Below are 57671 nucleotides of genomic sequence, written 5' to 3' on the forward strand. Positions count from 1 at the left end.
ATCAGCGCCGTGGGGGTGGCCAGGCCCAGGGCGCAGGGACAGGCGATGACCAGCACGGCGATGGCGGCGAGAATCGCCAGCACCGGCGTGGCGGCCTCGGGGTTCACCCAGGGCAGGAAGGTCGCACCCCAGTCGAGTATCGGTCGCAGGGCATCCGGGAACAGTGCCCAGGCCACCAGGCTGGCCAGGGCGATGGCCAGCACCGCCGGTACGAAGCGGCCGGTCATGCGATCGGCGAATTCCTGGATCGGTACCCGCGAGCCCTGAGCCTGGTCGATCAGCCGCACCACTTGGGAGAGGAAGGTATCGCCGCCGACGCGGGTCGCCTTGACCCGCAAGCGTCCCTCCTTGTTGATGGTGGCGCCGATCACGCTGTCGCCGGGGCTCTTGTAGACCGGGATCGATTCGCCGGTGGCGATGGACTCGTCGAGGTGGCTCTCGCCCTCGACCACCTCGCCGTCGGTGGGGACCTTGTCGCCGGGGCGCACGACCATGATGTCGCCCGGGGCCAGCTCCTTCACCGCCACCTCGACTTCCTCGCCATCGCGCTCGACGCGTGCTGTCTTGGCACCCAGGGTCATCAGGCGGCGGATGGCCTGGGAGGCGCGTCCCTTGGCGAGTGCCTCCAGGTAACGGCCCAGCAGGTGGAAGGTCATGATGGTGGCGGCCATCTCGATGAATGAGGTCATGGGGTAGACGAAGCCGACTAGGCCGATCAAGTAGGGCGGCAGGCTGCCCATGGAGATCAGCACGTCCATGTTGAAGGTGCCGTTCTTCAGCGAGCGCCAGGTCGACTTGTGGGTGGCGATACCGCCATAGAGAAACACCACCGGGAAGGCCAGCACGGCGATGATGGCCAGGTAGCCGGGAATCGGCTGCCAGAACATGTGCGGCATCATCAGCAGCATGATCAGGGTGGTGGGTACCGCAGCGATGATCAGCCGCTTGCGGGCCTGGGAAAGATAGGCCTCCTCGATCTCGGCGTCGCCGTCGCCCGCCTCCTGCTCCTCGGTCTGCACGGCGGCCACGTCATAGCCGGCCCCCTCGACGGCGCGCTTCAGCGCCTCACCATCGGGGCCACCGGCCTCGATGGTCACACTGACGCGGTGGCTGGCGATATTGGTCTGGATCTCGCCCACGCCATCGAGGCGTTCGAGCGTCTTGCGCACGATGCCGGCGCAGTGGTCCGAGCCCATGCCGGGCACCGTCAGGCGAATCTGCTGCTGGCCACCACCGCTGACGGCGGCCACGTCATAGCCGGCACCCTCGACGGCTCCCTTCAGGGTGTTGCCGTCGGGTCCGCCTTCCTCGACCGTCACGCTGACATGATGGTTGGCGATATTGGTCTGGATCTCGCTCACGCCATCGAGGCGCTCGAGGGTCTTGCGCACGATGCCGGCGCAGTGGTCGCTGCCCATGCCGGGTACCGTCAGGGTGATCGTTCTGGACCTGGTGTCACTCATCACGTGCCTCCTGCAGCTGTCGCCGAGTGGACGGCCAGGGTTGGCCGTCCTTGATGTTGCGTATTCAGTGACTCCGCCGATCAGTGATGGGCATCGTGGTCCTCGGGATCCACGTCGGCGGGCGCCGCCTGGCGGAGCTGCTCGCGCTGCTCATCGGTCATGAGGTCGTGCATGGCGTTACGCATGCGCACCATCTCGGCCATCATCTCGCCGTGCAACTCGGCCATGCGGCCGTGGAGTTCTTGCACCTGCTCAGGGTCCGGACGTTCGCCGTGCATCTCGGCCATCAGGTCGTCGCGCAGGTTCATCAGGCGCCCCTTGCGCTCGAACTGGGCCGGGCGGTGCTCCTGCATCAGTTCGCGCATCTGGCTGCGCTGATCGGAGTCGAGCATCGACATCATGCCCATGCCCTCGCCCATCATCGGGCAGGGCATCATGCCGCCGCCCATCATGCCTCCCATCATGCCGGGGCCCATGCCGCCCTGGCCGCCGCCGCCCATCATGCCCCCCATCATGCCGGGGCCCATGCCGCCCTGGCCGCCGCCCATCATTCCGCCCATCATGTCAGGGCCCATGCCGCCTTGGCCGCCGCTGCCGCCCGTCATGCCGCTACCCTGATTGGGCTGATTGGTCGGCATGCTCTGGGCGAGAGCGATGCCGCTACCACTGGCACCGAGTGCCAGGGCGAGTCCGAGAGCGAGAGTATGCTTGCGAATTTCCATGATCCTTCTCCTAGCGAGCTGTTGGGCCCATTCAGGCCCTTTGCTGACATTATTTCGGCTACGTGCTGCACAGAGGTCAATCACACGGGACCCGACATGTAACAGCGACTGGGTGTGAGGAGAATTACCCAGGGCTCAGGATCTGAACCGTTGTGTCAGCAGATAGACGGGAACCGGAGAAGGGTCGGGCAGAGCTTGCGGGACACCGCTGCTGGCGAGTATCCGAGGCGCCGGGTCCATACCGCCCAAGGAGGGAGGAACGGTAGCGAATTTGATGTCCTGCTGCGTCACGTGCGGCAGGGCACCGACGAGAGAACCCGTACCATGGCCATGGTGGCAGCTGGGGGCCTCCTGGGGGGCCTCGAGGTGTTGCCCGGCCAGGGGGCTGCCCTGGAGGAAGGCAGTCTCGTGGTGGGCGTGGGACTGAATCGCAACCAGGAATAGACCCAGCAGCATCAGTGCGACTATACCGATACGCAGCCACGACAAGGCGTGGGCAAGACTGAGGCGGCGTGTCGGTGGGCTCTTGGCCATGGTGGCAGACAACTTGTCGAGAAACGGCTCCCTCACCTTAGACCAGTGATACTACCTGTCCATTGATATGCATCAAGATCGAAGAAAGCAGGAGGCGTGTGTGCAGACTCAGGTTGCCAAATCCTGTTTCCGCCATGAAATACTGTCATTAATTCTGACGCGGTGCGTGTTTAACCAGTGCTATCACTCGAGGATGATAGTGAACAAAGAATGTGAGGATGGCGGTAACGAAAAGCACGATCGCAAGCCCCCAGTAGGTGCCGAGCGCGCTGCCAGCGAACAGCAATCCGGCGCCCGCAGACCCCACGGCTTGCCCAAGGCTGGCCAAGGCGGTCTGCTTGCCCAGCGCCGCACCCTGTGCCGGCCCGCTGGCCAGGGAGACCTGATAGGCCAGTAGCGGAACCAGCAGCCCTGATCCCGCGCCAAGTAGCCCGACCACGACGAATGCCCCCCAGAAGTTCGAAGCATACGGGAGGCCAAGAATGCCTACGGCCATCAACAGGAAGGACCCGCCGATCAGATGGCTGGGAGAGAGGCGTTTCGGTGGGTATGCCGACCACAGAAGTTGCGCCGCCAGCATCACCAGGCTGCACTCCGTGAACAGCAACCCGACCCTGAAGGGGTCGAGACCAATAGACTGCCTCGCCTGCAGGCTGAGCCCCACCTCAAAGGCCCCCAGGCCGAGCATCGCCAGCAGCGTCAGCGTCAGGAAGCCACCGATTGCTCGAGTCGAGTCCGGCTCGGAGGCATGCGTGTCGGAAGGCGAGCGGTGAGCCGGCTGTTCGCGGACGTGATGGTAGATCAACAGCCACACTGCACCAGCAAATCCCGCCGTGACCACGAAGGGCCATGCCACTGGCCCGCCGAGGACCATGTCGGATTGAGGCATCACCATGGGAATGCTGGCGAGCCAGCCGCTAAGCATGGGGCCGGACAAGAAGCCCAAGGTGGCGGCGGCACTGAGCCAGGCAAAACGCCGTGCACGGCGCGTTGGGTCGTCACACTCGGCCGCCTGCGCCAACGCCACCGGGATCACCGCCGCCGCAAAGGCGCCGGCAAGGGCCCGTACCCCATAGGCGAGTGGCAGGTTTCGAGTCAGGCTGAAGCCCAGCATGGCCAGTGCAAACCCTGCCAGCCCCCATAGCAGGACGGGCCGACGGCCCAGGCGGTCGGAGAGACTTCCCCATAGTGGGGCAAAGCCGAACAAGGCCAGCGTATACACCCCCGTCAGCAGCCCGGTGTGCAGCGATACGTCCCCGGGGGTAGTCACTGCCAGCACCCGGTCGAGGAACAGCGGCAGAATCGGCAGCACCGTACCGTAGCCGAGGAAGACGACTAAGGTGGCGGCGAGCAGAGCCGTGAAGCCGGCTCCTGATTTGCTGAGGACCCCCGCCATCAGTGAAAGACCATGCCGGCGATATGAAAGCCGGCATCGACGTGGAGCACCTCGCCGGTAATGCCGGTGGCATAGTCGCTGGCCAGCACCAGCGCGGTGCGACCCACCTCATCGGCGTCCACGGTGCGGCGCAGCGGTGCCCGCTTGACGGTCTCGTTGAGTAGCTCGTCGAAATGCTCGATGCCGGAGGCAGCCCGGGTTGCCACCGCTCCTGCAGAGATGGCGTTGACGCGGATGTTGCGAGGGCCAAGCTCATGGGCCAGGTAGCGTACCGAGGCCTCCAGTGCGGCCTTGACGGGGCCCATGACGTTGTAGTGGTCGACGACCTTCTCGGCGCCGAAGTAGCTCAGCGTCATGAGACTGCCGCCCCGGTCCATCAACGGCTCGGCCAATTGGGCCATGCGAATCAGCGAGTGGCAGGAAATGGCCATCGATTCGGAGAAGCCCTCGGCCGAGCAGTCCGTGAGTCGCCCGTGCAGATCCTCCTTGCGGGCCCAGGCGATGGCATGCAGGAAGAAATCCAGTCGCCCCCAGCGCTGACGGATCTCCTCGAACACTGCCTCCAGCTGCCCCGGCACCGTCACGTCACAGGGGAGAAACAGTCCGGCGTCCACTTTCCGGGCCAGCGGCTCGACATGGGGACGTGCCTTGTCGTTGAGATAGGTGATCGCCAGTTCCGCACCGGCATTACGGAAGTGCCGGGCAGCTGACCAGGCTAGACTGTCTTCGTTGGCGATGCCCACCACCAGGCCCTTGCGGTCTTTCAAGTCGAGGTGTTCCATGCTCGTCCTCCATTACGTTAGGTTTCCCATGCCCAAGGTCTTCTAGCGCGCTGCGAGTGTCCCCGAGCTGACGTGGCGCTGGCACAGGCAGCGCAGGCAGGTACAGGTGGTGTCGCAGCAGTCGGGATCGTGCTGAGGGATGCGCGCCTGACGCCTCGCGAACGGGTACAGGATCCGACCCAGCAGGCTTGGGTGGTAAAGCTTGGCGAGCATTGGGCGCGCATCGCGCCTGGCCATTCGGCGAAACATGGCCCGCCGCCCGCGGTCTCCGGCCTTGGTGTACAGCAGCCGGTTGCTGATGCCCTGGCGGATCGCCGGCAGCAGCGAGCGCTGCCATAGCGATTCGTAATCGCGACCCTCCAGCAGGCTGTGCGCGGCCAAAACGCCCGAGCGCAGGGCGTAACGCATGCCAAAGCCCGCCAGCGCATCCTGAAAGCCCGCCTGCTCGCCCACCAGCAGACGCCCCTCGTGCTCGCCCCGGCAGGGCGGTCCATAGTTACCGACGCCACCGAAGGGACGCGCCTTGCGCATGTCCAGCCCGGCCTGCTCGGTAAAGAATGCGATCGTGCGTGTCAGGCACTTGTTATTGCGCGTGAACTCCCTGAACAGACAGGTGGCGACGGTACCCTGTCCGCCCTGCACCAGCAGGTAGGCATAGCCGCCTGGCGCCAGGTGGTCGCTGAAGCAGGCCCACTGGCCGTCCGGCATGGCGGTCTCGAACAGGTAGCCCACCGCCATGACGTTGGCGAACATTGGTCCCTTGGCCTCTACGGTGGAGCCGTGTGTGTTCTTGACGGGGGACGACAGCCTCACCTCCACACCACAGGCCTTGGCCTGCTCAAGCAGGGCGTGATCCAGGGTGCCCGTTTCCGATCCCCGGCGGACCAGGTAGTACAGGGGCTGGTTAGAGCGAATTTCGTGGCGGCCGCCCCAGCCGTCGAAGGCCGTCACTTGCGAGATGGCGTGATGCTCGAAGCTGGACCGGATCCCTGTGCTTGCGAGCTCATCGAGCACATCGATGTCGTCACTCCAGTTCTCCAGCCCTTGGAAATCGCCATGGAAGCGGGCACCAACACGACGGCGACGCTCGTGCACGATCACGTGCTTTCCCGCGCGCGCCAGGACGATGGCGCAGGCCAACCCGGCGGGGCCGGCGCCGATTACGGTCACGGTATCGCCCCGCGCGGGGCCAGCGCAGACGGCCGAGTTCTGGGTCATGGATGAAGGGCCTCTACGTTCACCCACGGCTCAGTCATTCAGCTGGTGGTGCGCACCAACGTACCGTTCGGGATCCGTCTCGAACTGTTCGCGGCACGTCTCTGAGCAGAAGTAATAGCGCTGCCCCCGGTATTCACTCCCCGTGGCGGCGGTCTTGAAGCTGATCGTCATGCCACATACCGGATCCAGGAAAGACTTCCGTTCCACTCGTTCGCGTTTCATCGCTGTTTCCCCTTTTCATTATTCAGGACGGCGCATGCGGGTTGCGCCCCCAGCTGAATACGCAGCCGCCCATCCAGCTCCAGGATGTGGCCATTGAAAAGTCGTCCCCGCTTGGTCACTCGGCGGTCAATAGCATCTTGATGGCCTGCTCCTTCGCCGCCTGGGAAAACACGTCGTAGGCCTTCTCGATGTCGTAGAGCTTGAAGCGGTGGGTCACCAAGCCCGCGGGCTCGACGCCACCGGCCTCGACGATGCGCATTAGCACCGGGGTCGTGTCGGTGTTCACCAAGCCGGTACGCACCGTGACATTCTTGATCCAGAGGTCCTGCAGGCGGAACTCGACGCTCTTGCCGTGCACGCCGATGTTGGCGATATGCCCCCCCGGGCGCACGATGCGCTGGCAGATATCGAAGGTCTCGGGGATCCCCACTGCTTCCATGGCGACGTCTACGCCTTCGCCACCGGTTAGCTCGTCGATAGCGTCGAGCGGATCTCGTGCGATGGTGTCGGAGGCGCCGAGCTGCTTGGCCATGGCCAGGCGGTTCTCGTCGGGGTCGATCATGATAATCCGGGCGGGAGAATAGAAGCGCGAGGTCATCAGGGCCGCCAGGCCGATGGGCCCCGCGCCGACAATGGCCACCGTGTCGCCGAGCCCTACCTCGCCGTTCAAGGCGCCGATCTCATGGCCGGTAGGCAGAATGTCGCTAAGCATCACCGCCGCGGCGCGGTCCATGTCCTTCGGCAATCGGTGCAGGCTGTTGTCCGCGTGCGGTATACGCACGTACTCGGCCTGGGTGCCGTCGATCAGGTGACCGAGAATCCAGCCGCCGTCGCGGCAGTGGGCATAGAGACCGCGCTTGCAATAGTCGCAGCGGCCGCAGGAGGTGATGCAGGAAATCAGCACCTCGTCGCCGATCTGGATGTTGCTCACGCCGTCGCCGATTTCCTCGACGACGCCGACACCCTCGTGGCCGAGGATACGACCATCCTCCACGGCGGGTACGTCGCCCTTGAGGATGTGCAAGTCGGTGCCGCAGATGGTGGTATGAGTAATGCGTACCACCGCGTCCGTCGGCTTGGTGATGCTCGGGCGCGGCTTTTCCTCCCAGCGACGCTGGCCAGGACCATGATAGACGAGTGCTTTCATGATGTTACCTCCTTAAGTGTCACAGATCGGCAGCTCATGGCGAGCTACGTATATGGCTCAATTTGCGGTTACAGTTGCACCGCTTCATCTACCAGGCCCGCAGGACGGGCTCATTTCTCCAGTACATAACGTCCTGGCGCTTCGTCCAGCGCCGGATAGCCTCTGGTCACCCCCGGCTCCCGGGCGTGCACGCGCTGGGTGCTGTGATCGGCCAGCCAGCCCTGCCAGCAGGGCCACCAGGAGCCGTCATGATGCGCGGCAGTGACCTGCCAGCCGTCCGGATCCATGAAGGGGTCGTCGCGGCGGATGGTCGAGATCTGGTGATAGCGGCGGGAATCGCCGGGCGGGTTGACGATGCCCGCATTGTGCCCGCCGCTGGAGAGCACGAAGGTGACGTCCGCCGGCGTCAGCCACTGGACCTTGTAGACGGAGCGCCAGGGGGCGACATGATCCTTGAGCGTGCTGACGGCAAACACGGGGATCTCGATGTCGGTCAGCGATACGGGCCGTTCGTCCACCCGGTAGCGCCCACCGGCGAGGTCGTTGTCGAGGAACAGCCACCGGAGGTACTCGCTGTGCATGCGTGCCGGCATGCGGGTGCCGTCGGCGTTCCAGGCCATCAGGTCGAACATGGGCGGACGCTCGCCAGCCAGATAACTGCGCACCATCCTCGACCAGATCAGGTCCTGGGAACGCAGCAACTGGAAGGCGCCCGCCATCTGGCGCGTATCCAGATAGCCCCTGACCGCCATGAGGTCCTCGATGAAGCGTACCTGGTCCTCGTCGATGAACAGCATCAGCTCGCCGGCCTCGCTGAAGTCGGTCTGCGCGGCGAGCAGCGTCAGGCTGGCCAGGCGAGTGTCACCGTCCCGCCCCATGGCGGCCGCGGCGATCGACAGCAGCGTCCCGCCCAGGCAATAGCCCACGCCGTGGACACGCTGCTGCGGGCAAATGGCCGTGACCGCGTCGAGGGCCGCCATGACCCCCAGCCGGCGGTAGTCGGCCATGCCCAGTTCCCGGTCCTCGCTGCCCGGGTTCTTCCAGGACACGACGAACACCGTATGGCCCTGTGCCACCAGGTAGCGGATCAGGGAGTTCTCCGGGGAGAGGTCGAGGATGTAGTACTTCATGATCCAGGCCGGCACGATCAGCAGCGGCTCGGCATGGACCTCCTGGGTGACAGGTGCATACTGGATCAGCTCGATGAGCCGGTTGCGGAAGACCACCTTGCCCGGCGTCACTGCCACGTCCCGGCCGACCCGATACGCTTCGACCCCCACCGGCCCCTCGCCGTCCTGCCGTCGCTGCCAGTCCTCCAGCAGATTGGAGACACCACGGGCCAGGTTGGCGCCACCCTCGCGCCGCGTCTGCTCCTGCAGTTCGGGATTGGTGGCGAGGAAGTTCGATGGCGACCAGATGTCGAGCATCTGCCGCGCACCGAAATTCACCATCGCCTGATGATGGCGCGAGACGCCCGGTACGCCGGTGGTGGCCGCATGCCACCACTGCTGCTGCAGCAGGAAACCCTGGTAGAGCGCGTTGAAGGGCCAGCGCTGCCAGGCGTCGCCGCGAAAGCGCTTGTCCTGGGGCAGCGGCTCGATGCAGGGCTCGCACGGCGCCCGGCCGGCGCGCTCGCAGTAACTGCCGAAGCGCTGCCACTTACGCAGGGCCTTGCCGAGAAGCTCGGCCTGCTTGTCCGGCGACAGGAGCAGGTGTTGCGCCCAGTCCCACCAGGCCTGCTGGACGGCGGTCGGCGACAGCCCACCCGTGAACAGACTCTGCATGGCGTGCAGGCGCTGGTCGGTCGTCGTCGCCGGTGGGCTCGCTGTCGTCCCATCGATGGTGGTGGTTCGGGTCGTGGTGTCCATCAGCGCACCTCCGTGGGGCAGCAGGCTGACTCGGGTTGCGGGGAACAGCAGAAGGTGGTTTCCGCTTCGTCAGGGGAGGGCACGGGCAGACGGATCCCCGCGCAGTACATCAGCGCCGCCACGGCCAGTCCGGCCAGGCGCGCCTCGGGCGGGTCGGCCCGGGAACTCAGTACCGCCGGCACCGTCAGCCCCATGACCACCCCGGCCGCCGTGGCGCCGGCATGGTACTCGAGGTTCTTGGCCAACACGTTGCCTGACACCAGATCCGGCATGAGCAGGATGTCGGCCTTCCCCGCCACCGGGGAGTCGATGCCCTTTTCGCGCGCGGCCCGTTCCGAGATGGCGTTGTCGAAGGCCAGTGGCCCGTCGACCTCGGCGCCGGCAATCTGGCCGCGGCGGGCCATCAGGGTCAGGCAGGCCGCATCCAGGGTAGAGACGATGGCCGGATTGACCGTTTCCACGGCGGAAATGACCGCGGCGCGTGGCCGTTCGAGCCCGATCATGTGCATCAGCTCGATGGCGTTCTGGAGAATCTGCGCCTTGGCGTCGAGGTCGGGGGCGATGTTCACGGCCGCATCGGTCACAGCCAGCAGGCGTGGGCAGTCGGGCACGTCCACCAGAAAAATGTGGCTGACGCGACGTCCGGGCTGTCGTAGGCCATTGCCCAGTAAGGCATGCATGAAAGTATCGGTGTGGAGGTGGCCCTTCATCAGCGCCTCCGCGCGTCCGGCCTGCACGAGTTCCACCCCGATGCGGGCGGCCTCCACATCCGATTCGGCCTCGATCATCGCTTGTGGATCGAGGTCCCACCCGATCGCCGCGGCGGCCTCGACGACCTTGGCGGGGCGGCCGATGAGCACCGGCTCGGCGATGCGTCGCCTCGCCGCCTCGCGAAGCGTCTCCAGCACCGCGGCCTGGGCCGCGTTGACCACGGCGACGCGGATCGGGTCACCGCCACCGGCCCGCTGAATCAGGTCATCGAGCGTCTCAAGGGCCACTGGCGTTGCCGTCTGTGTCATGTCACCTCCTGGGTGTTGGTTAATGTGTGCTGCACGTGCCGGGCGATCATCCACTCTTCATCGGTCGCCACGGCCTCAACCCGGACCGGGCCCTCGGCGGCGGAAATCACCGGCCCGGGCGTGCGGTTGCGTCCTTCCTCCAGTGTGACGCCGAGATACCCCATTCCCGCGCAGATCTGTGCCCGGATCGCCGGTGAGTTCGCCCCGATGCCGCCGGTGAAGATCAGTCGGTCCAGCCCGCCGAGCGCGGCGCTCAGGGCACCGATGAAGTGGCGGGCACGATGGCAGAAGAAATCGACGGCCTGCGCAGCCTCCGGCGTATCCTCGCGGTGCGTCAGGAGTTCCCGCATGTCGGCACTCACCCCCGAAAGCCCCAGCAACCCCGAGCGTCGATAGAGCAGGGCTTCCAACGCCGCGACGTCGAGTCCGTCGTGACTCGCCAGGTAGAGCAGGATACCGGGGTCCAGATCCCCGCTGCGGGTGCCCATGGGCATGCCGCCCAAGGCACTGAAGCCCATCGTCGTCTCGATGCTGCACCCGTCCCGGATTGCCGCCAGGGAGGCGCCGTTGCCCAGGTGCGCCACGATCAGGCGCTCACGTAACGCCTCCGGGCCATGGCGCCGCCTCAGGTCGTCGACGATGAACTCGTAGGAGAGCCCGTGAAAGCCGTAGCGGCGTACACCCCCGGCCTCGTATTCCCGTGGCAACCCGGTATGCCGGGCAACCGCGGGCAGGCCGTGGTGGAACGCCGTGTCGAAGCAGGCGAGTTGGGGCACGTCGGGGAATTGCGTGCGCATGGCGCTGATCCCGGCCAGGTTGTGTGGCAGGTGCAGCGGAGCCAGTGGCACCAGAGCGTGAAGTCGGTCCAGCAGGGAGGCATCGATCCGTTGAGGGCAGTCGCAATCGGGGCCACCATGGACCACCCGGTGCCCGATGCCGACGAGGTCCAGTCGGCTTGTCTGCTGTTGAAGAAGGGTTTCGACCTTCTCGATGGCGGTGGCATGATCAGCCATTCGCGCGGGGTGGTCGTCAACCGTTCCCTGTGCACTCGACATCTGGAGCCGGCCTTGTGACGTGCCGATCCCACTGGCCGCTCCCCATACCAGCCGTGCGAGCCCTTCCGTCACACCGAACACGGCGAACTTCAGGCTGGATGACCCGCAGTTGACCACCAGAATGGCCGATCGACGGTTTGGCATAGTCGAGTTTTCCTTACTCCGGGGGCGAAAGATGGTCCCTGTTCAGCGCCCGACTACAGGTCTCGGGCTCGGTTGATCTGTTGGGACAGACGCATTGCCTCGTGTTCCTCAAGCTTCAAGAGCTCGCGAACGAGGTCCCGAGCCTCGGGGATGTCGGCGCGTCCTTCCAGGTAGCGGTATAGCGCGATGACCTGATCGTGCAGCGAGAAGACTTCCCGGCTGATGTCTTCGAAGCCCATCTCGGCATAGGGCAAATTGCACGCCTGATGGGGTTTGATGGGCGCATGCGACAGATAGTCGTAAACCCAGGTGTTTAGGGCCTTGGGGTCGGCCTGCTTCTCGAAGCTGGCCACGGTATGCTCCAGGACCGCTTCGTGATCGGCGAGATACTCCAGAAGCGATTTGGCCCGTGCCTCCTCCTGCTGGGTGGCACAGTGCCTGAAGCATTCGGCCAACTGGGCATGCAGCTGGCGAGTCCAGTCGATCAGGTCATGAAAGGTCTCGATCTTCATTTATTGCTCTCCATTACTGGGTTGCTCTATAGGTATTGGCTGTAAACCGGGTTGGCTTCGACTGGGTCACTCGTTCTCGCTCCACCATCCCCCGCCGTAGAGGCTGTGAAACCCCATCTCGTACATGCTGTCTCGGGTCGTCCCCGCAAGCTCCAGCGTCGAGGCGATAGAGTCGCTCACCAGCGTCTCCCATTGCCGATAGGGGGTGTCACTATCGATCGGCGCCGGCGCGGTCTCCACCATCTCGGCCAGCCACTTCACCCCGGTCATCCAGGGGGAGAAGCGTTCCGAGAACATCAGCCGGCTGGTCCGCGCCGGATGCAGTTGTCGCAGCGCCTCGGCGGACCAGGGGGTGGTATACAGCCGCACCCAGGGCCCGATGAAGGTCTCGTAGAGGGCCACATTGTGCTCGGAGAGCGCTCGCACCCCTTCGAACGCCGGGGCCTGGTCGGGATAGTCCAGGTCTTCCACGCGGCGCTCCTCGAAGCGCACCTGGAACTGGGGCTTGTGACAGTCGGGGTCGCCGGTGGGGTTGTCGATGCGCATCTCGTAGAGGCCAGGGGCCAGGTCATTCAAATTGCCGACGCTCTCGAGGATCGCTCGGTGCTCGAGGCGCGCCACCTTGGAGGAGACGAAGATGCCCAGATGCCCGACGTGGGGATTGAGCAGGTAGACGATGCGCTGGTCGGCGGCCTTGAGTGCCGCGGTATCGGGATAGACCGCGGGGATCCAGTTGAGCGCCTGATGGGGCGGGGTGATGTTGTCGCCGCCGGAGGCGAAGATCACCAGGGGGTTGCGGATGCGCTTGAGGTCGACGCTACAGCCGGGGCAGACCTCGAGCTCGCCACGCTCCAGCTTGTTGCCGACGAAGAAGTTCTCGACGATGGCAACGATCTCCTCTTTGCTCAGGCTATAGAAGCCCGTCCACCAGCGCTCGAACTCGAGGAAGCGTTCGCGCTGGCCGTCGATGTCGGCGAACAGCTGATAGTCCTTCTGCCACAGGGTATTCGCCGGCTTGAGGGCTTCGAAGTTGGTGGCGAGGTTCGCACCGTCGAAGCGCCCGTCTCCCAGGTCGGCCATCAGGTGCGTCAGCCAGGCACCGCCCAGCAGGCCGCCGGCGAGGCGCATGGGATTGACGCCGGATTCGCCGGACCAGTAGGAGAGCGGCGAGCCGTTCAGCACCGCCGGCCCGACCAGACCCTCGCAGTCGGCGGAGAGCAGCGCGATGGCCCAGCCCGCCTGGCAGTTACCGTAGAGCACCGGCGGCTGGCCGGGGTGGCGCTCGGCCAGCGTCTCGACGAAGCGGCGCAGGACGTGCAGCACGTCCTCCAGCGTCTGCCCGGGGACGGGCTCGGGGAAGAAGATCACGAAGTAGACCGGGTGTCCCTCGTGGAGCGCCATGCCCACCTCGGAGTCGCGCTTGAAGCCGCCGATGCCTGGGCCGTGGCCGGCACGCGGGTCGACGATCATCACCGGCGGCCTAGTCTCGTCGAGGCAGTCCTCCAGGCAGTCCTCGCCGACCCGGGTGATGCGCAGCAGGGCATAGTTGGCGGGGCGCGCCAGTCGACGGCCATCCACGAGCATCTCGTAATCGAAGTCGAGCAGTGGCGGCTTGCCCGCCTGCTCATGCTCGAGCATGTTGTCCGCGCGCTCACGCAGCGTGTCCAGGTAGCGTACGCCGCGTCGCCACAGGTCGGTCTGATAGGCGAGTAGCTCCGTGGCCGGGTGGCTCGGGAGGGTGCCTTCTTCGGGCTCGGGTGCGGTCATCGGGGCGTCCATCTCTGGTGGGGCGGTGGGTTGGCGCTTGCGCGGGGTTTTATGAGCCGTGGGTGGCTTGGTGGTGGATGTTTTGGCGGTCATAGTGGATACCTCTCAGTGTCAGGATGTCGTTGGCTTCGGGTCGACGCCGATCTCGATCTGGTGATCGGACAGGAAGCGGTACGGCGGGACCTCCAGATTGATCGGGGCCGGCACCGCCTTGAATACGCGTCCGGCGAAGTCGAATCGGGAGCCGTGGCAGGGGCAGAAGTAGCCGCCCGGCCAGTCGTCGCCGACCGAGCCCGGCTCCGGTCGAAATAGGGGAACGCAGCCGAGGTGGGTGCAGATCGCGACGACCACCAGATATTCCTCCTCGAGCGAGCGCAGTGGCCCGGTGATATAGGCCGGCTGCTGCGTCGCCACCTCGGCGAGGGGATCGCGGAGTCGGCCGGAATCCGTTAGCGTCGCCAGTCGCTCGAGGATCGACGGGGTCCGACGCAAGACCCAGACGGGCTTGCCTCGCCATTCCACGGTCAACTGCTGCCCCGGCTCCAGCTTGTCGACGTCGACCTCGACGGGGGCTCCGGCGGCTCTGGCGCGGGCACTGGGCTGCCAGGAGGCAATGAACGGCACGGCCGTGAAGGCCGCCCCGACGCCGCCGGCCACCACGGTCGCGCCGACGAGAAAGGGTCTGCGTTTCATGTTTGCCTCCCGGACTCGGATTGCGGGGCTGTCGAGTGGGGCAGCGTTACCGCCAGTACCGCACCACCGATCAGTGCCGCCATGGCCGAGGCGGCCAACACGCCCTGGCGGGCCGAGGTCAGGGCCGCTGGCGTATCGAAGGCGAGCCCGGCGATGAACAGGCTCATGGTGAATCCGATGCCAGCCAGCACGGCCACCCCGTACAGATGGCACCACCCCACATCCGTGGGAAGCCGCGCGAGGCGCAGCCGGATTGCCAGCCAGGCAAGGGAGAAGACGCCCAACTGCTTGCCCAGCAAGAGGCCGAAGGCCACCCCGAAGAAGACGTCGCCGAAGCCGTCGCCTGCTGCTCGTATCACGATTCCGGCGTTGAAGAAGGCGAACACCGGGACGACCCCGAAGGTGACCCAGCGCCGCAGGTCATGGTAGGTGCGAGCCAGGGGCGAGCCCTCCTGCAGGCCATCCCGAGTTCTGGCGGGGATGGCCAGGGCGATGGCGACGCCGGCCAGGGTGGCATGGACCCCGGACTTGAGTACCGCTACCCACAGCACCAGCCCCAGCAGCACATAGGGCATGGCGCGCGTGACCCGGAAGCGATTTAGGAGGACGAAGCCGGCAAGAGCCATACCGGCAATCAACAGCGCCTCCCCGGAGAGACGCTCGGTATAGAACAGCGCGATGATGGCGATGGCGCCGAGGTCGTCGAAGACCGCCAGGGCCATCAGGAACACCCTCAGCGCGGGAGGCACGCGCTCGCCGAACAACGACAACACCGCCAGTGCTAGCACGATGTCGGTAGCGGTGGGCACGGCCCAGCCGTGGGCGGCGATGCCTTCGGTGCCGTTGACGAGTAGGTAGACCAGCGCTGGCAGCAGCATGCCACCGGCTGCTGCGATCGCCGGCAGCGCCACCTGCCGGGCCGAGCCCAGCATGCCACCGAGCATCTCGCGCTTGAGTTCGACGCCCATGAGCAGGAAGAAGAACACCATCAGCCCGTCGTTGATCCACAGGATCAATGGCTTGTCGATGCCCAGGGTGCCGACCTGCACCGACACGGGGGTATGGTGGAGCAGTTGGTAAAACTCGCGCAGTGGTGAGTTGGCGAGTATCAACGCCGCGAGCAAGGCTCCGACGGTTACGAGACCCGCCGTGCGCTCTTCGACCCCCTGCTGTGCCGCAGTCGTCATGATTGGCTCCCGACTGGTGTCCCTAGGGGCGCTGGCCACTGGGGTGAGTGGCTCGTAGACGCGGAATGAATCGCGGCGTGCTGGCCGCGTAGGTCTGCCATTTGTCGCCGAACTGGCGCGCTACCTCGCGCTCTTCGTGGATCGCCAGTCGTGAGTACATCCACACCAATACCGGGAACATGATCAGGGTCAGCAGGGTGGGCCACTGCAGCAGGAAGCCGGTCATCACCAACACGAAGCCGGCGTACTGCGGATGCCGGACATGGGCGTACAGTCCGCTGGTGGCCAGCTCTCCCCGTTGCTGGGCGGCATAGAGCACTCGCCAACCGGCGGCGATGAGCCAGAACCCAGCGGCGATGAACACCATGCTGAGCAGATGGAAGGGCCCGAAGTGGGGGTTGGCCTGCCAGCCGAACAGCATCTCCAGCAGGTGCCCCGCATCGTGGCTGAACCAGTCCACCTCAGGGAAGCGTGATTGCAACCAGCCGGAGAGGAAGTAGAGGGTCAGCGGAAAGCCGTACATCTCCGTGAACAACGCCACCAGGAAGGCGCTGAAGGCCCCGAGCGAGCGCCAGTCCCGGCGCGTCTGCGGCTTGAAGAAACTGAAGGCGAAGAAGATGAAGATCGCCGAGTTGAGAATGACCAGGCCCCACAGCCCGTAGGCGGGTACGTCATCACTCATCGCGTCCTCCCTTGTGATTGTCATGCCCACCATGGCCTCCATGCCCGCCGTGCATGAACACATGCATCAGCGGGCAGGCGAGCAGGATCACCCAGGGCAGGGCGCCGAGCAGGTGCACCCTGTGCTCCTCCCAGAGCAGGAAGCCCATCACCGCCAGGGCGAGCGCTGCCATGAGCCAGAAGGTGCCCTTGCTTGGTCCTCGCTCCAGCCACCCCTTTTCGTCATTCATGATCCGATCCTCACTCGGCGCAGGCGCAACGAGTTCATCACCACCGACAGCGAGGAGGCGCTCATCGCGAAGGCAGCGAAGATTGGGCCGATCAGGATGCCGAAGAACGGATAGAGAATCCCGGCGGCGATGGGTACGCCGGCCCCGTTGTAGACCAGGGCGAAGAACAGGTTCTGCTTGATGTTGCGCATGGTGGCCAGCGATAGCTTGCGGGCACGGACGATGCCATCCAGGTTGCCCTTGACCAGGGTGAAGCCGGCGCTTTCGATCGCCACGTCGGCGCCGGTGCCCATGGCGATGCCCACATCGGCCTGGGCGAGGGCGGGGGCGTCGTTCACCCCGTCGCCCGCCATGGCCACCTTGCGGCCTTGTTCCTGCAATTCACGGATGATGCGCGCCTTGTCCTCGGGCAGCACGTCGGCACGGATCTCGTCGATGCCCAGCCGGTCGGCCACCGCCTTGGCCGTGCGCTCGTTGTCGCCGGTGGCCATGATGATGCGAAAGCCCAGCCGGTGCAGCGCCTTCAGGGCATCGGGCGTGGTTGCCTTCACTGGGTCGGCGACGCTGACCAGGCCGGCGATCTGGCCATCGAGCACGACGAACATCACCGTTTCGCCTTCATCGCGGCGGGCGTTCGCGGTCTCGGAGATCCGGCCGCCATCGAGGCCCAGTTCGGCCATCAGCTTGGCGTTACCGAGGGCCACCGACTTGCCGTCCACGACCCCCTTGACGCCCATGCCAGTCACGGCTTCGAAATCGGTGGCATCGGCGAGGGACACGCCGCGCTCCTCGGCGCCGGCGACGATGGCCTCGGCCAGTGGGTGCTCGGAGCCTTTCTCGAGGCTGGCCGCCAGGCGCAACACCTCGGCCTCGTCATGCCCTTCCTCGGGCAGCACCGCCACCAGCTTCGGCTTGCCTTCGGTCAGGGTGCCGGTCTTGTCGACCATCAGCGTATCGACCTTGGCGAAACGTTCCAGCGCCTCGGCATTCTTGATCAGTACGCCGGCCTGCGCGCCGCGCCCGGTGGCCGTCATGATCGACATCGGCGTGGCCAGGCCCAGCGCACAGGGGCAGGCGATGATCAGCACCGCCACCGCCGAGACCAGCGCATAGGACAGCGCCGGCGCCGGACCCCAGATCGCCCAGCTAATGAAGGAGAGAATGGCGACGCCGATCACCGCGGGCACGAACTTGCCCGCCACCTTGTCGGCGAATTTCTGAATCGGTGCGCGCGAGCGCTGGGCAGCGGCCACCATCTCGACGATCTGGCTGAGCATGGTGTCGGCGCCGACGCGGGTGGCTTCCATGACCAGGCTGCCGGTGCCGTTGATCGTGGCCCCCGTGACCTGGTCGCCTTGGACCTTCTCCACCGGTACCGGCTCGCCGGAGATCATCGACTCGTCGATCGAGGAGCGGCCCTCGACCACCATGCCGTCCACCGGTACCTTGTCGCCGGGGCGCACCCGCAGGTGATCGCCGACCTGCACGTCTTCCAGCGGTATCTCCTCTTCGCTGCCGTCGGGCCGGATCACCCTCGCGGTCTTGGCGGCCATGTCGAGCAGTGCCCGGATCGCCTTGCCGGTGCCCTCGCGAGCGCGCAGCTCCATCACCTGGCCTAGCAGGACCAGGGTTACGATTACCGCTGCGGCCTCGAAGTAGACTCCGACGGAGCCGTCTTCCCGGCGGAACCCGTCGGGAAAGATGCCGGGCGCCAGCACCGCGACGATCGAGAACAGGTAGGCAGCGCCGACCCCCATGCCGATCAGGCTGAACATGTTGAGGTTCATCGTCCGGAACGAATTCCAGCCGCGCACGAAGAACGGCCAGCCGGACCACAGGATGACCGGCGTGCTGAGCACCAGCTCGATCCACATGGCACTGCGTTCGCCGAAGAAGTCGCGGATCGCCGTAACACCCAGGTAGGGGGTCATGGTCAGCACCAGCACCGGCAGCGTGAGTATGGCCGCGACCCAGAAACGCCGGGTAAAGTCGACCAGCTCGGGATTCGGCCCCTCATCGCCGACGGCCGCCGATTCTAGCTCTAGCCCCATGCCGCACAGCGGGCAGGCCCCGGGGGTGGTCTGGCGCACCTCGGGGTGCATCGGGCAGGTGTAGACGGCGCCGGCATGTCCAGCCGGCACCTTGTCGTACTTGCCGCCGCGCACCGGTTCGCTGACTGCATGGCCGGTGCCATGTCCGTGGCACGGGGCATGCTTACCATGATCGGAAGGCGCCTGAGCGTCGTCACTTCCCATGGGGACGAGGTGCATGCCGCACTTCGGGCAATCACCCGGTTGGTCGGATATGACCTCCGGGTGCATCGGGCAGGTAAACTGGGAAGCGCCTTGACCGTTGGTGTTCATGGAACCGGCATCTGTGCCTTCCTTCAGCTTACCGTGATGCGAATGCTCACGCCGCTTGATGTGCTGCTGAGTCATGAAGCCATCTCCGTTACTTTCGTTGGCTGGGGGGTATCTCAGGGTCTTCCTTTCCGCGAGTGAGGGACCCCATGGTGCCTATGCAGCGTCGTCAATGCCGCAGATCGCGCCTGCGTTGCTCGTATTCCTCGCGGTCGATCTCGCCGCGGGCATAGCGTTCTTGCAGAAGGTCCAGTGCCGTTGGCCGCTGTTGAGACATGGCCTCGCCCCGGCCTCGGGTCATGCCACGCACGAGGAGAACGGCCAAGGCAATGACGGCGCCCCAGAACAACACCATCATGAGCCAGCCGAAGAGCATATGCCCCCAGCCGTAATTCCCCATATACGCCATCATGTCGCCCCACATGGTCGGATCTCCTTTCATGTTGAATTACCCTGCCCTGATGTCAGGCTAAAACCTGTGGGTAACCCAAGGATCAAGAAAAATAGAGGTGAAAGCATGCGGCTCTTGATCCCGGTCAGCTTTCGTCATCCTCGTTGGAATGGAATCACCACCGCAGGCATGCGTTGATGTGTGAATCCATGTTAGTGCCCCCCGCTCATCGTGAGTATTGCGTGAGGAATCGGCTAGCTTCCGCCACTGTCCCCAGCGAGGAATAAACATCGGTACTCGCCGCTGATAGGCGCGAGATGTCGCTGCCAATTCCTTGGCAACATCGAATATGGCCGAAAAAGCTGAAACAAGCCTGAATGGCTGCTTGGAGCGTTACATGTGTTGTCCATGGGGCCTGCCTCCCGCCGATTCTCACCGTCCAAAGCGTGTGGCAAAGAAGTTGTAGAGCGGGCCGAAGACCAGGGCGACGTACCAGCCGTAGCCGAAGCTTTCAGCCAGGCCCAGGAAGAAGCTTGACCAGCTCAACCAGGTGAAGCCAGGCAGCAGGCGAAGCCAGCTCTCATACATCGCCTGGTCGGGAAACAGCAGGTCGAAGCCGACGCATAGGGTGAAGGTCACGGCCAGAAACAGCCCCAGGCTCATCCCGAGCGTGATCACGGGAATCCGTGGCGTAGCCTGGACCGGCAAGCGGGTTCCGGAGCGAGGCTTGGCTGTCGACGGAACATCGGCATCAGGCATCTTCGTTCTCCGGTTGGGTAGTAAAGTCCTTTGCTGCAGGTGCGAGATATTGTTCGGGCGCGACCTCGAAGCGCTCCCGGCAGTCACGAGAACAGAAGTAAAAGACGTGGCCATCGTGGACGCTCGGCTTGGCCCTTTCGGTTCTGACGGTCTTGCCGCAGACGGGATCGACGTCCTCGGCTGGCGGAATCCACTTCAGCCCCTCGGTGGCGTGTGGATCCTCTCGACTATCGTCGCCATGCTTGCTCCTGCCATGGCGGTGCCCCATGACGTGGGCACCACAGCCAAAGCGCATCATCAGAAAGAGGATCGCTGCCCAGATCAGGAAGTAAAACAGTGCGTTCATAAATGCCTCCTCGTGACTTCCGCTAAGCTGTACCCGATACCGAGCCCGCTGGCGTGCTTACGAATGTGCATGCGAAAGAGACTCTCCACGCACAGCGGCCACTCCGGCAGTTGCCTGGATCAATGTGGGGCGGGCACGGGTTTCTCCCGCACAGCCATGTCTGGAAGCGCGGGATCAGGGAGCGAGTCGACTTAGACTCTGTAGCGTTGGGTCAAAAGGTAGACTGGAACCGAAGAGGGGGAGAGGAGAGCGCTTGGCCTGCCGCTGGCGGTGACAACCCGGGGCGCTATGGCTGGGGCCGTCATGCTCAAAGGAAGAGGCTCGAAGTCCAAGTCCTGGCGCTCCAGGCGCAACAGGGCGCTGCCGACATTACGAGTGCCATGGCCATGGTGGCATCGCGGTTGAGGATAGTCTGCGTTGATGAACTCGATGTTCGAGTGCGCATCTGCGTGAGGCTCAACGCCAACCTGGCCAGACACAGTAGAGGAGGGAGCATCTGCCGAGGAAGGGACATCTGCCATTGTGGCGGCGCTAGAGAGCAGTAGCACCATGCCCAGCAGGATGACCAGACCAAAGCGATGCCACGCGGTGGCAGACCGCGAGGATTGCTTGGGAAATGACGCGTGCCTGGCCATGCGGCAGGGCTCCTGCAGAGTGATGTACATCTTACCCTAGCGCAGAATCGAATCCTGTCCATTGACATGGATCAAGATGGAGCTTGCCGTAAGCTGCAGTGGCCTCATTGAAGTGGTGACCTGGGCGAATGGCTGGGATGACTTTTACCATAGGTTATACCGTTTCGGCATGGATGTATGTTCAAAACTTTGGTCTTGGTTGGTTATTCGGCATGACACCAGCGCAGTATTAACTTCTTGAATCCTTTGTACCGCTCTCATGCGTATCTGTTTTTTTACCCTTGATTCAAGGCCACATTTTGGAGGTGCAGCACTACGATGGAGACCGCCATGGGTCGACCCAGCTCGATCTTGACCTTTGGGCAGCCTCAAGGTTGTAAGCTGACGTAGAATGGATATGTAGGGAAAGGGCAATGCGAGTCACAGAATTGGCTCGTGCTGGTGGCGTCTCTGCTGAAACGGTACGCCACTACACACGTGAGGGTCTGTTACGACCGCAACGGGATCCGTGCAATGGCTATCAACTTTACGATGAAGAGGCGCTAGGGCGACTTCGTTTCATTGATTGCCTTCGTTCGTTGGGAGTTGGTCTCCCGGCAATCAAGCAGATACTACATTGGGCGGATCAAGACAATCCTACGGTTGTCGATAGGTATACGCCGTTGGCTAATAAAGGTTGTCACATTCGCTTGCGGATACAAGAGCTCCAGGCGATAGCGCAATGGTTGGAGAGCATAGGTACCGATGATGATCTCAGCCTGAGGCAACTTATTGAAGATCTTGGGTCGGTGGAGTCAACGATTATAGCGGGTGGCCATTACAGTAGTAATAGATGAGGTGGCGGCGATATGTCGTCGACCGAATCATTCGTGGTGGCCATGAAGTTGAAGTGCCAGCATTGCTAGATATAGAAGCCCCGGTTATCAGCAGTGCTAACATCGTACGTGCTGCTGGATGCTGGCCTGCCAGATGATGAATTCCGGAGTGAAACATCCTGGCTGATCTAAACCAGGAATTCTCTGTCCTGAGTAACCGAGCGCCCCCTCTTGCGCTGTGAAGATCTCAACGCTACCTGAACAGCTTTGCAAATCATTGACTTGGGATCACAGCCATAAGCCCGTGGAGAGCCTCGCCGAGTGTCTGCAGGTGGCGTTCGATGCCGGCGGCAAGCGCGTCACCCTGCCCATGAGCAGCGCCATGGACATCCCCACCATCCCCGCCGAGCTGTTCACCAAGTTCCAGACCAGCTTCTACACCGAGCCGGTGGATGCCGTGGTGAAGGCGCTTGGGGTGGAGTAATCCCCCTTACCCCGACAACGATTCTGGAGAGCACCTCATATGCACCGAACCCGAACTGATTCAGAGCCCGCTCAGCCAGGCCATCACCCGCGATGGCCACACCCTGCAGGTCGATATCTTCCGGCTTGAAGACGAAACAGACTGGCTGCTGGAAGTCGTCAACGAGGATGGTACTTACCATGTCTGGGACGACCGCTTCGCCACCGACCAGGCCGCCCTGAACGCAGTGCACGCCGCCATCGATGAGGAATGCATCGGCGCCTTTCTGGACTGACACCGACTCCTTGCAGGGGAGAGCCTGCCAGTCTTTAGGCTACTCTGATACCCAGTACACGAGCACGGGGGCAGCCAGCTCATGACACCGCCAGCACAAGCATCATCGACCGATCCGCTGGAGAGAATTTTTGCTTACCGGGTCATCGACCTTCGCGACCGCTTCCCTCAGCCACTGGAGGCCTTCCGTGAGGCCCTGGAGTGCCTGCAGAGCGATCGCTCCTACATGGCCGCCATGAGTGGCGAGATCATCGCCTACCTGCGTGGCGGCTACTCCCTGATCATTCCTGATGAATTTTTCATACGCCGCAGTTCCGAGATCGATGCTACTCTGGTGCCGCCGGAGGAAAACGACGCGGTGTGCGCAGAGGTTGAAGCCTGGCTGCGCGCCACACTCACTTCCCTCGAAGCAAATTTCGCCGAGGCAGTCCCACTGGAAGAGCGTCCTTACTCGCTCGACCAACTATTGGAGCAGTGCGACCCTCAGGCTCCATACTCTGAAGAGCAGCATGCCTGGCAGGACATGCCAGATGTCGGTCGTGAAATGGTGGAGTACCTCAACGACAATGACGTATGGGGGGCAGCAGAAAGGGTCTTTGGAGATAAGGAAAAGGCTCGGCGCTGGATGAAAACACCATTGAAGCAGCTGAACGATCGCTCTCCGATAGTAGTTCTCAGTGAAGATCCGCAACAGGTACATGACCTGCTGATCCGTATCGAGCATGGAGTCTATATGTAGGAGAAAATCAGCTTACGACCGTCGCCGTGAATTTCGACGTACTCCGCCCACAGCAACAGGGTCACGCCCTTGCGCGCCTGGCGGACCTGGAAGTAGTCCGGTGCCGTGAAGCGCACCGGTGGTGCCTTGGCGGGAAACAGCCTCGCCTCGTGCGCCACCTCGTCGGTGCCGTCCGGCAGCGTCCAGGTGATGCCGGCGACTTGGGTCAGGCTAACGTACTGGCTGACCACGCCCTTGGAGAGGCCGAAGGCCCGAGCAATTTTCTCGTGGCTGAGGCCGGCGTCGTACTTGAGGCGCAACACCCCGGTGATGGTTCGCATGGGAATCCTCGGTGCTGACATGTCCCCCTCCAGGGGCAAAGGCAAAAGGAGGGGTATGCCGTAAAAGTCCGAATCATTCCAGCGAGTTAGTTGATATTCCGGGAACTTGGCCTATGATTCCGGCATCGTCACCGCGGATTCCGGGAACAGGCCGTAATCGGTCATGATGAAACGGAATGGCCGGTCACATTGGTCCGGAATGGTCGGTCACGATAGATCAGAACGTGCGGTCCCGATAGTGCGGAATAAGCACGGCGCTCTCCGCTTTCACAAACGCGGTCTGCTCCCACAGCCGGTCGGTGAGCGTGGCCTTATCGGGCGCCACATCGATCTCCCCGGTGCCGGTCACGTGGATGTGGCCTGGCTCTGGGGTGTCTGCGGCGATGGCTGGCGCGGACAAGGCCGCGGCAAGCACCAGGCACAGGGACCAGCGTGTGGACGTGATGGGCAGTGCCATGTTTTCTCCTTGTCTCGGTTACGAGGATGGCACGGGGTCTAGGGATGTGTTCGGCTCGCCGGCGTCGTCGAGCCTTTGGGCGATCTGCTGATCCACTATCTGGCTCACAGGCAGGTTGAACGAGAACGCGCCATCGGGAAGTCCCAGGATCTGGTTGAAGACGACGCGGCTCAACACCGATTGCGCCTGCTTTCCCGGGCGCTTGAAAGGATCGACGTTCCAGCCATTCCCGAGCGCGCGCTGCATGAAGCTCTCCATTGCGCCAGGAACCACGTTAGCCGCTTGTCGCTTGGGGCAACCGCTGCGTACGAGGTAGTCGCTGGCGCTTCGCGCAGCCCGCCAGATGATGGCGAACACCTGACCAATCGAGTAGTTCTGCATGGCGATGGTCAGGACGTGCTCTGTCTTTTCGCCAACGCGGAAGGGCAGTCCCCGCTCGGTCAGGCAGAGCTCGAGATAAGCGAGAACTTCCTCTTTGGCCGCGCGGTGGGCGATCTCCCTCACGGCGTCCTGATGGGCCTCTAGGAATGCTGTGCTGCTCAGACGTTCATCGAGCTTGCGATAGACCGCCGGGCCATCAATGCCGCCGACCATTATCAGCGCCGCCTCGGCGTCGGGGTAAGTCGTGAGCTCCCACGCAACGTGGCGGGGGTGATAGCGGTGGCCGTGGGCTTCCTGGTTGATTTCGACCGTTCCTGCCGGACTGTAAGGGGAGATGGCGATCACGCGCGCAGCCAGAAGGGAGCTGGCTAGGTCGATTTCATGATTCTCGCTGGCGGCCAGGGTATCGATGCGGTTGTGGCTCACAGGATGGATCTGGGTGAGAGATTCATCGGCCGAGTGTTTGAGCAGTGCTAGTAGGCGCACGCTCTGCTCGACCGGGAGGCTGTTCACGTCATTGCCGATGCGCTGATAGTCGTGGAGGCTTTCCCAGAGGGACTCCTCAAGCTCCTCGGCTTCCTGCTGCTTGGCATCTTCTTGGCAGCGACCACATATCCAGTCAGAGCCTCGCTTGATTACCGAGGCGTTCTGCGTCATGTCGTTGCGGTTGGCGACCGGGTAGTAGGCTCCACACACGATGCACTGGATGTCGTCGCGAGTGAGCGTGGCAACCTCTCTCACCGTCGCAGCCAGGCGATGTTGCGGTATGCCGAAGTCCTTGGCGATGTGAGTCGTCGTTTCCTGAAACTTGCCGTTTTCCGTGGCTGCGCAGTAGCGCTCAACGAGCTCGCGGCTGCTGGGCTTGTCGTCGTGGAATTGTGCATGGATGTTCATGGGGCTCACGCTGGTTGAGGGTTTGCCGTGTGCCCAGCATACCAGTGAGGCGGTTTGGGGCCTTGGAAGGGGAGATGTTGGAGCGCTATTTATGATGGTCTGGGCAATGGCGGTTCACCGGAGGGGTTGATCCACCTGTTCTCGGATGCCCTCCAGCAACCTGTCCAGCTGATCATCCATCATCTGCCGATAGGGCTCTGGCGGCCCTTGAACCGCAGCATAGTGACCCTGCAGGCGCTCGATTTCAGCGGGAAGCACCCGATCGAGCTGGGCTTCACCCCACGCCATCACGTCCTCAAGCACCGGCGCCAGCTCGAAGGTGCCAAGCCAGTTCATGCAGTCGATGATGTCACCACAGTTGAGGGCGCTGGCATCCCCGGGGTTCACCAGGGCGACGGTGTAGAGCGGCTCAGGATGCCCCGGGCCAGTGTCCGGCTCCCGGGTGATCCCGATAGCGGCAGGAAGGGCGTTATCGCGCTGCAGGACAGTCATGGCGTAATCGGTGAGGCTATGCGCCAGCCGCTTGTTGAACAGCACGAGATCACGGCGCACGAGGTTGTCCGCGGAGGAGGCCGGCACATGCTGGCGCTCCACCCAGCCTTCGCCGAGGTCGACTCGATGAGTAGTGAACGGCAGGAGTTCTGCCTGGGTGCCGGCCACACGTTGCTCGAGCTCGCCCAGAATGAGGTTGCGGAGTGAGGTGAACTCGTAGTGGCGCCATTCCCCATCTCTCAGCTCCGAGGCGTCGATGGTGAATTGCTGGCGCTGATGTCTCAGGTAGGCTGGGAGAGGTGGAGTGGAGGCTGGGTCGTGCTTCAAGTGGGCCGCATGGGTGGTGCGAGCCTCCTGATCGATCATCTCGGCAAGCGTGGGCATGTCCCCTTGGAAGACATGCGCCAGGTTGGGCTCCCCGTGGTGGAAGTGGTGCTCACCGGTGCCGAGCAGGAGGCAGGCAACCTGATAGCCAGGGGCGTCGACCCCGGCTTCCTTCACAAAATCGATGGCCTCTTCCAGGAGATCCTTCTGTTCTCCATCCCCGCCCGCTGCAGCGAGCGCGTAGAACCGGTCACGCAGGTCGTTCATGTCCTCGATGCGCTGCTGGTGCCGGAAGGCGCTGAGGGCCTGGTGGAGGGCGTCCTGGGCCATGTGTTCTCCATTGAGGCGGCGGTGCGGATCACGCGGTGAGGCTAGTCGCCTGTCTGGGTGCAGTATGCCAGAGGAACACCCAGGCAGCGTCCGTCGTTGAGCAACAGGGACACCTTATTACCCGAGGGTAGGGTGCTCCGGATCGTGGCGGGGTCAGCTGTCTTAAAGCGCTCACGGAGGCCTGCGTTGCGGCTCATGTCACCGCAGCCGGCTAGGAGGCCGGAGGTGCTGATATCTTCGTCCACGTCGGGCCAGTGAATCCCAAGCGGGGAGAGCTCCACGTTATCGAGTTGACCTTGGCTGGCGCTATGCAGGCGGGGAAACCACTCGAGAGGGCAGCTCACCCATCGACCATCTGCCAGGCCTACCACCAGGCGTTGGCGAGATACTCGGACCCAAGCGGGGGATGTGTGGGTGGCCAGGGCATCCAGATCCTCCTTGCTCAGCGCCTTGAAGGCGATTTCAGCGGTGTGGGTATCCCCCTCGAGGGAGCGAGTTTCGACAGGTATGCCGATCGTAGACTCGAAGCTCTCTAGGTCTTCGCGCTGGATTGCCCCAACCTCACGTAGAGAGCGCATTGTCTCCAGCAGGGAGGCCAGGGCATCTGATCCTCTCGCATCCTTGCTGGCGTCGGATATACGCAGGGCTTCATGGCAAATGGACAATACGTCCTGCCAGACCTCGGGACGTGACGCATGCAGCCGCTGTCTGGCGGCAGCGGAGAGCACGCGGGTGGCGTAGGGTAGGTTCTCCACGGCGGCATCGCGCCACTGTTGCCAGTGGTCGCTGTCACGGGGGGTGTGGAGCAGCTCTCCCGGCAGCATTCCGGCGATGACTTCCTCAGACAGAGTCACAACCTCCCCCATTGGGGTGGTGATTGGGGAAGCGATGCCGAAATTGAGGATCTCGTAGGCCTCGATCAGGCTGATCAGGGCATCTAATCGCCGGCCCTTCTCTGAACTGGGGTCTGGCTCCGGGTCCAGGTCGAACATCGCTGAGACTTCCTTGAGGGCAGCCCGATAGCTCTCTTCGCTGATTAGAGGGCTGGACGCTTTTCCTGACCCAGCGGCATGTTGCCCCATGACGGTTGCCCGGTGTCCCTCGAAGGCCTTGCGCAAGGCGTCTGTCGGAGGGGGCGCGTCGATCTCTTCTTCCTCTTTGATATCTTCGAACATGGCCCCGGCCGTCTTCCTGGCCGCCTCCACGATTTGGGGTTTCTCCCGCGCCAGCAAAGCATCGAGGATGCCAGGCCGTGGCTTGGACGGCGATAGACCTCGCTCCTGGCATACCTCCAAGTAGACCTTCAGGGAGGCCCGGCCCTCGGTGGCAAGCGCTTCCCGGGACTCTGCGTAGAAATCGGCTGAACCGGCAAGCTCCGTGAACTCACCGCGGAACAGCCCCAGATCCTGGTCATACGTGATGGTGGCGGGTTGGCCATTGATGATCATCGACTCTGCCAAAAGCTTGCCTCCTGACAGTTAGGCTTCCGTAACGGTTAGCTCGACATTGAGCCCGGCCCGGTTGCATATCGCCAACAGCTCCTCGAGTGAGAAGTGGTGGATCTTGCCTTCACGCAGGCACTCGAGCTCGGGCAGCGCGACCCCCAGGCGATGGGCGGCTACCACGTCAAGGCATTCCCACCGCGCCACGCGCTGGGTGATCTCCTGAAGGAGGGTGGAGCGCAGACGCATGAGTTGAGCGTCCTGAGGGGTCTCCTCCAGGGCGTCCCAGACGCTGTCGAAGCGCTGTATGCCAAGGTCCTCGAACAGCTTGTCAGCGGTGGCAGAGCGCTTCCCTTGCCCAGAGTCCAGCTCAGCCATGGCCTGCTTGGTGTCGTCGTGCGGGTTCTTCACTAAAGACTCCCTCGGAGGCGTGTTGATTTCGGCAATTTGTCAAGTATAGACCTCTGCCCAAGCGGGGTCTAACTGGTCTCGGAGTTGATCACATGCGTCAATACGTTACTGCATCATTTCATAATTTCTTCATGCCTGGACTCCTATAAGTTGTTCTTATTTCGGTAAAACGGCAAGGGATAACTACGCCTATGATGTCAGACTATGAAAACGAGATACTCCAAAAGACTGGCGTCTCAGGCCTGGAGGATGCGTTGTCACGGCGTAGAGATGGAAATGTTTATCCAGTCGCTCCAGCCGATCGCTCACCCACTGCGCGGGTTCGCGTCGGCTGAGCTTCGTCGTTAAGTAATAGGAATTCGGGTGGTACGAGTAGAGCTAATTCATGAAATATAACGAAAGATCGTAAGAAATCTTCTCTTGTTTCAACAACTCGAACACTTATTAAAATTCATCGTTGCAAACGGAGAAATCTCAGATTTTTCTTCCGAATTAAAAGCACCAGCCAGGCCATGATCTGGCTGGCGTCCAAGGCTTCGCACAGCACCAGGGCACCGTCATCACTGCTGGCCGATTGGCCATTGAGTTCGACATGCACCAAGCTGTTGCAGGCCGGAACGAAGGGGATGCCTTGCCACCCATGGCGAGAGGTCCTCTTGAATCGTGTTCTGGAAGGAACATCCTGATTCTACAGGAGAAAATCTCTCGCCATCTTCATTTCCAGCACCCCTTGGTGAATTAGGTGGGTATATGGCGGTATGTAGTATGTCGACATTATATTGCAAGCGAGGGAGGGGTAAGTACTGCAATGCCCCCCTCTAGCTAGCTGGTTGTTTTATACATGTTCCGGCAAATTGAACTCTGAGTTGGGGCGGTTGCGTTGATTTTAGGTCTTGTGTTCGTAGACGGTTGATAGTTCAGGCTTCAGTTCTTCTGGGTTCAAAGCTATAATTTGCTGAGATCTAGGAGATCTCAGCTCCCTGAACTCATCTAATCGCAATCTGTTGAGAAGGTAAAACAAGAGAGCTCGTCGTACTTCAATTGTTCGAACGCCGCTAACCATTTCATACTCCCGTTCGACTGACTCTCTCTGTTCTTTAGACAAACCGGGGTGTGGAGCAAGGTGGACACGAACTATTTCTTGCCATTTTACATCTTGTGAAGCATCTACATTATTTGGTTGTATTGTTCCAGTTTCAAGAACTCTTGACAGAACAAAGTCTTGAAACCGTTCTTTTTTATGACAATATGCTCTCACATGGAATCGCAAACCGTCGCTTGCTATCGCATGAGGGCTGATGGCGCGCCATGTTGGTTCCTCCGTGGACATGGATTGATAGCGAATTACCAATGAGCAGGGTTTACGCAGGGTATTCAGTATTTCGCCGAGTACCGTCGGGTTGACATGCCGATAAGGTATCGGAACTTCATCATATGTAGGAGCATTGCCAATGAAGCATAAGTTTTCCGGCAAAGTCCCGGAATATAAGGATGCGAGATCCTGAAGGTAGACGGAAGCATCGTGCCGGACGAAGACGGGCTGAAAGCCGTCCTGAGCTACGTATGCTCGCTCACTGCTGTCGTAAGCTAGGTTATCAGGAGCAAGCTGTCGATAGGCTTTTAAATCCGCTGATGCTTGAGGTGTTGATATGCCGAAAAACTCCTCTAGATCAGCTCGGTTGATACGGCGTTCCCACAGAAGCCTGAAGTCGATGAACTCCAGCCTTCGGCGCGTACCCCACTGGGCATGGCGGATCACTTGACCACCTTCCTTCCTCATCAATGCCTCGGTATCCACGTTCAAAAGGTCATGCCCATGGTAGCTTGACACGTACATAAAGTATATGGGTATAGTATCTATACGGGTTCGGACGGTGTTGCTTTGGACCTGTAGAAGCGCCTTCCCAGCTCTATATCAGGGACAGGGGTTAGCTAAAAAATATTTTGAAATCAACGAGGTAAGTTCAAAATGAAGCAAGGTGACAGTCGTAAGCCAGACCACGCGGGTCGTCCTGACTCCGTGCCACCTGGTCCGCCAGAAGATCGTCCGGGCCCCCCCGATGGACGCCCTGGACCTAAAGATCCACCGAAACCACCGGGGCATCGCCCAGTGGGAGCTATATGATGGAACCTTGGTGGGAGCGGTATCCGCATAGGCTCGAGCTTGAGGAAAAGGCGTTCCTTGAGGCTGGTATGCGGTTTCACTACGACAAGGAGGCCCGGGGTGAGGGCCGCCTTGTCATGAGAGTGACGACCAGCCATCCACTTCAGCCGGGGGAAGTTGAACTCGACGTTCAGTTTCCTCGGCAGTATCCATACTTCCCGCCGACTGTGACGTCAGAGGACCTCGCGTTTCGGCGACATCAACATCCGTCGGCTAATTTGCTGTGCTTGCTCGCCAATCACGGTGAGGAATGGCGACCTGCATCGGATACGGCAGCATCTCTTATCCATCAGCAGCTGCCAAAACTAGCCAGATCCGCCACCTCAAGTGATTTTAGCGATGTAGCTGCTAACGAAGCCCATCAAGGGGAGCCTCTTACCGCGTTTCTCGACTATGAAAATAATTCACATGTATCGGTTCCGCCTCTTGAGCATGATCATGACGATACGCATGGTGTGCTCGACTTGGGAGTGGACCACCTGCTGCCGTTTCGAGGTGCTGTCCTCAGGGTTGCCAATGCCAAGGGTGACACAGTCGCGGAAGCATCAGATGGGTTAAAAAATCGTTACCAAAGGAAAAAGTTACAAAACCTCCGAGGACAGTGGGTTCGGCTTGCAAATAGGCCGAAGAGTCTAGATGCGGATCAGCTCATCAAGGAAGTCAAGGCTGAGCATCCTGGGCTAAAGCACTCATGGCAGACTCTTCCTGTGCAGAAAAATGTAGCAGGTCCGCAAGTCAAGCGTATCGATGTACTAGGCCTGGTTTTCGAAGATGAGCTGAGTTGGCGAAAGTACGGTTATAACTGGCTTATAATAATTAGTCGTCGCTACGATAAGCCTTTGCCAAATGGAGGTTATACGGTCTCAACCTTGGTTAGATCTGAGCTTGAATCAGATAATCTCTATCGCGAGCGAATACCGGAGCTGGTCACCTTGCGTCATAAGAAGGTGGCAGTTTTCGGCTTGGGCAGCCTAGGATCTGTGGCTTTGACAGAGTTGGCCCGTGCAGGGATTGGTGAAATCCATGCACTTGACGGTGACCTCCTCGAAGCAGGCAACAGCGTTCGCTGGGCGACTGGACGAGCCTATGCGGGTCTAGCAAAAGCGCAAGCCCTTAGCGAATACCTATGCGAACACTATCCTCATACACGCTTTTATGGTTATCAAGTCCGGATCGGTGCGGCGCCTGTTCGGCATATAGAGCGTGATGGCGATGGCGGCAATTTTAACGAAGACGAGATACTGCAGAAAATGGTCGGGGATGCTGACCTGATTCTTGATGCCAGCGCCTCAATCCCACTAAACCAATATTTAGCAGATATGGCGGCTGAGCAAGGGATCCCATACGTATGGCTGTCGACGACTAATGGAGGCTGGGGTGGCTTGGTAGGTCGGATTGTGCCCGAAAAAACTGAAGGATGCTGGATGTGTCATCTGTGTGGACTTAATGACCAGACGATCCCCTTGCCTATGGCAAGGCCCGAGGATGAGCTTGTACAGCCAGCTGGATGTATGGATCCCACATTCACTGGAGCCAGTTTTGACATTGCCGAGGTTTCGCTGATGGGAGTCCGGCTCGCTGTTGGAACTTTGTGTGGCAACAAAGACGGTACTTACCCGAACCCTGACTGGGACCTTGCTATCGTCGATATGCGTGATGAACAAGGTCAACACATTCCGCCGCAGTGGCGGACATATTCGTTGAGCGCTCACCATGGTTGCTGTGGTATCTAGCGGTTGGATTTCGCATACTGCGCTTGCCAATATGGAACGTCAAGCGACTGAGGGATATCCATTCGAAACTGGAGGGATACTCGTCGGCTACCTCACCGAAGGGGTAACGGTAATTACCAGAGTAATAGGTCCAGGGCCGAATGCTCGCTTTGACAGAGATCGTTTTTTTCCTGACTCTTTATATCAAGAACGAGTGTTGGCCTCTATTTATGAGACCTCTGGGCGATTATATACATATTTAGGAGATTGGCATACCCATCCCGACGGTATTACGAAGCTAAGCCGGACTGACCGTCGGACCCTGCGCCGTATTGCTCGGACAAAATCCGCAAGAATTCATGAACCTATAATGATGCTTTTGGCAGGAGGTCCAGAGTCTTGGAAGGCAGGTCTGTTTAGATTGTTTGAACCACAATGTTTTTGGAGCATCCGAAGACTGCATTGTCTAGAAATAAAAGTATATGACTAGTATCGACAACCGTTAGCCAAAGTCTGGTTTTAATTTGTAATAATCACAGAGTCGGGGCTTTCATGAGCGGACTTCTCAGCATCACCCTGCATCACTCGTTCATCACCGGCCGGCGATCCAAGTTTCCCTGCAGTGGGCACAGCTATGTGCTGGGCACGAACGGCGCTGGCAAGACCTCGGCACTCAACCTGATCCCCATCTTCTACGGCAAGGATCCCGCTAGCCTGATGGTCCAGGCCGCCGACAAGAAGAATTTCAGTGACTACTACCTGCCCAACGAGCAGAGCATGATCGTCTTCGAGTACCAGCGCGGCGATGGGGAGGTCTGTTGCTCGGTGATGTACCGCAAGCCACAGGGTCAGTACGCCTACCGGTTTGTCGAGGGTGCGGCGGACGACACGCTGTTCCATCCGGACATGGAAGAGCACTACGAGCGAGGGGAGAGCGCCAACGACATCTTGCGCCAGCCGCTGCCGGACAGCGGGGTCAACGTCAGTAATCAGATCAACAGCGTGATGGACTACCGCTCCATCATTCAGAACGACCCCCAGTCGAGTGGCCGCCGGCGCCGCCGCAACAGCACACCGTTCAGCCGCGGCAACGAGGCGCGGCGGTTCTCGCTGGGCGACGGCATGGGAAGGATGCAGCACATCGAGGCAATGACGGCGGTCGCCGCCAGCAAGGGGCGACTGCTGGAAAGCCTCAAGAACATGATCGTCGATACCATGCTGCAGGATCGTATCTCGATCGGCGAGCCCCCAACGCACCACAAGAACGTGGACCTATGGGCCGATCTCCAGAGCCTGCAGGAGTTCAAGAAGATTGTGCCGAAGCTGCGGGAGGGCCTGCAGTCCCACTATGCCCTGCAGGATAGCCGGGTGGCGCTGGTCTCCCATGAAGCGGCGATGCGCTCCGTGATCCAGGAGGCCCAGGCCAAGGCGGAGGAGGCCGACGAGGTTCGCGAGGGGAAGGAGCGGGAGCTCAAGGAACTGGAGGCGCGTCACGACGAGGAACGCCACCGGATCAACGGCGAAATCATCCGGCATCAGCAAGCTGTGGAGCTGGAAAGCAACCGCATCCAGGGCCTCGAGGACGATCTGGAGAAGTGGGAAGCCGAGGACATCGCGAGAAGCAAGGAGGGCGTGGCATCGATCCCGGATCTCCAGTCGCGCCTGATGGGTGCCGAGAAGGATCTGGAGGTGATGACCTCCAAGGTCGCCAACATCCAGGGCGAGTTCGACAAACGCAAGACGGATACCCAGCAGCAGTTCCGCCAGGATCAGACGCGCCTCCAGGGACGCTGGCAAGAGATCGCCACGCAGTTGAAGAACCTGATCGAGCGCCAGGGCGAGGACCTCAGCGCCCTGCACAAGCGCCAGGCTCAGGACATCGAGTCGCTCGACCAGGAGGCCGGCGAGAAAGCGGACGAGCTGCAGGGGGCGATCAGCGATCTTCAGGACGAGCGGATGCGCAGTGCCTCCCCGTTGGAGGAGGAACAGGCGCAGCTCGATGATTCGGCCCGGGCCATCGAGGATGCGCAGACCGCGGTCACGAACGCCGAGGTGCAGCGGGATAGCGCTCGGGACGACTTCGCCGCCCGCCAGAAAGAGCGAGAGGAAGCGGTCAGGGCGCATGAGGACGCCGCCAGAACCTGGGAGATCAAAAAGTCCCAATTTGACGCCCTGACTCGCCAGCTATACCCCGAGGACGGCACGCTGCTGGCCTTCCTGCGTAACTCCGAGCTTCCCTGGCACGACACGCTGGGCAAGGTGCTCGACCCGGCCCTGTTGTCACGTCGCGACCTGTCGCCGGCCCTGGCCGAGAATCCCAACCTGGAGCAGGCCTTCGGGATCACCCTCGAGCTCGATGATGTCAGTCGGCCGGACGCCGCCGAGCAGGAGGATGTTCTGCTGGCGCGGCTCGAGAAGTCCAAGGTGGCCGTGCGCAGCGCCAAGGAAGACGCCGAACGGCTGGAGGCCAAGGCTCAGCAGGCGTCGAGCGACCTGAAGAAGGCCGACCAGTCAAAGCAGATGGCCGAGAACCGCCTCGAGCAGGCGGAAGGTCGGCTGAGGCAGGCCAAGGCTAGCGATACCAGCCTGCGGCACCGGATAGGCGAGGAGCAGAAGGCTCGCGTCCTGGAGGTGGAAGAGCGGCTGGAGGTGGCGCAAAAAGCCCTGACGAGCCATCAGAATGCCGCCAAGGCACTTCGCGACAATCGCAAGCGCGACCACGACGCGCAGTACCAGCAGGCCATCGCGGATCATCAGCTCGACAAGGGACGGCTCGAGGACGAACAGGCCTCCGTCGAGGCATCCCAGGAGGACTTAAAGCACCGGGAAAAGGTGGCGCTCAAGAAGCTGGGTGACTGGCTTGAACAGGCCATGAGCGACGAAGGGGTAGATGCTGGGGCGATCCGCGAGACCAGTAAGCTGGTGGGCACCCTCAAGGACGACATCGACGAGGCGGAGCGCCTGAGGCCGCGGGTGAGCGAGTACGATGCCTGGCTTCGCGATCAGTGGTCGCACAAGACGGCGTACGAGACGGCCTTGAGCAAAGCAGAGGGGATGCTGGCGCGTGAGAAGAGCGCCCTGGAGGCAGCCAAGACCGCCTACCGGAACTCCCACAAGACGCTGAATGCGGCCAGGGATGAGGCAGAGAGGAAGGTCAGGACGCTGAAGGCGGAGATCAACGACGACACCCGACTGGCTGACACGGTTGCTCAGACCATCATGGAGATCCCGCTGCTGCCCACGACCGACGCGCCAGCAAGCGAGGTGACGGTGAGAGGGCGTGAGCAGCTTAACGATGAGCTGGCGCGTCTGCACGGTGTAGCGGAGCACCAGCGCCAGAACGTCCTACAGAGTGCCCGGCGTTGCGGGGCCATACTGGCGCAACACCCCGGCTCGAAGATATTTCAGAGCTGGCAGAACATGCGCGAGGATCGCCGCAACCGGAGTCAGCACGAAGAGGGCACCCATGCCTTCACGCTGGAGCAGATGCAGGACCTGGAAGCGCTCCTCGAGCATCGTGTGCCGGAGATAGAGAAGGGCGTCATCGTCAACGTCCATGCGATCGGCTCTGAGCTCAGCGACTACCACGAGAGCCTCAAGACGCTGGACAGCAGCACCAAGAGCATCACGCGTCGCCTCGACAACCACCTGAACACCAGTCACGAGTTTACGGTGATCAGCGACGTCAGTCTGAAGGTCAAGTCGAAGATCCACGAGTTCGGCTTCTGGCGTGAGCTGGCCGACTTTGCCTCGGCCTGGGCTGATTGGGCGGTGACCGGGTTCACGGAGCTTCCGGGGGAAGCCTTGTTGCAGCGGCTGACCACCATCGACGGTCAGCTCAAGCACGCTCGAATGAGCACGCACGACCTCAGGAGCATGGTCGAGCTGGAGATCGAGTTCTTCGAGCAGGACAGGCGGGTGCCGATCCGCACCGACAACGACCTCAACGCTTCGGGCAGTCAGGGTATCTCGCGCCTGGCCATCCTGGTGCTGTTCAGTGCGCTGGCTCGTTACCTGTGCCCCGATGAGCGGGTAAATATTACCTGGCCCATCGATGAGTTGGGGGAGCTGGCGCCGGAAAACAGCGTGAAGCTGTTCCGCATGATGGACGACCGCAACATCTCGCTCTTCTGCGCGGAGCCGCGCATCACCACAGACCTGCTGCGCTACTTCGAGAACAAGGTGTTGCTCGACAAGCGCAAGGGGGTGATGAGCATGGTGCCCAAGGAGAGCAACACGCATAACCCGCTGCTGGCCGGCCTGGTGAATCGCGCTGCACCGGAGGCGCCAGCCCCGTCGCCCGAGACTGAGGAAGTCCTTGACACACATGACGCTGTGGCGGATAGCCAGAGCATGACGCAGGAGTCCACCGATGAGCACTGATCCCCTGTTTCGCGCCACAATGGAGCACCTTCTGCAGGGCGGCGTGGTGTGCTCGGTGGCCACGCCCGAGATCCACAACTACCTGGCCTCGACCGCGAATCAGGAGCAGGTTAGCGCCTACCTGTCACCGCTGGGTCGTGGGCTGGCGCAGACCCGCGACATGGTCAGCTTCTACGCGGTCTACCTCGACACCGAGGATGCCAGCACGCGCCGCATCCTGCGTCACCAGTTCGACGACCTGACAAACAACTGGGAGGCCATGATTCGCTGGTTGCGGATGTCGCGCTCCACCTCGGAGCAGCATCACCCGATCGTGGCCATGGATGTGATCAGCGAGAGTGAGTGGCTCAAGGCCATCGAGTCGTCGAGTGCACTGCAGGACGAGCTCGAGGTGATTGCCACCAAGTTCGGGCTGCGCGGCAAGGTGCGCGATCCCCGGCAGCGGCTGCGCCACCTGCTGGAGAAGCTCGACAAGATGGGGTATCTGGAGCCTATCGGTACCTCGGGGTCGATGTACCAAGCCACGGGCAAGTGGTCGCTGTTGCGTGACCTCATGGAGTGGGTGCGCCAGCAGGAGGGCATCGAGGCGGCCGAGCGGGAGGAAGAGGAGGAGCTGAGCCAGGACCAGGAGGACCTTTTCCATGGCGCGCCATGACGATGCACAGAAGGCCCTGTGGGCGCTGTACCACCACGCCCAATTGCTGGCGGATGCCTGCCTGGAGAACCGAGGTGCGATCCCTGAGACGGCCGAGAATCAGCAGGCCATCGAGCAGCTGCGCAAGCACCGCCTGATCTTCGACCTCGATGAGGACCGGCCCTACAGCCAGGTCTCCCGGGTGGTCAGCGATCTCATGCACCATGTCACGCAGAGCTACCAGCGCCAGGTGTCGAACGCTGATGTCAGTGGGTTGGTGGAAGAGCTGGAGCATATCGCGAGTGCCTACGCCGCGGCGACGCGCACTGGAGCGCAGGCGGACAGGGAGCTCCGTGAGGCCCAGGCCCAGGAACTGGTGGCCAACCTGATCGACACGCTGCGGCAGATCACACAGCAGTTTACCGGCTATATCCACCACCAGTTCAGCATGGTCACTGACCTGGATCAGCGCATCCTCGAGAACAAGCGGGCGATCACCAAGGCTCAGGACCTCAACCGGCTCTTCGATACCCTGACGCCGAACTATCTCGCCGGGCTGGCCGGCGCCAGTGACACGCTGCAGTACCTGTTGATGAAGGTCTTGCGGCGGAACCTCGACCGGATGCGCGGCGATCTGGTGGATGCCACCCATGGGCTCCGGGAGAACCTGGCCAAGCTCGAGAAGGACCTCGATACCCGGCGTTACAGCAGTCTCATCGATGTCTTCCTGACCCACTATGAGCGAAACCCCGGGTACACGCCGGACCCATCGCTGGTGGAGGGCGCGGTCAATATCCCGGATGTCTGCGCCACCGTGGCCCCCATGGATCTGCGCGCCACCGCGAACATCGAAGACGCTTCGCAGGCTCACTCCCTGGAGGAGATCGTTTCGGGGGTGCTGCGCCAGAAAGCGGCAAGCCTGAACGAGGAGGGCGAGGAGGCCCAGGCCCCGACGAAGGTGACAGACAGCCGCAACGACATCGTGGAGGAGCCACAGGACCCCTTCGATACCGCGCTAGACAACCTCTTCGAGGCCCTGCCGCATCTGCTCGAGGTAGGGCCGACCTCCGCACTGGAAGCCTATCGCTTGCTGGATGTCGAGCACCCGGAGGAGGTGTGGCTCCTGGCGGTCCTGCAGCGCCTGCAAACGCTCATGGCCGACAGGGCGCCGGTACCACCCTTCGAGCTCCAGGCCCACGAGGTGGAGCGCTACTCGGGCAACATTGAGGTCAGCGATATCGTGTTCCGCAAGGAGGAGGATGCATGCGCCGCATGACTGCCAGCGTGCAGAAGGCGATCCGGTACCAGTATCAATCCGTCCGGGTGACCAAGGCATGGGCCCAGCTGCACGAGGAACTGGATGTCGGTACGCGGGTAGGGAACACCCTGCACCTGACGGAGCGTGATCGCGACGTGCTGGCACTTGCCTTTCAGCGGGAGATGGGAGCAGACCTGCGGACCCTCGACATGCAGCAGGACCGCATCGGCATGGCCGGCGCCGTGCGTGATGAAAAGCTCTCCGGCAAGGCGGCCCTGGGGAGTCTGCAGCGGGTCGCCATGCCGGGTGGGGCAGTAGCGGTGAAGGGTGAGGATGGCGAAGTGGTGAGGTTGCCCACGCCGCCAGGAACCGTGCTGTCAGTGGAGACTTCCCGGCTGGCGCTGGACCCGCAAGCCTGCCGGCGCGTCATGATCATCGAGAACGGGGCGGTGATGGATCGGTGGTGGGACTTGCTGGTGCTGCTGCCGGCCGAGTGGTGTCACGAGACGCTGTTCTGCTACCGCGGGCATGACCAGGCGCAGGGCGCGCTCAATCGCTGGCTCAAGTCTCTCCCTGAGGACGTTCACCTGGGTTACTGCGGTGACTATGACGCGGGGGGCGTATCGATCGCAGTCAACACGTACCTCCCGCTTGTGGGAAGTGAGAGGTTTTGGCTGCTGGTGCCAGGGCTGCATACTGCTGTTCCTGAACGTGCCAACAAGCCCGTGACCTTCCTGGATCAGAAGCCCATATTTCAATCACTGGACCGTGACCGCCGGAGTGGCGAGCTGAGTAGGCTGTTGGAGAGACTTCGCGAGCAGCAATTGGCCGTCACTCAGGAGGCCATAATGGCATATGGTATCCCCTTGGGCGCTTGTCGAATCTAGCCCAGAGTGGCTGACGCGCCTCTCCCCAGGGGGTATGCCGGTTTATGTAGTTGATGGGCAGCTTCTTGGGTCCCCGTTGGCCAGCTTGGCCTGGGCGTAGGCGGTGCAATCCTCACTCTTGCCGAGATAGGCGGAAAGCGTTGCATATTTATGAACTATAATCGGTGAGGGTGTGTATCGGTGCAGGGTCGAAGCCATTGAAACACACGAATATCCAGAAGGCTGGGTAGTGCTGCACGACCTCACCGCGGACGCGAATCGATAGTTATCGCTGATAGATACGGCCCGGACCGAGGTCGGTCATCAGCGCAAAGGCAGGCCTTGTCTGCTTTAAGGAGGTTAATATGCCTCAATGGTCAATGCGCATGCGAAGGCAGATGGAGAAGCGTTTGTTCCGTGCTCTACAGGCCCGCCAAAGTGAATTTGAGCAAGATGGCATATGCATCGACTTAAGGGAAGGTGAGGCCGTTCTACGCGCTGTGGATTCTCACCTTGGCCGCTACACCTTAAAGATCTCGACGGCTAGTGTCGATGCGGGTTTTTTCATCAGTGTCATCAGTAGTGACACTTCACCAGCTCCCCCTGATAATCATATTATCCGAGATCCCAGTGCGGTTCTGGCTTTCCTCAATCGTAGGCTTGACCAGCTCCATGGCCATGACCCGGATGCCGAAGTGATTTTGTCACGCATCGAAACTTGGGCAAGCTCCAGAGAAGCGGCAGAGGATTGGTACCGGTACACCCCCATTCCAGCGCTTGGTGGCAACACTGCACAGCAGCAGGTTGCGAAGGGCGGGGTAAAAGACGTGCTGGCGTACCTTGATCACCTTGGTCAGGGCGGCTATGCCTAATAGAGCTTGATGATGGAGAGAACGTAACGAGTAGCGTTGTTATCCCCGACCTCAAGGTCATCTGCTGGGTGATCGCATCCTAATCCTCTCGATGATACTCATGGAATTATGATTCTAACATAAGTGCCGGTGTTGAACTAATTGGGCTTGCTGTGTTGTTTCTCTAAATAACCAGGCATGATGATATAAAAACAAAAGGTGAAGGAGCGCGGATATGCAGTTACTGGTTCGGCCAAAGCCATTCACCGACGAGTCGCTGGAAAGCTATCTTCTACGGTTGGCTGAAGCCAACTTTCTTGAGACATATCGGCTACTGAGTGGTGCTGTCAAGGAGTGGCTACAAGAGCAGGACCACGAGGCGGGAGGAGCATTTCCTCTAGAGCTGAAAACTGTCAATATTTGGCACGCACGGCAAAGCAGTAGTTTTCGGGTTCGGGCGCTCTCGCTATTTGAAAAGTTAACAGACAATGAAGATCTCCCGCTATTGGCGCTATCACTCCGGAATTCAGCAGCTGACTTTTGCGGAAATTACCGTGCTGTGGCAAGAGGGGGTGAGCATATACCCCGGTGCTTCCTCAGAAAATCAATAATTCCTATCTGTCCCCTTTGTCTCGAAGAAAATCGCTATATACCCCAAGCTTGGCATTATCTTACCTATACGGCCTGCACAAAGCATCATGTCAATCTCATCTATGACTGCCCTAGTTGCGGTAGTCCAATTTCTTATCTTGAAAATGAATTAATAGATCGTTGTCGATGCGGTTATGACTTGTCTTTAGCGCCAGTCACCCGGGCTGATCGGGATAGCATCTTACTAAGTGAATTCGTGTCGGAGCCAGAAGTCGCTTTTAGTTCGCCATTGCCTTACACATCTTCTATTTCTATTAGAAATGCAGCGCTGCTATATTTTTGCATAGTGGAAGACACTGATTTAGATAACGCACAAGAAGTCATAGAGTCACTGCGGCTTGCGATAAGGTTTTATTCTAAATGGCCAGGGAGCTATACTAGCGACCTTTCAAAAAAATTGATTGCGTCTGGGGATAGGCTTGTTAAAAGTTACAATAAAACTCCGCTAGAATTTGCTTGGGGGAAGAGAGTTTCTTCAGCTTGCTTGATAAGAGGAATGCGTCCTGAAGAGAATTTCGTCCTAAAGGAAATTCTTAGCGTGCTATTTGAAGTGGTGGAAAGTAATCCTAAATCAAAAAAATCTAACTATGGCGATATGCTGCTAACGGTAAAAGAAGCAGCTGTGTTGCTCCAAACTACGCATGAACAGGTTTATCTTCTTCTTGAAGATGGGTATTTGCAGCCCGCATACAGAGTGCCAGTGTGGTTAAGGATGCATGCTAGCCAGCCCATTTTCTATCTTCGGCAAGTTGTTGAGCTAGTCAGGGCAAAGATGCCAGCGGACTTTGGGGCTGCAGCTACCTACCTTCCTCATTGGTGACTCTCATGCATATTGAAGAAATCGTGTATAACAATAATGTGCAAGAGCGTTCGGCTTTAATCAGGAGGCACTTTTCACCTTTTACGCCCCTCTTAGACGTAACAGGTAGCGAAAGTGTTGCTGTGATCGCACTGGCAAATCTTTCTCAAAGAAAGGAGGTGGGTGAGGATCTTCTTGATGAAACCACAGCCAGAAAAATTTTAAAAAATACCAGTTTCTTAGAGAGTTGTCTAAAGGAAGTTTCCTGGCAGCATACACACAATCTTAAATTTCCTGACCCGCGAGTATCTGGGCAGAGAATTATTTCCAACCCACCTTGTATGATATCGGGTTATTTATCCTCTAGTGGATTGGCGAAGGAGCTTGGCTGGGCACATAACTCGGCAGCATATAATAAATCAAAGCTGTTCGGTGCTTGCTTCTTGTGGCAAGGAGGCGCAGTAAATCTATCCGTTGTCTTGAAAGAAGCAAGTCACGTTTGGGTGAGTTCACTGTTAGCACTTGAAGTAAGTCCCTCTGCTCTGCAGGAGTGGAAAATAAAGCTGTCAAGATATGGTGGCACTCACCGTATTCCGAAGGTGGTAAGCAGATACTCTCCCCAAGTTAGATTTTTGTATAAATCTAACTATGTCTCCATAACCCCTGTTGTTTCCCATTCCTTCATGTCCGAAATTGAAAGGTTGGCGCGCAAAAAAATAGGCAGGTTTTTAAATATAAAATACCCCCGTTCGGCAAGTTTAGGTGATTTGTCAGGATCGACAGGAGGGAACCTGAATATTTTGGATTACCCACCATATCTTGTAAAAAATGAAAGTGCCAGCCTTTCTGGTTCGGGTATTAGACGTTTAGAAGACGGTGAATCCCTGTTCGCTAAAAGTGCGATTTTTGATAAGGATTTTCTATCTGCATGTAGAGCTATCATCAAATCTGAGGAGATCCCTACCTATAAAATCAAAAAAACTGAGCGAAGGCATGCCGTCGCGGCAATTAAAAGTCACCTAGCTGATTGGCTTGCCCCTGTATTTGAATGGAAAGAGTCAGTTGGAGATATCAAGCAAGTGCCTTGTTATTTGAATGATACGCTAGAATGGAGGTTTTCTTCAAATAGTTTTATTTCTAAGGATGAGGCTGCTAGGGAGGCTGCCTCAGCACTAAACAAGCAGATGTGTGATAACAGTAAAACGAGAGGCTTGGCTTACCACCCATCACTCCTGAAGCCTTTGGAGAATATTTTAAGGGGCCTTATTGATAAACAGGGTGCCGCGCGCTTATCAACTTGCAAAGTTAATTCTGGAATGGATGGGGGTGGTAAATTTATTTATTTGAAGAAGCTTGAAGTATATGATGCATCAGCTATGCCAATCCCTTACCTCTATGGTATTCCTTCTTTGACAGCTTTATGGGGTATGGCAAAAGAGTATGAGATAAAACTAAATAAAATGCATGGGGCTGAATTGTCTTTTAACAGTGTGGCGTGGTTTTTGCGTAGCTACCAAGGGGGGAGTGAAACAAAACTTCCTGCCAAGACAAGGGTAGTAGGTAAGAAAGTTATGCCGCCTGGGCTTAAGCCATCACGTTACTGTGATATGACAATGGATATATTGGTTCGCGTGCATGATCCTGAGAATGCGCTGGAATCAATGGATAGTGAGCTGATGCATGCAGCTTTTCCAAGCCGCTTTGCTGGGGGAGTCTTGCTTCCTCCTGCGCAAGACACTGAAATGGAATGGTGTCGCGTAGGGAGCGGTGATTCGTTGTTCCAAGAACTGAAGAGGTTGCCGCGCAGTGGCCGTTGGATAGTACCTGAATTGATTGGATGTGATGGATTAGAGCAAGCACTTGTTTTTTTTGGAAAATTCAAGAGCATGAAGCCAGTAATGGCTGGATACAGCTTGCTGGAGGAGCCTGCCCAAAGGGAAGGAGCTCTAGAGCCCTTACACGCCTATGCTGAGTCGCTGCTTGGGGCCGCTCGCTTGGCTTCACCGGTAGAGTTTCGCTTACGAGGTTGGCAAGCGCTGACGGAAGAAGCTTTCTGGGGGATGCGTATCGAAAATTCAGCTATGCTTATGGGTAGAGTGTAAAAGCAAGAGCTAGCCAATGATTAGTCTATGCAGCAACTTGAGCTATGAGCGCTCCTTGTCTCCTGGAAAAGCGGTGTTTTACTACAAGACTCCGCTCAGCAACTTTGAACCATTAGAAGTAGATAGTTATCATTCGCAGGGCGTTAAGGCTTCATATTCTGAGGGGTATGCGTCGGCTGGCAAAGTGAGAGATAGTCTTATTTTGAGTAAGCTTGGGTACGGTAATTTGTTTCATTCTGAGTCATGTTTTGTACCGCCCAATATTGAGGACTTATATTGTCGATTTTCCTTGCGAATCCAGCCCGGCTCAATGCAGCCTTTGGTTTGTAGTGATCGTGACCTTAATGCCCATATGAAAATGCTGGCTGCAAACTATCGAGATGCAGGTGGCTTTGATGAACTTGCCAGGCGTTACTGTATTAATCTGCTAGACGGTAGCTGGCTTTGGAAGAATCAGCATGCAAGAGAGCTGGAAATTTCCCTAAAGGTCACTGGATGTGATGAAGAGCTATCTGTTAAAAATCTTCACTTTTGGGGTAAGAATCCAAAGCGCTGGGATGAGCATTCACAATATCTTCTCGGCATCATATCTGATGGAATGAGTAGAGCCTTGCATGACCCTAGAGCTTTTTGGTTCGCTGATGTTACTGCTAGAATGAAAGTGGAGTTCTGTCAAGAGGTGTATCCTAGTCAGGTGCTTGTTACAAAGGATTCCAGTGATGATGTGTCTGGAAAGCGTCTGGTTAAAACAAAAACTTGCGACGGGAGGGAAGCAGCGAGTTTTTCGTCAACAAAAGTAGGTGCTGCTATTCAAATGATAGACGACTGGTGGGAGGCTGACGCAGAAAAGGCCCTTCGAGTCAGCGAGTATGGGGCTGATAGATCCTCACTCATAGCGCGCCGTGGGCCAAAGTCTGGGCAAGATTTCTACTCTATTCTCTCTCAGTCGGATCATTTTTTGAAAGATGGCTCGTCAGGGAAAGACATTAGTGCCGAATACCATTATCTTATGGCTGTGCTTGTTAAGGGTGGTTTGTTTCAAAAAGGTAAGTGAGGGGTCATGAATCGGTATTGCTTTTCTATAAATTACCTTCCTACTGATTCGGACTGTGCCTTGCTGTCAGGGCGGTGTATTACTGCACTGCACTATTTTATTATCAACAATCATCCATTTGATATCGGTGTTTCATTTCCAAATTGGTCCTGCCTATCTCTTGGGGGAGCTATTGATTTCTTTTGCGAAGACAAAGATAAGCTGGCTCGCTTTCAAGATAACGAGTACTTTTCAATGATGGCCGGTCATGATCTTTTCGAAGTTGGTGAGATCTTCTCGGTAGTGTGTGGGGAATATGAAGAGGTTAGGTTTTTTCGAAACCAAGCCGTTGATAAAGTTTTCCCAGGTGCAATGCGGAGGAGGCTGGCACGGGCTAAAAAACGTGCTGAGAAAAGAGGTGAGAAGTTTGACCCCATGAAAGTAAATAACTCAAGGGTTGTTGATAGTTTTCACTCATCTTTCCTCGAAAGTCAAAGTACTGGTCAGCCTTTTATGATTCATATACAGTTGGAAAGAAACGTTTTGCATAACGGTGGAGTAGAAGGAATGTTTAACTCATATGGGCTGGCAACAGGTCATAAGCACAAAGGTACAGTGCCTTTTAGAAGTGTCTCAAAGTTATAATTTAGAAGATGGATAGCCATGTTTGGAGCCATTGTGGAGAAGCATCGGGTTTTTACACTCACTGTCAGAAACCTCTCTCTTTCCAGTTCTAAATCTCATATTTATTTCAATTTCTTACGAGCGTTAAAGCTAAAAGGGTGCTTGACATGGAGGTAAGCTTAAGTCTACAGTTGACCTGTTGTTTAAAGTTTTTATTACATTGTTAACTGCCGGGTAGGCAGCCAAAAATACATAGAGCAGGCGCATGTCCTCGGACAGCCGATGAACTGCCGGATAGGCAGCCAAAAATATCAGTCCGATGCCGATAAAGCCAAGTCGCGTATAACTACCGTATAGGTAGCTTCAGCCCACCATTTTGGTGGGCTTTTCGTAATATTACTGCCTGGCTGTTCGGGCCGTGGGCTTATAGCGTAAATTATGTAGATTTTTTGCTTCCTATGTATGCAGCTTTATCGGTGAAAAAAATCCTAACCCACTGATTCCTCGTTTATGCCCATGCAGCCTTTCGCGTGAAACGACACATGCCCCTGGAAAGATTTTCCATCAACTGAGCCGTGCAGGGTGCTGTGGGCAAGACGGCGGCACTTGCACTTCGGCGTTGAGCTCAGCCGGGAGTGTTCACGCGCCGGTACACGGCTTCGAGCAGGCTGTAGAGACCGAAGCTGAACAGGCCCAGGGCAACGAAGGCCAGCAACCAGCGACCGAAGGCTTGGCTGCGCAACGTGCTGAAGACGTCTGTGAGACCGCCCGCCTCGCCGGGATCCACTTCATAGGCGGCGAGGATGAAGAAGGCGCCGATGAGCAGGAATACCAGCCCGCGTACCACCAGCCCGAAACGACAGACGGGGTAGGCCCAGCGCTGGGTGCGGGATGGCATGTCGAAGTGGCGATGAAACTTCATTTTCCAACCCTTGATGCCATGGGCGATGCCGGCGCCAATGATGGCCAAGCCAACGGCGCCCACCAGCCAGCGTCCGTAGGGTTGCTGCATCAGCCAGCCGGCGAGGCTTTCCGAACCACTACCGGAATCGCCGGAGCCGCCGCCCAGGGTAAAGATCAGGCTGGCAGCAAAGAACGCCAGGAGCAGATGCGTGCTGGCGCTTACCAACAGGCCCGCGCGTATCGCCAAGCCCTGGGCGTCGGTGCCGTGACGATCAGTATCCTTGACGGCCTGGGTGCAGCGCCAGACGGCGTAGCCCACCAGCCCCACGCTGATCGCACCGAGCAGCACGCCGCCCCACGGGGCGGTCATCAGGCGCTCCAGCGCGCCGCGGCTGTCCGTGGTCTCGCCGCCCTGGCCGAGTGCCGCCAGCGCGGCGAGGCCTCCCACCAGCAGATAGACGACGCCGCGAGCCGCATAGCCCCAGCGCGCCAGCAGCGTGAGTGCCTCCCTCCGGTCGGGCGCGGTCGTGCCGTTCATCGCGGGCTCCTCCTGGTTGAGCTTGGCATGTGCAGCGCTTCCTCACCGCAACTCTAGCAGTTCGGTCTGGTTCGAAGTTCCGCCTAGAGGGCAAGCTTGTCGATGAGCTCGCCCAAGGAAAGTCCATCGAAGAGACTTTCAGACAGTAAACCCGGGCGCCTTTTCTCAGGTGCCCGGGCGAAGTGACAGCTCTTGTGTCAAGGGATCAGCCGGTCATCCTGCCGCTGAGACGGTCGCGCAGACGGTCGACCATGCCGACGCCGGGGCCCACGGTCTTGTGGAACAGCTCGGAGTGGGGGGCGCTGGGGTGGGGGCGAGTCGGTGCCAGCTGCTTGGCTTTCTCCACCTTCTTGCCCAACTCGACGAGGTCCTCGCCGGGAATGCGCTGGCGCAGCTTGGGAAACTGGTCGGCTTCCTCGTCCTTGGCGTGGTGGCGCAGCAGTTCGTCCAGCTTGTGCACGCGCTCCATGAATGCCGGCTCGGCGGCGTCGGCGTCTTCCAGCTGCTTCATTACCTGCACGATCACATCGTGTTCCTCCCTGTCGTGCTCGGCTTCCTCCTCGCCGTCGGGGATGCGCTTCTCCATCGCGGGGTAGACGTACATCTCCTCGGCGACGGAATGACGCATCACCTCGGCGATCAGCGTATCGGTCAGATCGCGGCGTTGTCCGGCATCCGGGGACTGCTTGATCTGATCGAGGAGTCCTTCCATCTCGCGATGGTCGAGGGTGAGGATGTCGACGACGTCCTGGGCGGACGTATTGGTGGTCTGCACGGTCATGAGACTCCCTCCATTGAGTCGTTGTGCCCTTTGCTACGGGGCCATCTCAACATAGTCGCAAGCGCTGGCATCAGCCAAACCTGGCGAAGCCTCTCGCTGCCCGCTTATGCTGGGTCAATCCGATCGGAGCGGTGTACTTGCCGGTGCGCCGGCAAACGAGGAGGTAGCCATGCGACTCAGGGTGCTTTCCGACCTGCATCTGGAACATTTCGACGAAGGACGCGAGTTGCCGGACGTGGCGGCGGACGTCGTCATTCTTGCCGGTGACATCCACCGCCATGCGGAGGGCCTGGCCTGGGCCGCCGAACGCTTCGCCGGGGTGCCGATCCTCTACGTGCCGGGCAACCATGAATTCTATGGCAGCTGCATGCCGCTGCTGCGTCAGGCGTTGGCCGCCGAGGCCGAGCGGCTGGGTATTCATCTGCTCGACAATCGTTCGCTCACGCTGGGGGGCGTACGCTTCCACGGCACCACTCTGTGGACCGACTTCGCGCTCTATGCCGATGACCCGGACTTCGACCCGGCGCTGACCGAAGAGAAGGCGCGCTGGTTGATGCCGGACTTCAGTATCATCGAGCAGCCGGAAGGAGAGAGGTTCAGCCCGGCCGAAAGCCAGCGGCTGCATAGCGAAGCATTGGCCTGGCTGGCGGCGGAGCTGGCCAAGCCCTTCGACGGACCTCGGGTGGTGATCAGTCATCACGCCCCCCTGGCCGAGTGTATTCCGCCAAGCTACCGGGGCGATGCGCTGTCGCCGGCCTTCGCCTCGCATCTGCCGGCCATGATGGGGCGCATGGCGCTGTGGATTCACGGTCACGTGCACGAGCCGGTGGATTGCGAAGCCAATGGCACGCGGGTGCTGGCCAATCCGGGGGGGTACCCCGGGGAGTTCGAGCCGCCCCTGTTCGTGCCGGACCTGACCATCGACATCTGAGGAAATCCACCATGATCTCCCACGATTCGCCCTGGTTGGCTTACGAGGGGCTGCCTTCACACCCCGAGTGGCCGCCGGGGCGGTAGACGGCGCAGGCTGCCCGGGGCCATCCTTGGCGCCAGGCAGGCTCGATCAATGGAAGCTGGCGGCATTCAGCCACAGGTGGACGAGGATACTGGCGGCGTAGCCCAGCGCGATCACCGGCGCCCAGCGCAGGTGTCCGGCAAAGGTGTAGTAGCCGCGGGCCTGGCCCATCAAGGCAACCCCGGCGGCGGAGCCGATGGAGAGCAGGCTGCCGCCGACCCCGGCCGTCAGCGTGATCAACAGCCAATGGCCGTGGGACATCTCCGGCTGCATGGTCAGCACGGCGAACATTACCGGAATGTTGTCCACCACCGCGGAAACCAGGCCCAGCGCGATATTGGCCCAAGTGGCATTCCAGCCACTGTAGAGCAGCTCCGAGACCAGGCTCAGGTAGCCGAGGAAGCCCAGGCCGCCGACGCACATCACCACCCCGTAGAAGAACAGCAGGGTGTCCCACTCGGCCCGTGCCACGCGGTTGAACACGTCGAACGGCACCACGCTGCCGAGCTGGGCCAAGCGGCGCTCGTCACCCGCGCGGGTGTAGCGCTCGCGCTTGCGCTCCAGCGAACGGGGCAGGGTACGGCGCAGGTAGTAGCCGAAGAATTGCAGGTAGCCGAGGCCCGTCATCATGCCGAGCACCGGCGGCAGGTGCAGCAGGCTATGGCTGGCCACGGCGGTGGCCACGGTGAGCAGGAACAGGCCGATGATACGCCGCGCGCCGCGCTTGAGGTCGATCTCCTCTTCGTCGCCTTCCGGCCTGCGGTCGCCGACGAACAGGCTCATGGCCACCGCCGGCACCAAGAAGTTGACCAGCGAAGGCACCAGCAGGGCGAAGAACTCATAGAACTGCAGCATGCCGGCCTGCCACACCATCAGCGTGGTGATGTCGCCGAAGGGGCTGAAGGCACCGCCGGCGTTGGCCGCCACCACGATGTTGATGCAGGCCAGGTTGATGAAGCGCCTGTCGCCCTCGGCCACCTTGATCACCACGGCGCACATCAACATGGCGGTGGTCAGGTTGTCGGCCACCGGTGAAATGAAGAAGGCGAGCCCACCGGTGAGCCAGAACAGCTGGCGGTAGCTGAAACCCTTGCGCACCATCCATGAGCGCAGTGCGTCGAAGACTCGTCGCTCCTCCATGGCGTTGATGTAGGTCATCGCCACCAGCAGGAACAGCATCAGTTCGGCGAACTCGAGCAGGGTCTCGCGGAAGGCATGCTCGGCCTCGGCGGGCATGCCCGCCCGGACGTAGACCCAGCCGATCATGAACCAGATCAGGCCGGCCGCGACCAGCACCGGCTTGGACTTGCGCATGTGCAGCTTCTCTTCGGCCATGACCAGCGCATAGGCGAGCACGAACAGCACCACGGCGACGAAGCCGACCAGAGAATTCGTCAATGCGAGCGGTCCGGTGGCGGCATGCGCCAGCGGGCTTGCGAATAGAGCAACAGCGACGAGCAACAGCAGAGCCGGGCCACGGAGAGACCGAGGCCTGGCGGAGGTGGAGCAGCCGAAGGGCATGGGGAAGCGTCCTGAGGAAGGGAGCGGAAGAACTCAGCGCTTATATAACATGCCATGTTGCGTTGCGGTATCGGTGGGAGGGCCGTGGGCCATGCCAGTTTGGCATGAGCGAGCCAGTCGTCCGAGGCGTTCCTGGTCCCAATCGTGAGGGAGGGATGTGCTAGCGTGGAGCCGTGACATCAACGGGCGAAAAACGCTTCGAAGAGTGGAGGTAGCATGCACATTGCCGTGATGACGGTACGGATTTCCCTGCCTGGCTGCGCGTCGTTGAAGGAGAAGCGGCAGCGCATGGGTGGCCTGCACGAGCGCTACGGCCGCAACCCGGCTGTGGCGGTTTGCGAAAGTGGTGAGCACGACCGGCTGGAGGCGAGCGAATGGACCTTCGTGACGGTGGGCAACGAGCGGCCGAAGGTGGAGTCGCTGTGCAGTGAGATCGAGGACAAGCTGCAGCGCACGGTGGACGGACGAGTGATGGAGGTTTTGCGGGAGCTGCTGTAGGCCTGAGCGACGAGGCAGGTTTGTCGGATATGGCATCGGCTAATTTTGCGTTGCATCATGATGCAGCAAAACAGCTCTTAAGTGAGCTTCGGTGGTGCAGAAGGGGCGAGCTGGCGACATATGGCACAAAGCCTGCGTAGCTGTTTTTTTTGCAGGTCTTTGTTTTGTAAGAAATTCTATAATTATTGGCGCAGTAATCGCATTGTGTTGGTTAGCTAACCGATCAACGCTGCAGGAAGGTCGGCTTCACCTTCCTCGGCAACGTCGCCAACGGTTAAGGACCAGGGCGATGTACCGATGTGAGCTGGCGTGCTCCACCTGACCCCCTTCGGGGGGTCTTTTTTGTCTGGCCAGGGTGAGCGTTCGCCACCCCCGTCGCAACTCGACCTTGGTCGCGTGTGGAACGTCGCGCACGGAAAAAGCTGCCAGGGCGTACCCTGACAGCCTTGTGAGGTGAAACTACCGTAGGGAGTGGTTTCAACCGTTCCTCGAAGCTTCCTGCTTCATGGCTCGATCCGTGAGGTGGAACGGAAGAGGGCGCTTAGCGGCCCTGGTTCTTGCCTCCCTTGCGGCCGGCTTCCGAGGCCTTCTGCGGGTCGTTGGCAAAGTTGCCGCCGCTGTGCTGGCCGCCCTTCTGGCCGGCCTCCGAGGCCTTCTGCGGGTCGTTGGCAAAATTGCCACCGCTGTGCTGGCCGCCTTTCTGGCCGGCTTCTGAGGCGCGCTGCGGGTCGTTGGCGAAGTTGCCACCGCTTTCGTGTCCGCCTTTCTGGCCGGCTTCGGAGGCGCGCTGCGGGTCGTTGGCGAAGTTGCCACTGCTCTGCTGGCCGCCCTTGTGGCCGGCTTCGGCAGCGCGCTGCGGATCATTGGCGAAATTTCCACCGCTTTCATGGCCGCCTTTCTGGCCGGCCTCTGACGCCTTCTGCGGATCGTTGGCAAAGTTGCCACCGCTTTGCTGGCCGCCCTTTTGGCCAGCTTGAGAAGCTTTCTGCGGATCGTTGGCAAAGTTGCCCGGATTCTGGTTGCGCTGTGCCATGTCAGATCTCCTTCCTAGTTTGCCTGTCGAGTCACAAGCGAGATCGTACGTCCATTTACCGGCTTTCCGGCACTGCTGGCGTCTGCCATCACGCATAAACGTAGGAATCGGCAACCGGCTTATCAACCTGTCTCGGGTTTCCTAATGAAAAGAAAAGTTGGCATTCCAAACGAAAGTTTGCCCACAACGGCAAGAACGCCGATTCGCCGCGATATTGATGACGCATACGGGGAGTCGGCTCGGTGAAATCCGTTGGATGAACTAGGGTATCGGGAGGAATCCATTCGCTAGGCAAAAGGATGCGCCATGTCGACTTTCATCGCACTCAGCGGTTTTCTTCTGCTGGGTCTGGTGTGCTACGACGCCGTCCAGACGACGCTTTCCGCAGCCAGGTCGGGGCCCATCACACGGCTTCTCGGTCGGTTCGCCTGGTATACGGCCCTGTGGTTCTACCGGCGCTTCTCCCGGCATGGGCTGCTTCGGGCCGTTGGTCCCTGGGTCACCGTCAGCCTGATGCTGGTATGGGTCGGTCTGATCTGGCTGGGGTGGTGGCTGGTCTTCAACAGTCATCCCACGGCTGTGTTTCATCCAGACTCCGGCACCTACGCCAACCCCGTGGAGCGACTCTATTACGTCGGCTATACCATCACTACGCTGGGGTACGGTGACTTCGTGGCCGGTGGTGCCAAGTGGCAACTGCTGTCCGTGGTCGCGGCAGCGAACGGCTTTTTTCTGCTGACGCTTGCCGTGACGTATATCCTCTCGGTCATGTCTGCAGTGGTTCAGAAGCGCCAACTGGCGCTCTCGATCCACTCCCTGGGCGCTACGCCGGCGGACATCGTGGGCCAATGGGGCGAGGAGGGCGATTTCAGCGTGCTGGCCAGTCAGACCGACGCATTGAAATCGACGATCATCAGCGTCGGGCAGCAGCACCTCGCCTACCCCATCCTGCATTACTACCACCAGGGTCACGCCGAGCGAGCCCTGCCGGTCGCGCTGTTCCGGCTCTACCAGGCCCTTGTCATCGTCTGTCACGGCAGCACGTCGCTTGCCCCCTCGGTGCGCCTCCAACTGCAAGCGACCCTCCATGCACTGGAGGACTTCCTGTCGGTGTTGAGCCAGGACTTCGTGCGACCCGCTCGGCACGTGCCCGAGATCGATGCCGCCTGGCTGCCCGCCGCAGCCGGCCTCGACAGATCGCCCGAGGCGCTCTGTCGCTATCTGGAAACGCTGGAGATTCAGCGCCTATGGCTGGCCTATGTCCACAAGGACGGGTGGGACTGGCGAACGCTGTGGGTGAATGAGTTGACCTAAGTCAACAAGATGAGCATCGCTTTCATGAAAAGGTATCAAGGCCTCTGGTGCGACCGGCGGCTGTGCGGCTTCATTGGCTTGCGGAAACGACGCTGGACCATCCGCATCGACCACCCACAGCCGAAATGGCCAGATCATGAAAACGTACGCAAACAAGGAAGCCCGGTTCGCCGGTCTCAAGCGGTTGCCGGAGCTCAATCTGCAGAACAAGATACTATTGCTCGTCCTGGTACCGCTTATCATATCCTCCTCCAGCCTGCTGGTGCTCGAGGGACTGGAGCGCATCGAGACCAATCGCTCCCAGCTCGAGCGGCAGCGCGAGCTGATGATCGAGTCTCGCCGCATGGGAGTCGAGAGGATCGTCGAGATGGCCCGGACCCTGGTCCGCAACATGGCGGCCGGTGGCGGCGACCCGGCCGTGGCGCAACACGAGGCCAAGGCCCTGCTGCGCGACCTGCGCTTCGATGATGACAACTACCTCTTCGTGTTTGATGACCAGGGCACCATGCTCGTGCAGCCGGCGATACCCGAACAGGAGGGGCGCAATCTGCTCGATCTCGAGGATGCCAACGGCAAGCCGCTCATCCGCGACATGATCGAGATCGCCCGCCAGGGCGGCGGGGGTTATGCATATGAGTGGCTCAACCCCGCCACCGGCCGGGAGGAGTCGAAGTATTCCCATGCCGCGGCGATCCCCGAGTGGAACTGGATCATTGGCGCCGGCGTGTACGCCAACGAGGTGGACGCCGCCATGCTCGGCATCGAGGCGGCAGCCCGTGAGCAGTTGTTCGAAACCTTGGTGCGACTCTGGCTCGTTGCCTCGGCCATCAACCTGGCCATTACCTTTCTGGCCATCTGGGTCACCCGCCGCACGGTGCGCCAGATCCGCCGTACCGCCAGCGATATGCACGAGATTGCCCAAGCGGTGGCCCAGGGGCACGGTGACCTGACCCGGCGCCTGACCGTGACCAGCCGCGACGAGATCGGCGAGCTGGCAAGCCAGTTCAACGGCTTCCTGTCGCGCATACAGGCTACCCTGCGCGACGTCCGCGGAAGCGCCAATCGGGTCTATGACGTGGCGCAGACCATCGCCCGCGACAGCGAGGAACTCGCTTCGCGTACCGACCAGGCCGCAGCCAACCTGCAGCAGACGTCGTCGGCCATGGAGCAGATCACCTCCACGGTGCAGAACAACGCCGACCATGCCCAGCAGGCCGATGGCCTGGTCCGCGGCAGCGCCGAGGTGGCGCGCCGGGGCAGGGAGTCGATGGCGCGGGTGGAGTCGACCATGGGCGACATCAGCGACGCTGCGACGAAGATCGGGGAGATCGTCTCGCTGATCGACGGTATCGCCTTCCAGACCAACATCCTGGCGCTGAATGCCTCGGTCGAGGCGGCCAGGGCCGGCGAGCACGGCCGCGGCTTTGCCGTGGTGGCACAGGAGGTGCGCTCCCTGGCACAGCGCTCGGCCGATGCCGCGCGCGAGATCAAGGCGCTGATCGACGACTCGGTGAACCGCACCCAGCACGGGGCCGGAATCGTGCACCAGGCGGGCGAGACCATGCAGGAAATCTTTGCCAGTATCAGCCGGATCAGCGAGGTGATTGCCGAGATCAGCGCCGGTTCGCGCGAGCAGAGCGCGGGCATCCATGAGGTCAACACGGCGGTCAACCAGATGGATGCCATGACCCAGCAGAACGCGGTGATGGTGGAGCACAGCAGCGAGACGGCCGCGGCGATGCGGACCCAGGCGGAGCGCCTGTCCCGCCTGATCAACGCCTTCGTGCTTGGCGACGAGGGGAAAGTGCCGCAGGACTCGGGTAACGGCGATGCGCCGCTACCGGCGTCCGTACCCAGGGCGCTTGTGCGGCGAGAGGCACGCGCGGCCGAAACCGAATGGGAGGCCTGGTAGCGTCCGTTCGAAGCTTGCCCCGAGAGGGTCGAAGCGCGACGATAGAGCGACATTCCGCTGGCGGAGAGCGAGCTTTGGCTGAGGCAACGGCGTCTGGGCAGGCGATCCCGGTAGGCATCAGTGCCTGCCTGATGGGCGAGCAGGTGCGCTATAACGGCGGGCACAAGCGTTCTCGCTACTGCCTGGAAGTGCTCCAGGAGTGCTTCGCCTTCGAGCCGTTCTGCCCCGAACTCGAGGCCGGCCTCGGCGTGCCGCGGGAGCCGATTCGCCTGGTCGGCGCGCCCGGCGAGCCGCCGAGGGTAGTGGGCACCGACGACCCCTCCCGCGACGTCACCGAGCGATTGCGCGAGGTCGGCGAGGCGTTCGTCGCCCGACACCGGCACCTGCGTGGCTTCATCCTGATGAAGGGTTCGCCGAGCTGCGGGCTCGAGCGGGTCAAGGTCTATCACGAGAACGGCATGCCCAGCCACGCCGACTCCGGCCTGTTCGTGCGCGTGCTGCGCGAAGGCTTCCCCGAGCTGCCGCTGGAGGAGGAGGCGCGCATGAACGATGCCGTGCTGCGCGAGAACTTCATCACCCGGGTGTTCGCCTTCGACGACTGGAAGCGCCACGTCGAAGCGGCGAGCGAGTACCACGCCCTGATCCAGTTCCACAGCCGCCAGAAATACCTGCTGATGGCACACCACGTGGAAGCCTACCGCGAGCTGGGCCGCTACCTGGGTAGCGAGGGGCATGCCCTGCCACTGGAGGAGGTCAAGCGCTCTTACCTGCAACGCTTCATGGCGGCACTGTCGCGACCGGCCACGCGCAAGACCCACACCAACGCGCTGATGCACGTGCTCGGCTATCTGAAGCAGGCGGTGGACAGCGAGGTCAAGCAGGACCTGCTGCAGGCGGTGGAGGAGTATCGCCTGGGCCACGTGCATCTCGCCGTGCCGGTGCGCCTGCTCAACCACTACGTGAAGCGCCACGGCTCGGCGTACATCCGCCAGCAGACCTATCTCGATCCCCACCCCTACGAGCTGGGCTTGCGCAACGCCATCTGAAACGCCATCTGAACAGGGCCAATCGCCCTCCTTCTCATGCCTCAGCCCGGTGGCGCCCGAACTGCAGCTCCGCCAGGTGGCGATAGAGCGGGCTCTGCTCGAGCAGTTCGGCGTGGCGGCCGGCGGCGACGAGTCGTCCTTCGTCGAACACCAGCAGGCGGTCGGCGGCGGTCACCGTGGCCAGCCGGTGGGCGATCACCAGGCTGGTGCGACCGGCCATCAGCCTGTCCAGCGCCTGCTGGACCAGGCGTTCGCTCTCGGCGTCCAGTGCGCTGGTCGCTTCGTCGAGCAGCAGCACGCGGGGATCCTTGAGCAGCGCGCGGGCGATTGCCAGGCGCTGGCGCTGGCCGCCGGAGAGCTGCACGCCGCCCGGGCCGAGCTGAGTATCGAAGCCGTGGGGCAGGGCCTCGACGAAGCCCAGGGCGTTGGCATCGCGGGCGGCGGCGCGAAGCTCGTCAAGACTGGCGTCGGGCTTGCCGTAGCGCAGGTTGTCGGCCACCGAGCCGGTGAACAGCACCGGCTCCTGGGCGACCAGGCCCATGGCGGCGCGCAGTTCGAGTGGGTCCAGCGCGCGCAGGTCGACCCCGTCGAGGGTCACGCGGCCCCGGTCGGGGTCGTGGAAGCGCAGCAGTAGCCCGAGCAGCGTACTCTTGCCGGCCCCGGAAGGCCCCACCAGGGCGATACGCTCGCCGGGTCGAATCCACAAGTCGAGCGAATCGAGCGCCGGTAGCGTGCGGCCCGGGTAGGCAAAGCTCACCTTCTCCAGGCGGATCTCGCCGCGCAGCGGCTGGGACAGGGGCGTCGGCTGCGCCGGTGGGCGGATGCCCGGCTCGGCGTCGAGCAGTTCGAGCAGCCGTTCGGCGGCGCCGGCGGCCCGCTGCACGTCGCCGGCAACCTCGGCCAGGGTGGCCACCGCCCCGGCGGCCAGCACGGCATAGAAGACGAAGGCGGAAAGCTCGCCCGCGCTCATCTCGCCGGCCAGCACCGCCTGGCCGCCTTGCCACAGCATCAGGCCCACCGCGGCGAATACCGCCAGCATGGCCGCTCCGGTCAGCCAGGCGCGCTGGCGGGTGCGCACCACGGCGGTGGCGAAGGCCTGCTCGACGCGCTCGCCGTAGGCGTGGCGGTCGATGTCTTCGTGAGTAAAGGCCTGCACGGTGCGGATGCCGTCGAGGGTTTCGCTGGCGTAGCGGCCAAGCTCGGCCACCCGGTCCTGGCTGTAGCGCGAGAGACGGCGCACGCGGCGACCGAACCACAGGATCGGCAGCACCGTGGCAGGGATGCCGATCAGCACCAGCGCCGAGAGCCAGGGCTGGGTGACCAGCATCAGCGCCACCGCGCCCAGCAGCATCACCAGGTTGCGCAGTGCCAGCGAGATCGACGAGCCGAACAGGGTTTGCAGCACGCTGGTGTCGGTGGTCAGCCGCGAGGCGATCTCGGCCGGGCCGCGGTCGCGATGGGCCGCGCTCTCGAAGAAGGCCGGCTCGAGGTCGAGCAGGTGGTCGTAGACCTGTCGGCGCAGGTCGGCGGCCAGCCGCTC

52 protein-coding genes (2 of these 52 cut by a window edge) are annotated in these 57671 nt (G+C 60.8%); 20 read left to right on the forward strand and 32 right to left on the reverse strand.

All coding sequences use genetic code 11. The features are described 5' to 3' along the window. The 20 genes from HNO51_RS08135 to HNO51_RS08230 all read right to left on the reverse strand — a co-directional run. Positions 1 to 1463 carry the 5' portion of a heavy metal translocating P-type ATPase gene (locus tag HNO51_RS08135; RefSeq protein ID WP_242597225.1) on the reverse strand. It extends 1081 nt beyond the left edge of the window, so the window shows 1463 of its 2544 coding nt (coding positions 1-1463); the start codon lies at positions 1461 to 1463; the stop codon falls past the left edge of the window. A gap of 80 nt (positions 1464 to 1543) precedes the next feature. Next, positions 1544 to 2185 (reverse strand): Spy/CpxP family protein refolding chaperone, encoded by a 642-nt coding sequence (locus HNO51_RS21140; protein ID WP_209538907.1) that lies wholly within the window; start codon positions 2183 to 2185, stop codon positions 1544 to 1546. Positions 2186 to 2867: 682 nt separating this feature from the next. Next, complete coding sequence (locus HNO51_RS08145) at positions 2868 to 4115, reverse strand: MFS transporter (protein WP_209538908.1); 1248 nt, start codon at positions 4113 to 4115, stop codon at positions 2868 to 2870. After that, on the reverse strand, positions 4115 to 4897 hold the full coding sequence (gene fabI / locus HNO51_RS08150; RefSeq protein WP_095622786.1) for an enoyl-ACP reductase FabI: 783 nt from the start codon (positions 4895 to 4897) through the stop codon (positions 4115 to 4117). The genes HNO51_RS08145 and fabI overlap by 1 nt, the downstream gene beginning before the upstream one ends. 42 nt (positions 4898 to 4939) lie before the next feature. Continuing rightward, on the reverse strand, positions 4940 to 6115 hold the full coding sequence (locus HNO51_RS08155; RefSeq protein ID WP_095622785.1) for an NAD(P)/FAD-dependent oxidoreductase: 1176 nt from the start codon (positions 6113 to 6115) through the stop codon (positions 4940 to 4942). A 30-nt stretch (positions 6116 to 6145) separates the two neighbouring features. Further along, complete coding sequence (locus HNO51_RS08160) at positions 6146 to 6337, reverse strand: YHS domain-containing protein (protein WP_095622784.1); 192 nt, start codon at positions 6335 to 6337, stop codon at positions 6146 to 6148. Between the two features lie 115 nt (positions 6338 to 6452). Further along, complete coding sequence (locus tag HNO51_RS08165) at positions 6453 to 7484, reverse strand: zinc-dependent alcohol dehydrogenase family protein (RefSeq protein WP_095622783.1); 1032 nt, start codon at positions 7482 to 7484, stop codon at positions 6453 to 6455. A gap of 110 nt (positions 7485 to 7594) precedes the next feature. Then, positions 7595 to 9352, reverse strand: coding sequence for a PHA/PHB synthase family protein (locus HNO51_RS08170; RefSeq protein WP_209538909.1), 1758 nt, complete (start codon positions 9350 to 9352; stop codon positions 7595 to 7597). Then, positions 9352 to 10371, reverse strand: a complete 1020-nt coding sequence (locus tag HNO51_RS08175; protein WP_209538910.1) for a bifunctional enoyl-CoA hydratase/phosphate acetyltransferase — start codon at positions 10369 to 10371, stop codon at positions 9352 to 9354. The genes HNO51_RS08170 and HNO51_RS08175 overlap by 1 nt, the downstream gene beginning before the upstream one ends. Then, complete coding sequence (locus HNO51_RS08180; RefSeq protein WP_209538911.1) at positions 10368 to 11570, reverse strand: acetate/propionate family kinase; 1203 nt, start codon at positions 11568 to 11570, stop codon at positions 10368 to 10370. The genes HNO51_RS08175 and HNO51_RS08180 overlap by 4 nt, the downstream gene beginning before the upstream one ends. 53 nt (positions 11571 to 11623) lie before the next feature. Beyond that, positions 11624 to 12082 carry an ATPase gene (locus tag HNO51_RS08185; RefSeq protein ID WP_152484036.1) on the reverse strand — a complete coding sequence of 153 codons (459 nt, stop codon included), beginning with the start codon at positions 12080 to 12082 and terminating at the stop codon, positions 11624 to 11626. A gap of 66 nt (positions 12083 to 12148) precedes the next feature. After that, positions 12149 to 13849, reverse strand: coding sequence for a DUF3141 domain-containing protein (locus HNO51_RS08190; RefSeq protein WP_209538912.1), 1701 nt, complete (start codon positions 13847 to 13849; stop codon positions 12149 to 12151). Positions 13850 to 13960: 111 nt separating this feature from the next. Then, complete coding sequence (gene petA / locus HNO51_RS08195) at positions 13961 to 14542, reverse strand: ubiquinol-cytochrome c reductase iron-sulfur subunit (RefSeq protein ID WP_209538913.1); 582 nt, start codon at positions 14540 to 14542, stop codon at positions 13961 to 13963. Further along, positions 14539 to 15729 carry a Na+/H+ antiporter NhaA gene (gene nhaA / locus HNO51_RS08200; RefSeq protein WP_209538914.1) on the reverse strand — a complete coding sequence of 397 codons (1191 nt, stop codon included), beginning with the start codon at positions 15727 to 15729 and terminating at the stop codon, positions 14539 to 14541. Before nhaA ends, petA begins: the two co-directional genes overlap by 4 nt. A 22-nt stretch (positions 15730 to 15751) precedes the next feature. Further along, complete coding sequence (locus HNO51_RS08205; RefSeq protein ID WP_209538915.1) at positions 15752 to 16411, reverse strand: methyltransferase family protein; 660 nt, start codon at positions 16409 to 16411, stop codon at positions 15752 to 15754. Beyond that, positions 16404 to 16640 (reverse strand): DUF2933 domain-containing protein, encoded by a 237-nt coding sequence (locus HNO51_RS08210; protein WP_209538916.1) that lies wholly within the window; start codon positions 16638 to 16640, stop codon positions 16404 to 16406. Before HNO51_RS08210 ends, HNO51_RS08205 begins: the two co-directional genes overlap by 8 nt. Continuing rightward, on the reverse strand, positions 16637 to 19078 hold the full coding sequence (locus HNO51_RS08215) for a copper-transporting P-type ATPase (protein ID WP_338035276.1): 2442 nt from the start codon (positions 19076 to 19078) through the stop codon (positions 16637 to 16639). The genes HNO51_RS08210 and HNO51_RS08215 overlap by 4 nt, the downstream gene beginning before the upstream one ends. Positions 19079 to 19169: 91 nt before the next feature. Then, positions 19170 to 19424 carry an SHOCT domain-containing protein gene (locus HNO51_RS08220; RefSeq protein WP_209538917.1) on the reverse strand — a complete coding sequence of 85 codons (255 nt, stop codon included), beginning with the start codon at positions 19422 to 19424 and terminating at the stop codon, positions 19170 to 19172. A gap of 399 nt (positions 19425 to 19823) precedes the next feature. Next, positions 19824 to 20099 carry a DUF5676 family membrane protein gene (locus HNO51_RS08225; protein ID WP_242597226.1) on the reverse strand — a complete coding sequence of 92 codons (276 nt, stop codon included), beginning with the start codon at positions 20097 to 20099 and terminating at the stop codon, positions 19824 to 19826. Positions 20100 to 20142: 43 nt separating this feature from the next. Then, positions 20143 to 20496 carry a YHS domain-containing protein gene (locus tag HNO51_RS08230; protein WP_209538918.1) on the reverse strand — a complete coding sequence of 118 codons (354 nt, stop codon included), beginning with the start codon at positions 20494 to 20496 and terminating at the stop codon, positions 20143 to 20145. Between the two features lie 1048 nt (positions 20497 to 21544). Here HNO51_RS08230 and HNO51_RS08235 point away from each other — a divergent pair. The 4 genes from HNO51_RS08235 (at position 21545) to HNO51_RS08250 (ending at position 23442) form a co-directional block, all read left to right on the forward strand. Continuing rightward, entirely contained in the window at positions 21545 to 21967 is a 423-nt protein-coding gene (locus HNO51_RS08235; RefSeq protein WP_209538919.1) for a MerR family transcriptional regulator, read from the forward strand. A 283-nt stretch (positions 21968 to 22250) separates the two neighbouring features. Continuing rightward, positions 22251 to 22430, forward strand: a complete 180-nt coding sequence (locus HNO51_RS08240) for a hypothetical protein (RefSeq protein WP_338035277.1) — start codon at positions 22251 to 22253, stop codon at positions 22428 to 22430. Continuing rightward, a complete protein-coding gene (locus tag HNO51_RS08245) occupies positions 22417 to 22704 on the forward strand; it encodes a hypothetical protein (protein ID WP_242597227.1) in 288 nt (95 codons plus the stop codon). Before HNO51_RS08240 ends, HNO51_RS08245 begins: the two co-directional genes overlap by 14 nt. Positions 22705 to 22785: 81 nt before the next feature. Further along, the gene (locus HNO51_RS08250) at positions 22786 to 23442 is read left to right on the forward strand and encodes an antitoxin Xre/MbcA/ParS toxin-binding domain-containing protein (RefSeq protein ID WP_209538920.1); all 657 of its coding nucleotides are present in this window, start codon (positions 22786 to 22788) and stop codon (positions 23440 to 23442) included. Here the strand turns inward: HNO51_RS08250 and HNO51_RS08255 are convergent. The 7 genes from HNO51_RS08255 to HNO51_RS08285 all read right to left on the reverse strand — a co-directional run bounded on the left by HNO51_RS08255 (position 23433) and on the right by HNO51_RS08285 (position 30291). Continuing rightward, positions 23433 to 23783 carry a hypothetical protein gene (locus HNO51_RS08255; RefSeq protein WP_209538921.1) on the reverse strand — a complete coding sequence of 117 codons (351 nt, stop codon included), beginning with the start codon at positions 23781 to 23783 and terminating at the stop codon, positions 23433 to 23435. The genes HNO51_RS08250 and HNO51_RS08255 overlap by 10 nt on opposite strands. A gap of 196 nt (positions 23784 to 23979) precedes the next feature. Next, positions 23980 to 24219, reverse strand: coding sequence for a hypothetical protein (locus HNO51_RS08260; RefSeq protein ID WP_209538922.1), 240 nt, complete (start codon positions 24217 to 24219; stop codon positions 23980 to 23982). A gap of 18 nt (positions 24220 to 24237) precedes the next feature. Further along, positions 24238 to 25494 carry a hypothetical protein gene (locus HNO51_RS08265; protein WP_209538923.1) on the reverse strand — a complete coding sequence of 419 codons (1257 nt, stop codon included), beginning with the start codon at positions 25492 to 25494 and terminating at the stop codon, positions 24238 to 24240. A gap of 114 nt (positions 25495 to 25608) precedes the next feature. After that, on the reverse strand, positions 25609 to 26640 hold the full coding sequence (locus tag HNO51_RS08270) for a hypothetical protein (RefSeq protein WP_209538924.1): 1032 nt from the start codon (positions 26638 to 26640) through the stop codon (positions 25609 to 25611). A gap of 41 nt (positions 26641 to 26681) precedes the next feature. Beyond that, on the reverse strand, positions 26682 to 28088 hold the full coding sequence (locus HNO51_RS20975; protein ID WP_242597228.1) for a DUF2442 domain-containing protein: 1407 nt from the start codon (positions 28086 to 28088) through the stop codon (positions 26682 to 26684). Between the two features lie 30 nt (positions 28089 to 28118). Further along, on the reverse strand, positions 28119 to 28493 hold the full coding sequence (locus HNO51_RS08280) for a helix-turn-helix domain-containing protein (RefSeq protein ID WP_209538925.1): 375 nt from the start codon (positions 28491 to 28493) through the stop codon (positions 28119 to 28121). Between the two features lie 886 nt (positions 28494 to 29379). Further along, positions 29380 to 30291 (reverse strand): BrxR family helix-turn-helix transcriptional regulator, encoded by a 912-nt coding sequence (locus HNO51_RS08285; protein WP_209538926.1) that lies wholly within the window; start codon positions 30289 to 30291, stop codon positions 29380 to 29382. Positions 30292 to 30614: 323 nt separating this feature from the next. Here HNO51_RS08285 and HNO51_RS08290 point away from each other — a divergent pair, with 323 nt between their 5' ends. The 11 genes from HNO51_RS08290 (at position 30615) to cas6f (ending at position 45591) form a co-directional block, all read left to right on the forward strand. Continuing rightward, positions 30615 to 32390: a ThiF family adenylyltransferase gene (locus HNO51_RS08290; RefSeq protein WP_209538927.1), complete on the forward strand. Its 1776-nt coding sequence runs from the start codon at positions 30615 to 30617 to the stop codon at positions 32388 to 32390. Positions 32391 to 32421: 31 nt separating this feature from the next. After that, on the forward strand, positions 32422 to 32859 hold the full coding sequence (locus tag HNO51_RS21250; protein WP_422674264.1) for a Mov34/MPN/PAD-1 family protein: 438 nt from the start codon (positions 32422 to 32424) through the stop codon (positions 32857 to 32859). 62 nt (positions 32860 to 32921) lie between these two features. Next, a complete protein-coding gene (locus HNO51_RS08300; protein ID WP_209538929.1) occupies positions 32922 to 36752 on the forward strand; it encodes an ATP-binding protein in 3831 nt (1276 codons plus the stop codon). Further along, positions 36742 to 37407 carry a hypothetical protein gene (locus tag HNO51_RS08305; protein ID WP_209538930.1) on the forward strand — a complete coding sequence of 222 codons (666 nt, stop codon included), beginning with the start codon at positions 36742 to 36744 and terminating at the stop codon, positions 37405 to 37407. The genes HNO51_RS08300 and HNO51_RS08305 overlap by 11 nt, the downstream gene beginning before the upstream one ends. After that, positions 37394 to 38662, forward strand: coding sequence for a hypothetical protein (locus tag HNO51_RS08310; RefSeq protein ID WP_209538931.1), 1269 nt, complete (start codon positions 37394 to 37396; stop codon positions 38660 to 38662). The genes HNO51_RS08305 and HNO51_RS08310 overlap by 14 nt, the downstream gene beginning before the upstream one ends. After that, complete coding sequence (locus HNO51_RS08315) at positions 38650 to 39531, forward strand: DUF7281 domain-containing protein (protein ID WP_209538932.1); 882 nt, start codon at positions 38650 to 38652, stop codon at positions 39529 to 39531. The genes HNO51_RS08310 and HNO51_RS08315 overlap by 13 nt, the downstream gene beginning before the upstream one ends. 344 nt (positions 39532 to 39875) lie before the next feature. Then, positions 39876 to 40382, forward strand: a complete 507-nt coding sequence (locus HNO51_RS08320; protein WP_209538933.1) for an antitoxin Xre/MbcA/ParS toxin-binding domain-containing protein — start codon at positions 39876 to 39878, stop codon at positions 40380 to 40382. Positions 40383 to 40596: 214 nt separating this feature from the next. Continuing rightward, a complete protein-coding gene (locus HNO51_RS08325; protein ID WP_209538934.1) occupies positions 40597 to 41832 on the forward strand; it encodes a TniQ family protein in 1236 nt (411 codons plus the stop codon). Between the two features lie 5 nt (positions 41833 to 41837). Beyond that, a complete protein-coding gene (locus HNO51_RS08330) occupies positions 41838 to 43913 on the forward strand; it encodes a type I-F CRISPR-associated protein Csy2 (RefSeq protein WP_209538935.1) in 2076 nt (691 codons plus the stop codon). A gap of 16 nt (positions 43914 to 43929) precedes the next feature. Beyond that, on the forward strand, positions 43930 to 44967 hold the full coding sequence (csy3, locus tag HNO51_RS08335) for a type I-F CRISPR-associated protein Csy3 (RefSeq protein WP_209538936.1): 1038 nt from the start codon (positions 43930 to 43932) through the stop codon (positions 44965 to 44967). Between the two features lie 6 nt (positions 44968 to 44973). Continuing rightward, positions 44974 to 45591: a type I-F CRISPR-associated endoribonuclease Cas6/Csy4 gene (cas6f, locus tag HNO51_RS08340; RefSeq protein WP_276571224.1), complete on the forward strand. Its 618-nt coding sequence runs from the start codon at positions 44974 to 44976 to the stop codon at positions 45589 to 45591. A 604-nt stretch (positions 45592 to 46195) separates the two neighbouring features. Here the strand turns inward: cas6f and HNO51_RS08345 are convergent. Further along, entirely contained in the window at positions 46196 to 47011 is an 816-nt protein-coding gene (locus HNO51_RS08345) for a DUF1206 domain-containing protein (RefSeq protein ID WP_209538938.1), read from the reverse strand. A gap of 205 nt (positions 47012 to 47216) precedes the next feature. After that, entirely contained in the window at positions 47217 to 47792 is a 576-nt protein-coding gene (locus tag HNO51_RS08350) for a hemerythrin domain-containing protein (RefSeq protein ID WP_209538939.1), read from the reverse strand. Between the two features lie 169 nt (positions 47793 to 47961). Here HNO51_RS08350 and HNO51_RS08355 point away from each other — a divergent pair, with 169 nt between their 5' ends. Further along, positions 47962 to 48723 carry a metallophosphoesterase gene (locus HNO51_RS08355; protein WP_209538940.1) on the forward strand — a complete coding sequence of 254 codons (762 nt, stop codon included), beginning with the start codon at positions 47962 to 47964 and terminating at the stop codon, positions 48721 to 48723. A gap of 132 nt (positions 48724 to 48855) precedes the next feature. Here HNO51_RS08355 and nhaD read toward each other — a convergent pair whose 3' ends face one another. Beyond that, on the reverse strand, positions 48856 to 50328 hold the full coding sequence (gene nhaD / locus HNO51_RS08360) for a sodium:proton antiporter NhaD (protein WP_209538941.1): 1473 nt from the start codon (positions 50326 to 50328) through the stop codon (positions 48856 to 48858). A 216-nt stretch (positions 50329 to 50544) separates the two neighbouring features. Here nhaD and HNO51_RS08365 point away from each other — a divergent pair, with 216 nt between their 5' ends. Next, positions 50545 to 50826 carry a DUF503 domain-containing protein gene (locus HNO51_RS08365; RefSeq protein ID WP_197450543.1) on the forward strand — a complete coding sequence of 94 codons (282 nt, stop codon included), beginning with the start codon at positions 50545 to 50547 and terminating at the stop codon, positions 50824 to 50826. A gap of 541 nt (positions 50827 to 51367) precedes the next feature. Here HNO51_RS08365 and HNO51_RS21255 read toward each other — a convergent pair. Then, positions 51368 to 51859 (reverse strand): con-10 family general stress protein, encoded by a 492-nt coding sequence (locus HNO51_RS21255; RefSeq protein ID WP_209538942.1) that lies wholly within the window; start codon positions 51857 to 51859, stop codon positions 51368 to 51370. A gap of 306 nt (positions 51860 to 52165) precedes the next feature. On the opposite strand from HNO51_RS21255, the gene HNO51_RS08375 reads away from it, so the two are divergent. The 3 genes from HNO51_RS08375 (at position 52166) to HNO51_RS08385 (ending at position 56131) form a co-directional block, all read left to right on the forward strand. Beyond that, positions 52166 to 53173: a potassium channel family protein gene (locus HNO51_RS08375; RefSeq protein WP_197450545.1), complete on the forward strand. Its 1008-nt coding sequence runs from the start codon at positions 52166 to 52168 to the stop codon at positions 53171 to 53173. 136 nt (positions 53174 to 53309) lie between these two features. Continuing rightward, positions 53310 to 55085: a methyl-accepting chemotaxis protein gene (locus HNO51_RS08380; protein ID WP_242597230.1), complete on the forward strand. Its 1776-nt coding sequence runs from the start codon at positions 53310 to 53312 to the stop codon at positions 55083 to 55085. A gap of 74 nt (positions 55086 to 55159) precedes the next feature. Further along, complete coding sequence (locus HNO51_RS08385; protein ID WP_197450546.1) at positions 55160 to 56131, forward strand: YbgA family protein; 972 nt, start codon at positions 55160 to 55162, stop codon at positions 56129 to 56131. A gap of 34 nt (positions 56132 to 56165) precedes the next feature. Here HNO51_RS08385 and HNO51_RS08390 read toward each other — a convergent pair whose 3' ends face one another. Next, positions 56166 to 57671, reverse strand: partial view of an ABC transporter transmembrane domain-containing protein gene (locus HNO51_RS08390; RefSeq protein WP_209538943.1) — the 3' portion only. The gene runs 270 nt beyond the window's last position; only the last 1506 of its 1776 coding nucleotides appear in the window; its start codon lies off the right edge, out of view — the gene reads right to left on this strand; the stop codon is at positions 56166 to 56168.

The organism is Billgrantia sulfidoxydans (assembly GCF_017868775.1).
Lineage (GTDB): Bacteria > Pseudomonadota > Gammaproteobacteria > Pseudomonadales > Halomonadaceae > Halomonas > Halomonas sulfidoxydans.

Bases quoted from the DNA above. Each gene is read 5' to 3' on its own strand.
- HNO51_RS08155 (WP_095622785.1), bottom strand. From the start codon at position 6,115: ATGACCCAGAACTCGGCCGTCTGCGCTGGCCCCGCGCGGGGCGATACC.
- csy3 (WP_209538936.1), top strand. From the start codon at position 43,930: ATGATTAGTCTATGCAGCAACTTGAGCTATGAGCGCTCCTTGTCTCCT.
- HNO51_RS08210 (WP_209538916.1), bottom strand. From the start codon at position 16,640: ATGAATGACGAAAAGGGGTGGCTGGAGCGAGGACCAAGCAAGGGCACC.
- HNO51_RS08330 (WP_209538935.1), top strand. From the start codon at position 41,838: ATGCATATTGAAGAAATCGTGTATAACAATAATGTGCAAGAGCGTTCG.
- HNO51_RS08250 (WP_209538920.1), top strand. From the start codon at position 22,786: ATGACACCGCCAGCACAAGCATCATCGACCGATCCGCTGGAGAGAATT.
- HNO51_RS08310 (WP_209538931.1), top strand. From the start codon at position 37,394: ATGGCGCGCCATGACGATGCACAGAAGGCCCTGTGGGCGCTGTACCAC.
- HNO51_RS08160 (WP_095622784.1), bottom strand. From the start codon at position 6,337: ATGAAACGCGAACGAGTGGAACGGAAGTCTTTCCTGGATCCGGTATGT.
- HNO51_RS08185 (WP_152484036.1), bottom strand. From the start codon at position 12,082: ATGAAGATCGAGACCTTTCATGACCTGATCGACTGGACTCGCCAGCTG.
- HNO51_RS08345 (WP_209538938.1), bottom strand. From the start codon at position 47,011: ATGAACGGCACGACCGCGCCCGACCGGAGGGAGGCACTCACGCTGCTG.
- HNO51_RS08255 (WP_209538921.1), bottom strand. From the start codon at position 23,783: ATGTCAGCACCGAGGATTCCCATGCGAACCATCACCGGGGTGTTGCGC.
- HNO51_RS08145 (WP_209538908.1), bottom strand. From the start codon at position 4,115: ATGGCGGGGGTCCTCAGCAAATCAGGAGCCGGCTTCACGGCTCTGCTC.
- HNO51_RS21255 (WP_209538942.1), bottom strand. From the start codon at position 51,859: ATGGCACAGCGCAACCAGAATCCGGGCAACTTTGCCAACGATCCGCAG.
- HNO51_RS08165 (WP_095622783.1), bottom strand. From the start codon at position 7,484: ATGAAAGCACTCGTCTATCATGGTCCTGGCCAGCGTCGCTGGGAGGAA.
- HNO51_RS08380 (WP_242597230.1), top strand. From the start codon at position 53,310: ATGAAAACGTACGCAAACAAGGAAGCCCGGTTCGCCGGTCTCAAGCGG.
- fabI (WP_095622786.1), bottom strand. From the start codon at position 4,897: ATGGAACACCTCGACTTGAAAGACCGCAAGGGCCTGGTGGTGGGCATC.
- HNO51_RS08220 (WP_209538917.1), bottom strand. From the start codon at position 19,424: ATGTGGGGCGACATGATGGCGTATATGGGGAATTACGGCTGGGGGCAT.
- HNO51_RS08325 (WP_209538934.1), top strand. From the start codon at position 40,597: ATGCAGTTACTGGTTCGGCCAAAGCCATTCACCGACGAGTCGCTGGAA.
- HNO51_RS08365 (WP_197450543.1), top strand. From the start codon at position 50,545: ATGCACATTGCCGTGATGACGGTACGGATTTCCCTGCCTGGCTGCGCG.
- HNO51_RS08260 (WP_209538922.1), bottom strand. From the start codon at position 24,219: ATGGCACTGCCCATCACGTCCACACGCTGGTCCCTGTGCCTGGTGCTT.
- HNO51_RS21250 (WP_422674264.1), top strand. From the start codon at position 32,422: ATGGAACGTCAAGCGACTGAGGGATATCCATTCGAAACTGGAGGGATA.
- HNO51_RS08265 (WP_209538923.1), bottom strand. From the start codon at position 25,494: ATGAACATCCATGCACAATTCCACGACGACAAGCCCAGCAGCCGCGAG.
- nhaA (WP_209538914.1), bottom strand. From the start codon at position 15,729: ATGACGACTGCGGCACAGCAGGGGGTCGAAGAGCGCACGGCGGGTCTC.
- HNO51_RS08235 (WP_209538919.1), top strand. From the start codon at position 21,545: ATGCGAGTCACAGAATTGGCTCGTGCTGGTGGCGTCTCTGCTGAAACG.
- HNO51_RS08215 (WP_338035276.1), bottom strand. From the start codon at position 19,078: ATGACTCAGCAGCACATCAAGCGGCGTGAGCATTCGCATCACGGTAAG.
- HNO51_RS20975 (WP_242597228.1), bottom strand. From the start codon at position 28,088: ATGATCATCAATGGCCAACCCGCCACCATCACGTATGACCAGGATCTG.
- petA (WP_209538913.1), bottom strand. From the start codon at position 14,542: ATGAAACGCAGACCCTTTCTCGTCGGCGCGACCGTGGTGGCCGGCGGC.
- HNO51_RS08305 (WP_209538930.1), top strand. From the start codon at position 36,742: ATGAGCACTGATCCCCTGTTTCGCGCCACAATGGAGCACCTTCTGCAG.
- HNO51_RS08270 (WP_209538924.1), bottom strand. From the start codon at position 26,640: ATGGCCCAGGACGCCCTCCACCAGGCCCTCAGCGCCTTCCGGCACCAG.
- HNO51_RS08320 (WP_209538933.1), top strand. From the start codon at position 39,876: ATGCCTCAATGGTCAATGCGCATGCGAAGGCAGATGGAGAAGCGTTTG.
- HNO51_RS08355 (WP_209538940.1), top strand. From the start codon at position 47,962: ATGCGACTCAGGGTGCTTTCCGACCTGCATCTGGAACATTTCGACGAA.
- HNO51_RS08205 (WP_209538915.1), bottom strand. From the start codon at position 16,411: ATGAGTGATGACGTACCCGCCTACGGGCTGTGGGGCCTGGTCATTCTC.
- cas6f (WP_276571224.1), top strand. From the start codon at position 44,974: ATGAATCGGTATTGCTTTTCTATAAATTACCTTCCTACTGATTCGGAC.
- HNO51_RS08175 (WP_209538910.1), bottom strand. From the start codon at position 10,371: ATGACACAGACGGCAACGCCAGTGGCCCTTGAGACGCTCGATGACCTG.
- HNO51_RS08230 (WP_209538918.1), bottom strand. From the start codon at position 20,496: ATGAACGCACTGTTTTACTTCCTGATCTGGGCAGCGATCCTCTTTCTG.
- HNO51_RS08170 (WP_209538909.1), bottom strand. From the start codon at position 9,352: ATGGACACCACGACCCGAACCACCACCATCGATGGGACGACAGCGAGC.
- HNO51_RS08350 (WP_209538939.1), bottom strand. From the start codon at position 47,792: ATGACCGTGCAGACCACCAATACGTCCGCCCAGGACGTCGTCGACATC.
- HNO51_RS21140 (WP_209538907.1), bottom strand. From the start codon at position 2,185: ATGGAAATTCGCAAGCATACTCTCGCTCTCGGACTCGCCCTGGCACTC.
- HNO51_RS08290 (WP_209538927.1), top strand. From the start codon at position 30,615: ATGATGGAACCTTGGTGGGAGCGGTATCCGCATAGGCTCGAGCTTGAG.
- HNO51_RS08180 (WP_209538911.1), bottom strand. From the start codon at position 11,570: ATGCCAAACCGTCGATCGGCCATTCTGGTGGTCAACTGCGGGTCATCC.
- HNO51_RS08375 (WP_197450545.1), top strand. From the start codon at position 52,166: ATGTCGACTTTCATCGCACTCAGCGGTTTTCTTCTGCTGGGTCTGGTG.
- HNO51_RS08300 (WP_209538929.1), top strand. From the start codon at position 32,922: ATGAGCGGACTTCTCAGCATCACCCTGCATCACTCGTTCATCACCGGC.
- HNO51_RS08315 (WP_209538932.1), top strand. From the start codon at position 38,650: ATGCGCCGCATGACTGCCAGCGTGCAGAAGGCGATCCGGTACCAGTAT.
- nhaD (WP_209538941.1), bottom strand. From the start codon at position 50,328: ATGCCCTTCGGCTGCTCCACCTCCGCCAGGCCTCGGTCTCTCCGTGGC.
- HNO51_RS08190 (WP_209538912.1), bottom strand. From the start codon at position 13,849: ATGACCGCACCCGAGCCCGAAGAAGGCACCCTCCCGAGCCACCCGGCC.